The following is a 56,888-nucleotide window of genomic DNA, read 5'->3' as shown; positions in this document are numbered from 1 at the left end:
CTTGACCAGGTTGTAACAGGACTCGGCGAACGCGGTGGGGTTCCGGGCCGCCTCTCCGAAGCCGCCGGACCAGGTCCAGCCGCCGAAGGACCAGACCACCTTGAGGTTCGGGTGCAGCTTCTTGAGCTTGCGCAGCTGGTTGAAGTTGCCGCGCAGGGCTCCGTCGTCCCAGGTGTCGGCCTTGCCGTCGACACTGCCGGCGGCGTCGTAGGCCTTGTCGTAGTCGGCGTAGGCGTCGCCTATCGCGCACTTGCCGCCGCTGACGTTGCCGAAGGCGTAGTTGATGTGGGTGAGTTTCGCCGCGGAGCCGGAGGTCTCGATGTTCTTCACGTGGTAACCGCGTTCGTAGACGCCCCAGTTGGTGAAGTAGCCGACCACCCGGTGGCCGGCCGCGGTCTCGTCCGTACCGCCGTCCGCCGTGGCCGGGGTCGCCACGAGGCTGCTCGCCAGCAGGGCCGCGCCGGCGGCGGTCGCGATGATCAGGTCGCGGGGGTGATGTCCGTGCGTTCTGGGCATGGGGGTCTCCTCGGTGGGGTGGGGAGAGCGCTCTTGACATGGACGCGTTGAACGGTGGGGAAACCGTAGAAGGACTAGACCAATACGGTCAATGGTTCGGACCAAAACGCGGTCCGGTGCTGTTCATGATCGGCGGACCCGTGACGCCGGGGCCCCGATCGGGCATACTCCAACCCGCCACAGCCGCAGGTCACCGGATTCCGAGACCCGGGACGGGACCATCGGCCTGGGCACCCACCGGCGACGGCGCCGACACCCTTGCGCGCCCGCCGCCGTAGCGCCCGACAGGGAGGAGAGCCGCCGTCATGACCGATCACGGCCCGCAGCCGGTGGAGCGTCAGCTGCCCACCGAGGAGGCCCGCGACCTGATCTCGCTCGTGCGGGAACTGGTCCAACGGGAGATCGCACCCCACGCGGCCGAGGAGGAGGACGCCGGACGCTTCCCGCGCGACCTCTTCCGGCTGCTCTCCGATTCAGGCCTGCTGGCGCTGCCCTACGCCGAGGAATGCGGCGGCGGCGATCAGCCCTACGAGGTCTACCTCCAGGTGCTGGAGGAACTCGCCGCGGCCCGGCTGACCGTGGGCCTCGGCGTCAGCGTGCACACCCTCGCCTGCCACGCGCTCGCCGGCTACGGCACCAAGGAGCAACGGGCCGAGCACCTTCCCGCCATGCTCGGCGGTGGACTGCTGGGCGCCTACTGCCTCTCCGAGCCGTCCTCCGGCTCCGACGCCGCCTCCCTGCGCACCCGCGCCACGCGCTCGGGCGACACCTGGACCATCGAGGGCACCAAGGCGTGGATCACCCACGGCGGCATCGCGGACTTCTACACCGTGCTGGCGCGTACGGGCGGCGAGGGGGCGCACGGCATCACCGCCTTCCTCGTGCCCGGGGACGCCCCCGGCCTGTCCGCCGCGCCCCCCGAGCGCAAGATGGGCCTGAAGGGCTCGCCCACGGCCCAACTGTACTTCGACGGGGTGCGGGTGGCCGACGCCCGCCGGATCGGCGAGGAGGGACAGGGCTTCGCCATCGCGCTGTCCGCCCTCGACTCCGGCCGGCTGGGCATCGCCGCCTGCGCGATCGGCGTCGCCCAGGCGGCGCTGAACGAGGCCCTCGCCTTCGTCGCCGGACGACGGCAGTTCGGGCGCCCGGTGGCCGACTTCCAGGGCCTGCGCTTCATGCTCGCGGACATGGCCACCCAGATCGAGGCCGGCCGCGCGCTGTACCTGGCGGCCGCGCGGCTGCGCGACGCGGGCCGGCCCTTCTCCAAGGAAGCGGCCATGGCCAAGCTCTTCTGCACCGACGCCGGGATGCGGATCACCACCGACGCCGTCCAGCTCATGGGCGGTTACGGCTACACCGCGGACTTCCCCGCCGAGCGGTACATGCGCGAGGCCAAGGTCCTGCAGATCGTCGAGGGCACCAACCAGATCCAGCGGATGGTCGTCGCCCGGCACCTCGCCGGCCCCGAGTCCCACTGACCCGGCCCCCACCGGCCCCGGCCCCGCCGGGGCCACCACGGCCCGGCGGCCGACGGCACCTCACGGTCCGCCGGCCCCGGGCCCACGCCCGGCGCGGGGCGCCCGGCCGCGCTACGACGCGCGGCGCATCCCGGGAACGCTGCGGGGCTGCGAGCCCGGGCCGCCGATGTGCGAGAAGGGCTGCGTCCGCCAGTCCAGGCTCTCCGGCAGCGTGAGCAGCCCGGCCGCGTCCAGGCCCTGGGCGTCCAGGGACTCGTCGGCCCATGTGGCGTCCTCCACGCCGCGCCCCGAGCCCGGGCAGACCGTGAGCCCGAAGGGGTTCCACGGCGACGGGCACAGCGCGTGCTCCGGGAGCACGTCCTCGTCCGCGAGCAGCGCGATGGGCCGCGCGCAGTCCGGGCACGTCACCCGGAACATGTCATAGGTGTCGGTCTCGAACAGGCCGCCTTCGCCGTCGTTGTCGAGGCGTTCCAGGCTGGGCATAGTGTTTCTCCCCCTCGGATGGGCCGGCCAGGCCTCCCGGCCTCGGCCACAGCAAGCACTTCCCTATTGGATGGCCGGGTAATCGCCGCACCCGACAGGACACGGGTGCGCGCATGTGGCATTTGTCACATGGGTTGTGCGCCTGTGGTACCGCCGACTGTGCCGGGCGCACCGGGACACAGTAGGTTGATCCATGTGGAGGAGTTGGACAGAGAGATCGTGGAACTGCTCGTCAAGGACGGGCGGATGAGCTACACCGACCTGGGGAAGGCCACGGGCCTGTCCACCTCGGCGGTGCACCAGCGCGTGCGCCGGCTCGAACAGCGGGGCGTCATCCGCGGCTACGCCGCGGTCGTCGACCCCGAAGCCGTCGGGCTGCCCCTCACCGCGTTCATCTCGGTGAAGCCGTTCGACCCCAGCGCGCCGGACGACATCGCGGACCGGCTCGCCGAGATCCCCGAGATCGAGGCGTGCCACAGCGTGGCGGGCGACGAGAACTACATCCTCAAGGTGCGCGTGGCCACGCCCCTGGAGCTCGAGCATCTGCTGGCCCGCATCCGCTCGTTGGCGGGGGTGTCGACCCGCACCACCATCGTGCTGTCCACGCCCTACGAGGCACGGCCGCCGCGCGTGGGATGACGCGCCCGGGGCCGGGCCCCCGGTGACGGCGACGGGCGCCCGGCGCGGCAGACTGAACGCCATGAGCGAGCGTCCCGAGAAGACCGTCCTGCTGCGAGGCGGCGACGTGCACAGCCCCGCCGACCCCTTCGCCACCGCCATGGTCGTCGAGCGCGGCCATGTCGCCTGGGTCGGCTCCGAAGGCGCAGCCGACTCCTTCGCCGACGGCGTCGACGAGGTCGTCGACCTGCGCGGCGCGCTGGTCACCCCCGCGTTCACCGACGCGCACGTGCACACCACCGCCACCGGGCTGGCCCTGACCGGCCTCGACCTCACCGGCGTGGACACCCTCGCCGGTGCCCTGGAGCGGGTGCGGGCGCACGCCGCCGCCCGGCCCGCCGACCGCGTACTGCTGGGCCACGGCTGGGACGCCAGCGCCTGGCCCGAGCGGCGGCCGCCGTCCCGCCGGGAGCTCGACGAGGCCGTCGGCGGCCGGCCCCTCTACCTCACCCGGGCCGACGTGCACTCCGCCGTCGTCACCACCGCCCTGCTCGACCTCGTCCCGCACGCCCGGACCCTGTCCGGATACGCCCCCGACGCCCCCCTGACCGGCGCCGCCCACCACGCCGTGCGCGCCGCCGCGTACGACAGCGTCACCCCCGCCCAGCGCACCGAGGCGCAGCGCGCGGCGCTCGCCCGCGCGGCGTCCCTCGGTATCGGCTCCGTCCACGAGTGCGCCGGGCCCGAGATCTCCGGCGCCGACGACCTCACAGGCCTGCTGCGCCTGGCCGCCGAGGAGCCCGGCCTCCGGGTGACCGGCTACTGGGCCGAGGCGATCACCTCGCCCGCCGGCGCCGCCCGCGTCCGCGAGCTCGGCGCGACCGGAGCGGCCGGCGACCTCTTCGTCGACGGCTCCCTCGGCTCCCACACCGCCTGCCTCCACGAGCCCTACGCCGACGCCCCGGACGGCACCGGCTCCGCCCATCTCGACGCCGACGCCATCGCCGCCCACGTCACCGCCTGCACCGAGGCGGGCATCCAGGCCGGCTTCCACGCCATCGGCGACGCCGCGCTGAGCGCCGTCGTCGAGGGCGTACGGGCCGCCGCCGACCGGCTCGGCCTGGCGCGCGTACGCGCCGCCCGGCACCGCGTCGAGCACGCGGAGATGCTCGGCCCCGAGCTGATCGCCGCCTTCGCCGAACTCGCCCTGACCGCCTCCGTCCAGCCCGCCTTCGACGCCGCCTGGGGCGGCGAGGAGGCGATGTACGCCCAGCGGCTGGGCCGGGAGCGGGCCCGCACCCTCAATCCCTACGCCGCCATGCTGCGGGCCGGCGTCCCGCTCGCCCTCGGCTCCGACAGCCCCGTCACACCCCTCGACCCGTGGGGCACCGTCAGGGCCGCCGCCTTCCACCGCACCCCCGAGCACCGGATCTCGGTGCGCGCCGCCTTCACGGCCCACACCCGCGGCGGCTGGCGGGCCATCGGCCGGGACGACGCGGGCGTGCTGGTGCCGGGCGCCCCGGCCGACTACGCGGTGTGGGAGGCCGGCGACCTGGTGGTGCAGGTGCCCGACAACCGGGTCGCCAACTGGTCCACCGACCCCCGCTCCGGCACCCCCGGCCTGCCCGACCTCACCCCCGGCGCCCCGCTGCCCGTCTGCCTGCGCACGGTCGTGGGCGGGCGCACGGTCCACGCGCGCCCGAACGGGTGACGCGACAAGATCCGCGTACCGCCGAACGACGTGCCCCGGCCTGTCGCACCGCCCCGTCATCTGCCGTACTGACCTGCTGATTTGAATGAGGCGCGCAGGTCGGAAGGGTGTTGACACGGTGCGGGCGGCGGCCGGTAGGTTCTCCGCTGTCCACCACAGGACGTCCGGCCGGGGAACCTCCACGCAGTCGTCGAACGCCGCTGGGCCATGGGGCGGGGTGCCGAGCAGGCGCGCCGCCACTGGGAGCCAGGTCCAGCGCACGAGGGGCGGGGGAGGTTCGGCCAGGCCGGCAGGTGCGACCCGGGTGGGGCCCGGAAGTTCAGTAGACAACGGCTCTCGGGCGACCCGCAGCCAGCGGATCCCAGGCCGGCCCGAAGGACGCCGGGCCCCCATTCCGCCGTTCCGCGAGGGGCCACCCGAAGCACACCCGGCGGGCCGCCGGGCGGCCGGAGCGAGGTACGGTCAGCTGATACTCCCGAAAGCTCCAGGAAGGCCGCCGACCGTGCCCTCGGGCCCCGAAACCACTCCAGAAGCCGCCGTGAGCCCTCCGGCGGCCGCCGGCGCGCCCCGCGACGCGGTCGCGGACGCCCGCCCCGGACGGGCCGCGCGTCTGGCCCGCCTCGCCCGCCGCGAGGCGCCCCGTACCGCCCTGGCCGCCGTCGGCGGACTGGGACTGGCGGCCGCCTTCCCGCCCTACGGCCTGTGGCCGCTGTCCGTCGCGGCCGTCGCGGCGCTGGCGCTGCTGACCCGGGGGCGCACGGCACGGCAGGGCGCCTGGACCGGTTTCGCCTTCGCCCTGCCGTTCTTCTTCGTCCTGCTCCGCTGGCTGCACGTGGTCGGGTACGACGCGGTGGTCGGCCTGTCGATCGCCGAGGCCCTGTTCGTGGCCGCGCTCGGCGCCGGGCTCGCGGTCACCTCGCGGCTGCCCGCGTGGCCGCTGTGGGGCGCCTGCCTGTGGATCGCCCAGGAGTGGGCCCGGGACCGGGTGCCGTTCGGCGGCTTCCCGTGGGGCCGCCTCGCCTTCGCCAACACCGGCTCGCCCTTCACCCCGCTCGCGGCCCTCGGCGGCGCCCCCCTGGTGACCTTCGGCGTGGCGCTCGCGGGCGGTCTGCTGGCGTACGCGCTGTCCGCCGCCCACCGGCTGCGGGCCGGCGGCCCCCGGACCGTGCGGGCGGCGCTGCCCGCGGTGGAGGCGGTGGCCCTCGCGGTGGCCGTGACCCTCGTGGGCTACGCCGTGCCCGTGCCCACCAAGGCCGACGACACCGCCGACATCGCGATCGTCCAGGGCAACGTGCAGAACCCCGGCATGAACTTCCTGGGCCGCCCGATGATGATCCTCGACAACCACGTCAACGCGACGCTGCAGCTGGCGCGGGACATCAAGGCGGGCAAGGCGCGCAAGCCGGATCTGGTGATCTGGCCGGAGAACTCCTCCGACCTCGACCCCTTCCAGTACCCCGAGGCCTACGACCGGATCGAGGAGGCGGTCAAGGCCGTCGGCGTCCCCGTCCTCGTGGGCGCCCTCATCGACCACCCCGGCAAGCAGGGGTACATAGACAACAAGGGCATCGTCTGGGACCCGAGGACCGGCCCCGGCGCCTCCTACGCCAAGCAGCACCCGGTGCCGTTCGGCGAGTACGTGCCCTTCCGGGCGCAGCTGAGCAAGGTCATCACCCGCCTCCAGCGCGTCCCCCGCGACTTCTACCCCGGCGACCGCACCGGTGTGCTCCAGGTCGGCCCGGCCCGGCTCGGCGACGTCATCTGCTTCGAGGTCGCCTACGACGAGATCGTCCACGAGACCGTCAGGGCCGGTGCCCGCGCCCTCGTCGTGCAGACCAACAACGCCACCTATGGCCGTACCGGCCAGCCCGAGCAGCAGCTGGCGATGTCCCGGCTGCGGGCCGTCGAGCACGGCCGCGCGGTGGTCACCGCCGCGACGAGCGGCATCAGCGCCGTCGTCTCTCCTGACGGCCGGGTGCTCCAGCACAGCGAGGAATTCACCCGCGACGTGATCAGCGCGCGCATCCCGCTGCGGGACGGCACGACCCTGGCCGACCGCGTGGGTGCGGGGCCCGAATGGGCGCTCGCTATCGTGGGGCTTCTGTCCTGTGCGGCCGCTTTCCTGATCGGTCGTCGGGTCCGGCCGGAGGGAACCGAAGAGGATATGGACAAGAAGGGCCAGCTGTGAACGACGGTGGTCAGCGGAGATACGGTCCGCTCGGCACGACCTTGGTGATCATTCCGACCTACAACGAGGCGGAGAACATCAAGCCCATCGTCGCCCGGGTGCGCGAGGCCGTACCCGAGGCGCACGTCCTCGTGGCCGACGACAACAGCCCCGACGGCACCGGCAAGCTCGCCGACGAGCTGGCGGCCGACGACGACCACGTCAAGGTGCTGCACCGCAAGGGCAAGGAAGGCCTGGGCGCCGCCTACCTGGCGGGCTTCCGCTGGGGCCTGGACAACGGCTACGGCGTGCTGGTGGAGATGGACGCCGACGGCTCCCACCAGCCCGAGGAGCTGCCCCGGCTGCTGACCGCGCTCAAGGGCGCCGACCTGGTGCTGGGCTCCCGCTGGGTGCCCGGGGGCCGGGTCGTGAACTGGCCGAAGTCACGGGAGATGCTCTCCCGGGGCGGCTCGACGTACTCCCGCCTCATGCTCGACGTGCCCATCCGCGACGTCACCGGCGGCTACCGGGCCTTCCGGCGGGAGACGCTGGAGGGGCTGGGCATGGACGACGTCGCCTCCCAGGGCTACTGCTTCCAGGTCGACCTGGCCTGGCGCGCGGTGAAGGCCGGCTTCCATGTGGTGGAGGTGCCCATCACCTTCGTCGAGCGGGAGCTGGGCGACAGCAAGATGAGCCGCGACATCGTCGCCGAGGCCCTGTGGCGCGTCACGTCCTGGGGGCTGGGCTCGCGGGCCTCGAAGGTGCTGGGCAAGGAACAGCAGGGCCCCCGGCCGTAAGGGCCTCATAAGGGCCCTCCGCCCGTTTTCCGGGCGTCCGGGCACACTTGAGGCATGACGTTCGGAGCGCAGCAGCAGACGGTGGACAGTGGGCCGCCCCGGCGGAGCCGGGCCCGCAGGATCGTTCCCCTCGTGGTGGCGGTCTGGGTGGTGCTGGAGGTGTGGCTGCTGACGCTCGTGGCCGGCGCGGCGGGCGGCTGGACCGTCTTCGCGCTGCTGGCCGGGGGAGTGATCGCCGGCTCGTATGTGATCAAGCGGGCCGGCCGGCGGGCCTGGCAGCGGCTGACGCAGTCCCTGCAGACCCCGGGCGCGGCTCCCGCTCCCGCGCCCGAGGAGGGCGGCGGCAACGCCCTGACGATGCTGGGCGGCCTGCTGCTGATGGTGCCGGGCCTGATCTCCGACGTGGCCGGGCTGCTGTGCCTCTTCCCGCCGACCCGGGCGCTCCTGCGCGGGTCGCTGGGGCGGCGGCTGCGACGGCCGGGGACGCTGGGCGAGGCCTTCCAGCAGGCGCAGCAGGCCCAGCGGACACGGATGGGCGAGGGCAAGGTCGTGCAGGGCGAGGTGATCCGCGAGGACGCGCCGCCCGCACCCCGCCCGGGCGACCCGCAGCTGCCCCGCTGACCGGCGCCGGCCGCCGCGCAAGGCGGCCACCGGGTACCGACAGCGAGCACCGGGTACGGACAAGGGCCCGGGCCACTGCTCAGTGCAGTGGCCCGGGCCCTTGGTGGTGCTGTGGAGCGCGCTGTCCGTCGTCAGGCGGACTTGCGCGTGTCGCGCGGATGCACGGCGATGTTCATGGCGCCGGAGCGCAGGACGGCCAGCCGTTCGGCCAGCACCTCCTCCAGCTCCTCGCGGGTCCGTCGCTCCATGAGCATGTCCCAGTGCGTACGCGCGGGCTTGCCCTTCTTCTCCTCAGGACCGTCGCCGTCCACCAGGAGTGCCACGGCGCCGCACGCCTTGCACTCCCACTCCGGCGGAATCTCCGCCTCTACCGAGAACGGCATCTCGAATCGATGGCCGTTCGGGCATGCGTACTCCACCGCCTGGCGCGGTGCCAGATCGATGCCGCGGTCGGTCTCGTAGCTGGTCACCACGAGTCGCGTGCCGCGGAGAGCTCGCTCACTCATGAATTGTGCCTCCCGGGCTTTGTCGCCCACAGGACAGGTGTCGCTGTCGTCGTCATCCGGTCAACGTCCGGTCGGCGGTGAAGATTCCCCGTTGAGGGACATGCGTCGCCCGTCGTGCCGCCCCTTGTTGTACCCACCAGCGCCCGTTTTGTCACATCCGGCAACAGATGTCACCCTGTGTTTCCACTGCTTTAGCGCGCAGTAACGGTCCGTCCGGTGGGTCGAAGGCGTACACTACCGGGCTGCCGGTTTCCCACCTAAACCGGGTCCGGAACTCCGCGGGCCGCGCCCTCCTCGGCGGCCGTCGCGGGGGATGCCGCCGAGGGCCCCGCCGCGACCACCGGGCTCGGCTCCGGCCCGGCGAACAGGCGCAGGAAGTACTGCGCCAGCGGGCCGATCGTCACCGCGAAGAGCACCGTGCCCACGCCCACCGAGCCGCCCAGCGCGAAGCCGGTCGCCAGCACGGTGACCTCGATGCAGGTCCGCACCAGCCGCACCGAGCGCCCCGTCCTGCGGTGCAGCCCCGTCATCAGCCCGTCGCGCGGGCCCGGGCCGAAGCGTGGGGTGATGTAGAGCCCCGTCGCGACCCCGCACAGCACCACCGCGAACAGCAGCAGCGGAATCCGCACCCACAGCGTGCCGGGCGGCGCCGGCACCACGCTCAGCGTCGCGTCCACGGCCAGGCCGATCACCAGCACGTTGGAGACCGTGCCGAGCCCGGGCCGCTGCCGCAGCGGTATCCACAGCAGCAGCACCAGCGCGCCGATGGCGATCGTGACCGTACCGATCGACAGGCCCGTGTGCCGGGACACTCCCTGGTTCAGCGCGTCCCACGGCGACAGCCCCAGCCCCGCGCGCAGCTGCAGCGCGATGCTGATCCCGTACAGCATGAGCCCGCCGTACAGCTGGACGAGACGGCGGGCGAGCGCGGACCGTGGCCCTGATCCCTGTGGCGCGGACAAAGAATCCCCCTGTGGTGGTGCGAGTGGCTTGAGCCATGACAGTCTGTGGACTGTAGAGCAGAAAGATCCATGGCCAATCCCGGGAAGGTGGACTGCAAGCCATGACCCAGTGGACCTCTTCGGTCGGAGCACCTCAGCTGGCGCGCCTCCTCGGCTCGCAGCACACGCGCGACACCGTCACCCCGCTCGGCGGCAGACGGCTGCCCGCCTACCGCTCGCTGGCCGACGGCATCCGGCTGCTCGTCCTCGAGGGGCGCGTCCCCGTGGCCGCCCGGCTGCCCGCCGAGCGCGAGCTGGCCGCCGCCCTGTCGGTGAGCCGCACCACCGTCGCCGCCGCCTACGAGGCGCTGCGCGGCGAGGGCTTCCTGGAGTCCCGCCGCGGCGCGGGCAGCTGGACCGCCGTGCCCGCCGGGAGCCCGCTGCCCACCCGGGCGCTGGACCCGCTGCCGCCGGAGGCCGCCGCCTCGGTGATCGACCTCGGCTGCGCGACGCTGACCGCTCCCGAGCCCTGGCTCACCCGCGGCCTGCAGGGCGCGCTCGAGGAGCTGCCGCCCTACGCCCACACCCACGGCGACTACCCCGCCGGCCTGCCCGCCCTGCGCCAGGCCGTCGCCGACCGCTACACCGCCCGCGGCGTGCCCACCATGCCCGAGCAGATCATGATCACCACCGGTGCGATGGGCGCCGTCGCCGCCATCTGCCGGCTGATGGCAGGGCGCGGCGAGCGGGTCGCCGTGGAGTCGCCCTCCTACGCCAACGTCCTGCAGCTCATGCGGGACGCCGGCGCCCGGCTGGTGCCCGTGGCCATGGCCGACCGGCTCGCCGGCTGGGACCTGCCCGCCTGGCGGCAGGTGCTGCGCGACGCCGCGCCCCGTATGGCCTACGTCATCGCCGACTTCCACAACCCCACCGGTGCCCTGGCGCCCGAGGAGCAGCGCCGGGAGCTGGTCGAGGCGGCCCGGGCCGCCGGCACGCTGCTCGTCGCCGACGAGACCATGTCCGAGCTCGTCCTGGAGGACGGCCTCGAACTTCCCCGGCCCGTCTGCGCCTTCGACCCCGCCGGCAACGCCGTCATCACCGTCGGCTCGGCCAGCAAGTCCTTCTGGGCCGGCCTGCGGATCGGCTGGGTGCGCGCCGCCCCGGACGTGATCCGCAGCCTGATCGCGGCCCGCGCCTACGCCGACCTCGGCACGCCCGTCATCGACCAGCTCGCCGTCACCTGGCTGCTGAACACCGGAGGCTGGGACGCGGCCCTGGGGATCCGGCGCGAGCAGACGCGCGAGAACAGGGACGCCGTCGTCGCGGCCGTCCGCCGGCACCTGCCCGAGTGGGAGTTCACCGTTCCGCGCGGCGGCCTCACGCTGTGGGCGCGCACCGGCGGGCTGTCCGGTTCCCGGATCGCCGAGGCGGCGGAGCGGCTGGGGGTGCGGGTGCCGTCGGGTCCGCGCTTCGGCGTCGACGGCGCCTTCGAGGGGTACGTGCGGCTGCCGTTCACCGTGGGCGCCCCGGTCGCCGAGCAGGCCGCGACGCGGCTGGCCGAGGCCACCCGCCTGGTGGCCAGCGGGGCCACCGCCGCCGTCGAGGTGCCCCGCACGTACGTGGCCTGAACCGGCGCGTACGTGGCCCGGAGCGGGCGGCCCGGCGGCTACACGCCCCGGACCGGCAGCATCCCGTCGCCGTCCGCCGCGCACCGGGAGGCCGCGGCGCCGGGCCACTCCGGCAGCAGTCGCAGCACCGCCTCCCGCTGGGCGTCGGCCGTCTCCTCGTCGTACGGGTCCGGGGTCGCCGGCACCTGCAGCCGGTGCACGGGCCCCGGGCCGAGCCGGGCGTAGCCGCGCCCGGGCGGCGTGTCCTCGGCGGGGGTGGTGTGCGGGGCCGCGCCCAGGGCCGCCGCCGCCTCCCGGGCGGTGGCGGGGCCCAGTGCCACCCGGGCCCCGGTGTGGGCGAACAGCGCCTCGCCGAGCAGTCCGGTCGCGTCCAGCCGCTCGCCGACGACGACGGTGACGCCCGCGGTCCGGCCGTGCCGCAGCGGCACCTCGAGCAGCTCCTGCGGATCCCGGCGCCTCTCGGCGGCGGCGAGCCGGCCGAGTGCGGCGGGCCGGTCGACGACGATCCACAGGGGGCGCCGGATGTCGTCGGGCGCCGGACGGCCGTTGCGGCGGGCGTAGGTGGCGGCCATCAGCCGCCGTTCCGTCTCGTGGCAGGCCCACTCCAGGATGGCGAGCGCGTCCGGGGCCGTGCACTCCACGGCCAGCACGCCCTCGCGGCCCGCCAGGCAGGCGTAGCCGCCCGTGCCGCCGCCGTCGAGGATCACCGCGTCGCCGTGGTGCAGGGCCTGCAGGGCGACCGAGCGCAGCAGGGTGGTGACGCCGCTCCCGGGCCGGCCCAGGGCCAGCAGGTGGGGTTCGGTGGAACGCGGTCCCGTGCGCCAGACGACCGGCGGCGCGTCGCGGGTGCCCTCGCCGACGGTCACCGGCAGCGTCCGCTGGACGGAGGCGGGGTCGGTGAAGCCCAGGACGGTCTCGCCGGGGGTGGTCACGAAGTGCTGGGCCCCGATGTCGGTGGGCAGCGGGGAGAGCACGCTCAGCTCGAGGTGGTTGGCGGCCTCGTCCCAGTCGAAGCGGTACTCCCGGCCCCGGCCGGCCTTGAGCTGCAGCAGCTGCTCGATCCGGGTACGGGCCGGGCCCTCGCTGTCGGTGAAGTAGCCGGGGTAGCGCAGCCGCAGGAAGGTCAGCCGTCCCTGGTCGTCGAAGGCGTGCTCGTCGAAGGCGGTGCCCCAGTCGCCGCCGTGCTCGTAGAGCGGACTGGGGTCCTCCGGGGCGGTCAGGTAGGGCACCAGCGCCTCGTACAGCGCCTGCAGCCGGGCGTTCTCCGCCTCGTCCGGCTCCTCCTGCTCCGGCGCCCGGTCGCGGCCGGCCCAGGCGCCCGCGGCGACCATGACCGCCGCGGCCAGTGGCGGTCCGTAGGGCACGAGTGCCACGATGACCAGGGAGGACCCCAGGAGGAGCAGCGAGGGCCCGCGCCGGTCGGCGGGCATCCGCAGCCAGCCGCGTACGCCCGCGGCGGCCAGCCGGCGCAGCCCCCGCGCGACCACGAACAGCGGATGGAGGGTGTCCCGGGTGCTCTCGGCGGCTCCGCGCGCGAGCTCCCTGCCCCGGACGAGCGAGGTGCCGTCGCCGGTCGTCGGGATGCGGGGGAGCGAGCGCCGGCCCACGTCGGCCTCCTGGGGTGGCTGCGGCGGGGGCGGACTAGAACTTGATGCCGCCCAGCAGGCTGGCGAGGCTCGCGCCGCCCGCGCGGATGCTCGGAGCGATGCCGGTGCTCGCGAGATAGAAGCCGAACAGGGCGCAGACCAGCCCGTGCGAGGCCTTGAGGTTGTCCTTGCGGAAGAAGAGGAAGACGACGACACCGAGGAGCACGACGCCCGAGATGGAGAGGATCATTGGTATCTCCTGCGGAACTGAGGGGCGGTCACCATGAGCCCCTCCAGCTTCACAGAAAGTATTATTCCGGCAACTGGGGATACCCCCGTACGGAGGATGGCAGACCATGACCGGACCGAGGCCCGAGACCGAAGAGCCCGCCCACGACCCCGAGGTGCTGCAGCTCGCCGCCAAGGTCTTCGACCTGGCGCGGCACGGTGACACCGCCACCCTCGCGGCCTATGTGGACGCAGGCGTTCCGGCGAATCTGACCAACGACAGGGGCGACTCCCTCGTCATGCTGGCCGCCTACCACGGTCACATCGACGCCGTCATCGCACTGCTCGAGCGCGGCGCCGACCCCGACCGGCCCAACGACCGGGGCCAGACGCCGCTGGCGGGCGCCGTCTTCAAGGGCGAGACCGAGGTCGTCCGCGTGCTGGTGGCCCATGGCGCGGACCCCGCCGCCGGCATGCCGTCCGCGCTCGACACCGCCGCCATGTTCGCCCGCCAGGACCTGCTGGAGCTGCTCCAGGGCGAATGACCGCCGGGGCTGAGCGGCGCGACGGCGCGCCGCTCAGCGCCCCCGCCCGGGCCGGCAGGGGCCGGGGTGCGACGACGCTCTCTCACAAGCTTCTTAAGAGCGCGCGTTATCAACTCCTCATGCACTTCGACGCCTCACGCCCCACCGTCCGTGCCGCGGCCGTCGCCCTCGCCGCGACGCTCTCCGCCGTCACCCTCGCCCCCACCGCCCACGCCGCGCCCCGGCCCGCGCAGACCGCCGTGCGCGTGCACGGCCACGCGGTCGACCTTCCCGTCAAGGGCGGCACCGCCACCATCGACACCACCACCCTGCGCGTGACCGCCCGGACGCCCGACGGCACCATGGAACTCTCCGCCCCGGCCGCCACCGCCCCGGGCAGCCCCGGCGCGGTGACCGCCACGGCGGACGGCGCCCGCTGGACGTACCCCGGCACCGGCCTGGCCGTCACCGCCCGCGCCGACAAGGGGCGCCTCCTGATCTCGATACGCTCCACCGGCACCGCCGACCGCACCCTGAAGTGGCCCGTCACCGGCACCGGTTCCACCGCCTCCGCCCTGCAGCTGCCGCGCGGCGAAGGGCTGTCGATCCCCGCCGGCGACACGTTCTGGAACGGGCCCGGGGCCAAGCTCGCCGGCAGCGGCATCGCCATGGACTCGGGCCTCACGCTGCCCCTGTGGGGCTGGTCCACGGGCCGGGCCGGCGTCAGCTACCTCGTTCCCACCGACATCGGCACCACGCTCGACGTCACCTCCGAGAAGGGCACGCTGCGCGCCACCGCCGCCCACCGGTTCTCCCGCGGCGAGGACACCACCGACTACACCGTCGCCTTCAGCCTCACCGACGGCTCCCCGGTCGCCCCCGCCCTGGACTACCGCGCCTGGCTGAAGGAGCACGGGCAGCTCGGCAGCCTCGAGCGCAAGATGGACGCCGTCCCCGCGAACAAGAAGCTGCTCGGCGCCTTCCACGCCTACACCTGGGGCCAGGCCCGCACCGCCGAGGGCGTCCGCACGCTGCGCGCACTCGGCGTGGACCGCATGTGGCTCGGCTACGACGCCGACGACCAGCCCATGACCCCGGCCGCCGTCAAGGCCGCCAAGGACGCCGGCTACCTCGTCGGCCCCTACGACTCCTTCGCCAACGGCCAGGACCCGCAGAAGTCCGACGCACCCACCTCCGTCTGGCCGGACAGGGTCTACCCGGACTTCTGCGTCCAGCGGGCCGACGGCTCTCCCGAGCCCGGCTTCCACGACCGCGGCTGCTACCTCGGCACCGAGGCGTTCGAGAAGGCCGAGCCCACCCACCACTACCTCGCCGACCGCACCCGCAAGATGACCGCGAACGGCGCCGACAGCTACTTCCTCGACGTCGACGCGGCCGGCGAGCTCTTCCGCGACCACAGCGCAGCCCACCCCCAGACCAAGGCCCGCGACCGCGCCAACCGCCTCGCCCGCATGAAGCGCCTCGCCGACGGCGACAAGCTCGCCCTCGGCTCCGAGTCCGCGGGCGCCTGGGCCAACCAGGTGCTGTCCTACGACCACGGCTCCGGCACGCCCGTCCACGACGGACTGTGGGCCGCCCAGCGCGACAAGGAGAAGTGGGGCGGCTACGCCCCCGCCAAGGCCCCCGCCGTCTTCTTCAAGCCCGCCGAACTGCCGGCCGACGTCGCCAAGGCCATGTACGACCCCGCCTACCGCGTCCCGCTGTTCGAGACGGCCCTCCACGACTCCCTGGTCAACGCCGAGCGCTGGGAGCTCTCCTACGACAAGCTGCCGCGGCAGAAGACCACCCGCGCCCTGCTGGCGATGCTCTACAACACCCCGCTCAACTTCGTCATCGGCGGCGACTCCCTCGAGAAGCAGGGCAGCGAGCTCGCCGCCCTCCAGAAGTACTTCTCGCCCCTCCACAAGGCGGCCGGGACCGAGCCCATGACCGACTTCCGGACCCTGAACGCCGACCGCACCGTCCAGCGCACCGCGTTCGGCGACGGCACCCTCACCGTCACCGCCAACTTCGGCACGAAGGCCTACGAGGGCCTGCCCGGCGGCTGCGTCGACGCGAAGCTCAAGGGGGACGGGAAGCCGCGGCGGCTGTGCCCCGCCGACGTCAACCGCTAGCCGGCTCCCCGGCGGCGGCGCCCAGGGCCAGCACGGTCCCCACCGTGTCGGCCTCCGCCGCCGTCTTGTCCTCCCGGTACCGCACGACCCGCGCGAAGCGCAGGGTCACCCCCGCCGGATACCGGGAGGACCGCTGCAGACCGTCGAAGGCGATCTCCACCACCAGCTCCGGCCGCACCGTCACCACATGGCCGTCGTCGCCCACCGCCAGCTCCCGCAGCCGCTCGGTCTGCCAGGCCAGCACCGCGTCCGTCAGCCCCTTGAACGTCTTGCCGAGCATCGCGAACGAGCCGTCCGGCCGGCGCGCCCCCAGATGCAGGTTCGACAGCTTCCCCCGGCGCCGGCCGTGCCCCCACTCGGCGGCCAGCACCACCAGGTCCAGGGTGTGGACCGGCTTCACCTTCAGCCACGCCGCCCCGCGCCTGCCCGCGCCGTACGCCGCGTCCAGCGCCTTGACCATCACCCCCTCGTGCCCGCGCCGCAGCACCTCCTCCGAGAAGTCCCGCGCCGCCGCCCTCGCCTCCTCGGCGGAGGGATCCGCCACCACCAGCCGCCGCACCCGCATCGGCTCCGGCACCACCCGGGCCAGCACCGCGTGCCGCTCGGCCGTCGGCATCGCCAGCAGCTCCCGGCCGTCGACCGCCAGCACGTCGAAGAACACCGGCGACAGCGGCAAGGCCGCCCCCGCCCCCGCCACGTCCAGCCGCGAGCCCACCCGGCCGGCGATGTCCTGGAAGGCGTGCGGGCGCCCCGCCGCGTCCAGCGCGATCACCTCCCCGTCGAGCACCACCGAGTCCACCGGCAGCGCCAGCGCCGCCACGGCCACCTCCGGCAGCCGCTCGGTGATCTCGTCCAGCGTCCGCGTGTAGACGCGTACGTCCCCGCCGTCCCGGTGCACCTGCACCCGGATGCCGTCCAGCTTCTCCTCCACCGCGCACGGCCCCAGCCGGTCCAGCGCCTCGTCGACGTCACCGGCGCTCTGCGCCAGCATCGGCAGCACCGGCCGCCCCACCCGCAGCCGGAACTCCGTCAGCGCCGCCGGACCCCGCTCCAGCAGCGCGCGGGCCACCGCGCCCAGCGAGCCGCCCAGCATCACCGCCCGCCGTACGTCCTCGGGCGCCGCGCCGGCCGCGGCCGCCAGGCCCTCGACGGCGAGCGCGTCCAGCGCGCCCTGGCGCAGCTCGCCGCCGATCAGACGGAAGAGGAAGTCCTGCTCCTCGGCGGTGGCCGCGCCCAGCAGCTCGCCGACCAGGCGCCGGCGCTCGGCCTGCGCGCCCGGGCCCGCCACGGCCGCGATCGCCGTGAACGCCCGGTCGACGTCGCCCACGGTCAGCGTGGGCGCGGCGGCCGGGGCGGGCGCGTGGCGCAGGGTGCTCCAGCCGACGCCGATCCTGCGCTGCGGCAGCCGGCCGGCGAGGTAGGGAATGACGAGGGGCGCCTCGTCGGGCTCGGCGTCGCGGAAGAGGCCGGCCAGCAGGGCGGTCTTCCTCGTGCGGGCGCTCGTCGCCGCGACCTCCCCGGACACCCGTGCGACCTCGGCGAGCAGCATGACTCCATCGTGCGGCGGCCGCGAGCGGGCCGCAGGCCGGGGTGCTCGCGAGGGGGCTCCGCTCAGCCACCGGCCCGCGCGACCTCGTCCTCCTCCCGCCCCGCGCTGTCGCTGATCCTGATCAGCAGCGCCACCATCAGCCAGTTGGCCACCAGCGACGATCCGCCCTTGGCCAGGAACGGCAGGGTCTTGCCGGTCAGCGGGATCAGGGCCAGCACACCGCCCGCCACCACGAACACCTGCAGTGCCAGCGCCGCCGCCAGGCCCACCGCCAGCAGCTTGCCGAACGGGTCGGGCGTCCGCAGGGCCACGCTGAGACCGCGCTGGACCAGCAGCGCGTACAGCACCAGGACGGCCATCGTCCCGGCGAGCCCGAGTTCCTCGCCGACGGTGGTCAGGATGAAGTCGCTGCGGCCGGCGAAGCGGACGAGCTCGGGGTGGCCGCGGCCCAGGCCGCTGCCGGTGACGCCGCCGCTGCCGAAGCTGAAGAGGGCCTGCGCGGCCTGGTCGGAGACGCCGCTGCCCTCCTTGAAGGCGTCGAAGGGGTGCAGCCAGGCGTCGATGCGGCCCTTGACGTGCGGCTCCAGCGAACCCACCACCCCCGCCCCCACCACGGCCATCAGCAGGCCGCACACCACCCAGCCGGTGCGCTCGGTGGCGGCGTAGAGCATCACCACGAACAGCCCGAAGAAGATCAGCGAGGTGCCCAGGTCCCGCTCGAGGGCCAGCACCAGCAGGCTCAGCACCCACACCGTCAGGATCGGCCCGAGCTGGCGCCCCGGCGGCAGCCGCACGCCGAGCGCCTTGCGGCCCGTCAGCGCCAGGGCGTCGCGATGGGAGACGAGATGACCGGCGAAGAACACCGCGATCATGATCTTGACGAACTCGCCCGGCTGGAAGGACAGCGGGCCGATGAGGATCCACCGTTTGGCGCCGTAGAGGTCACCGGGGAAGAACGCGGGCGCCATCAGCAGCACCAGCGCCACGGCCATCGTCAGATGGATGTACCGCCGCAGCCGGCGGTGGTCCGGCAGCAGCGCCACCACCACGACGCACAGCACCACCCCCAGGACCGTCCACACCAACTGCCCGTCGGCCGTCGGATCGGCGCCGTACCGCCGGGCGTACGCCGGGTCCAGGCGGTACAGCAGCACCAGCCCCAGCGCCGAGAGCAGCACGGCCAGCGGCAGGATCAGCGGGTCCGCGCGCGGCGCCCACTGACGCACCGCCAGATGCGGGAAGAGGGCCAGGCACGCCATGGCCCCCGCGAAGGCGGGCAGCCCCGCGGGGACCTCGCCGGCGGTCGCCAGGCCGGTGTACGCGTACCCGGAGCAGCCGGTCAGGACCGCGAGGACCAGCAGCACCGCCTCGCCGAGGCGCCTGCCGGACCCCGGGGGGAAGGCCGACGCGGGCGCACCGCTGTCGCCGCTTCCCTCGACTCGTACGGTTTCCACGGTCACACCCGTCATGATGAGCGGCCGGACCGGAAGAAAACCCGCGCGACCCGAAGAAGTCGCCGGAAACGCTCCATGCGCGGACCATCCATCAGAAACCGTCAGTACGCGGCGCCCCGCCCCCGCCGGGTCCGCTGCCGCGGGTCGCGCGTCCGGCGCACCGCGCGGCTCGCATGAACATGGGCGGGTGACGGTGCGTGATGTCGCGCACACTTAGTGGAATTGTCGTAACCGGCCGGAGCCGCGCCGAGTTGTGGCACCGGCACCGCAGGACCGACGACGCAGGACGGAGCAGTGGTTCAGCCATGAGCAAGCGCCAGAAGGGCCGCCGACACCGCAGGGTCAACCGCACCCCACGCCCGGTGGGTGCCTCCCGGCCGGCCACCGCGCGGCCGGAGCCGAAGCGCGAGGTGCGCCACGAGCGGCCCGAGGCCGCCCCGGCGCCCGCCGCCCTCGGCCGCCACGAGGCCCGCACCTGGGACGGGCTGCGCGCCTTCGGCGCCGAGGGGGCCTCCCTGGACGAGCTGTGCGCCTCGGTCGGCTACCAGCCGCGCACGATCGCCAAGCACGTCAACGGGCTCGCCGGCCACGGCCTGGCGGTGCTGCGCGGCGACCGCTGGTACGCGAGGGCGGAAGAGCCTCTCGTGAGCCGGTGACCGCCGGCCCCGGGCCGCACGGGACGCGCCCGCGCCCGCCCGGCCCGGGGCCCAGGCCCTGGCGCGGCTCAGCCGATCCTCGTCGCGCCCCCGCTCTCGCGGCGCTTGCGCGCCAGCGCGGCGAGCACGGCCTCGTGGCCCAGCAGCGCTTCGGCCGCGCGCTCCAGCGACCGGGCGGCCGTCTCGGCCCGGTCCGCGTGGGTGAGGATCCGCTGCCGCAGCGCCGTGCCCTCCGCGCCCAGGAGCGTCACGGCGTCGGCGCTCGCGCGCAACCGCCCCGCCTGCTCGCGCAGGTTGTCGGCCTGCGCCCGCACCGACCTGGACCAGGGCACCCCGCCGGCCCCGCCGGGGGCCGTCACCGCGTCCTCGCCCAGGGCGCGAAGGCGTTGCGCACGCCCTCCAGGGCCGGGGCCAGCTCCGGGTGGTGCCGCAGCAGGACGTCGCGCATGGTCGTACGGTCGATCCACTCCATGCCCTCCGGGGTGTAGATCTCGGGCCGGTAGTCGGTGGTGAAGAAGCGGTCGCTCTTCAGCCGCCGGGAGGCCATCAGGACGAACACCCGGAACGCCGTGTCGCTGAAGGCGAAGCCGCGCGGCCGGGGTTCGGCGTACATCCCCACCATGGTGTCGACCCGGTCCAGGCGCCCGTCGTAGACGTCCCGCAGCTCGGCGGCCAGGTGGGCGTTCCCGCCGGTCAGCTCCTCGAAGCCGGTCACCGGCGGCCGGTGCAGCGCGGCCCGGAAGGCGGTGTAGCGGGGCACGCCGCGCTCGCGGTCGCGCAGTACGTCCACCGTGCCGAGGTCGACGTGCTCCCCGGAGACCCGCACCAGGTCGCGCAGGCAGTCGGGGTGGTTGTGCAGGGTGATGGCACCGGGGTGCATGGTGCCGAAGGAGTACAGCAGGTCGGTCATGCCCCACCGGTCCACGGCCTTGCGGGTGGCCAGCGCCTGCAGTGGCTCGAAGCCGGTGACGTCGATCAGCGCGCCGTCACGGTGCGAGCGGATCTCGTACTCGTCGCGGATCAGCGGATGCAGCCGGTAGGAGGTGACGAACTCCTCGGTCATCGAGTACGGCGCCGCGTGGTGCGCGGTGGGGGAGCCGGGGATGCCGAAGAGCGCCTCGCCCCGGCCCCGGCGCCCCACCCTGCGCCGCAGCCGCGCGGGAAGCACCCCGTACCAGTTGATGTGCATGGCCGCCCGCGTCACCGGACGGTCGATGACGGCGGGCGTCCACTCCACCGTATGGATCTTGGCCATCACGGCGGCGTTCACCAGCCTGGCCACCTGGAACAGACGCTCGTCGTCCCAGGTGGGATGAGCGGACGCCACCCGGGCGCAGATCGCGTTGTGCTCCTTGACGAAGAGCGTGTGCAGCAGCGACAGGCCGACCCAGTAGTTGTCGTTGAAGCCGGTGGCGTCGATGCCGGCCAGCCCCGGGCGCGTCTCGTCCGGCAGCCTGCCGTCCACGACGGCCAGCCGGCCGCCCTCGCCCGTACGCAGCGACCGGCACCGCTCCTCGTCGGACCCGTAGATCTGCGAGCCGTCCCACCAGTGGGAGACGGTGTTCTCGTACGTCGGAGGACGGCCGGGCCCGGTGTGGGCGACGGGGTCGGGCCGGCTGCGCCGGACCAGCATGGGGCAGCGCGGCCAGTCGTCGTCCGCGGCCAGCGGGACGTCCAGGGGCGCCTCGGCCCTGTTGTCGCCGTGACTGAACCAGCCGTGGTTCTGGAACTGGATCCAGGCCGCCGCCAGCAGGTTCAGCGACACGGCCGGGCGGAAGCCCCGCGAGCGGGCCAGCAGGCGCCGGCTCACCTCGCGCGGACCGGGCGAGAACAGGCCGTGCTCCTCGGGCTCCGGGAAGGTCTGCGGCAGCGCGCAGTTGCGGTCGAAGCGGGTGCCCGCCCGGCCCATGTCCACGTCGTCCGGGTCGTACCCGGACCCGTCGTAGCTGCGGTACGGCAGCAGGACCGGGCTCGGGGTGCGGGGCCGTTCGCCGCCCGCGCCGAAGGTGTCGTGCAGATTGTGGGCGCGCAGCAGGTCCCGCTGCCGTTTGATCTCCAGCAGCGCCAGGGGGAAGGGCAGCGAGTGCCACTCGCGGCGGCGCCGCGGTGCCGGTGTCATCGATCGCTCTCCAACGGGGGGTAGGGGGCGGGACGGTTCAGCGGTCGTGGAGCCGGAGGACGACGGTCTCCTCCACCCGGCCCCGGTACGGCTCGAGCAGGGCGTCCACCCGGTCGCGCGCCTCGGGCACCACGTCGTCGAGGCTCTGCGCGTAGACGCCCGCGTTGTGGCACTGCGGGAAGTCGTGCGAGCGGTCCACCCAGGTGATCTCCAGCCAGTCGGCGGGCACCGGGAAGACGGAGACCGGGCTGCGCCCCTCGAGGTTGGGCACCACGTCGTGCTCGTTGACGAGGCTGACGACCCGGGTGGCAGGATCGAGGGGGCGCTTGAAGTCGACGGGGGAGCCGACGGCGACGGCGTGGGTCAGCCGCCACCGCCGGTTGACGTCGGGCAGTTCGGTCAGGTTCAGGGCCGTGATGCCGCCCAGGCTGTGCCCGACCAGCGCGACCTCGGTGCCCTCGGGGACCACCCGGGCCAGGGCCTTGCGCACGGCCCGGGTGTACGGGGAGTCGTTGCGGCCCACCGCGGTGACCGCGCCCACCAGGTCCTGCGGGCTGGAGTTGCGGGGCCGGCCGAAGGCCATGCCCGGCAGCACCACCACATGCCGCGTGACGCCGTCCGGGCCGGTGACCCGGTGGATCAGCATCCGGCCGTCGGTGCCCAGGACCGCGATGTCACGCAGGTGGCCGCTGACGCTCGTGCCGGGATCCAGCCGCGCCAGCAGGGCCGGGTCCGCCGGCAGCACCTCGGCCCGGCCGGCCCCCCGGTCCCAGCGCGCCCAGGCGCCGATGGACGTCCCCAGCAGCGGATCGCCGTCCGGCCGGGTGCCGGTGACGATGTGCCAGGCCGCCGCGTCGTTGAACGGGTTCTCGTCCACCAGCGCGTTCCACGCCATCACCTCGGTCAGCGACGGCGCGAGCCGCGCCAGGGCCCGCTCGCCGCCCTGCTCGCGCACGTTCTGCCGCAACACCCGCAGGGCGCGCAGCTGGCGGTCCGCCGCGATGGCGTCCAGCAGCCGCCGCACCGGGCCGTCCTCGGCGAACTCCGGGTGCCGCACCGAGCACAGCCGGATGCGCAGCTCCAGCGAGGTCACCGCCACGGCGACCGCCAGGCTCTCGCGGCTGGTGAGCACCCCGCCCAGCCACGCCGCCCGGCCCAGCCGCCCGCCGTCGGGCGCGTAGCCCAGCCCGGCGGCCGAGGTCAGGGCGCCGGCCAGGGCCCGCACGGCCCGCAGTCCGGTGCGCGGCGAGCGGCCCAGCGAGACCGCCAGCGCCGGGTCGGTGGCCACGGCCGTCAGCGCCCGGCCCGCCGCCCGGATCTCGCCCGCCGCCTTCCCCAGCGCCCGGGCCACCGGGGCCAGGGCGGCCACGTCGGGCCCGGCGTCGCGGATGCCGCTGCCGGACGTCATGACGCCCCCGGCGTGCGGTGGGCGCGGTAGCCGATGCGCAGGCGCGTCGCGTCGAAGGTGTACGGCAGCGGACGGGCGGGCCCGAGCCGTACCCCGGCCACCGCCAGCTCCCCGCCGCGCAGGAACTCGGCGACGAAGCCGGTCGCCAGCAGCAGCCCCAGCTCCATGCCGCTGCACTGGGCCTCCCCCCGGCTGAACGGGCTGACGGCCCAGTCCTGCGAGGCCGTGCCGTCCAGCCACTTCTCGGGCGCGAAGCGGTGCGCGTGGTCGACGCGCTCCGCGTCACGGGCGTGGAAGGCGGCGGGCACCAGGACGTTCATCCCTCCCGGCGCCACGGCCCCCCGCCAGCGGGTCTCCGCCGTCGTACGCCGCATCAGGCTCGGCACCGGCGGCCACAGCCGTGCCGCGTCCTGGACGCAGGCGCGCAGGTACGGCAGGGCCTCGAACCCCGCCACCGTGTGCGCCCCGTGCCGGCGGTCCGCCGCCGCGACCTCCTCCAGCGCCCGCCGGTAGTGCGCCGGATGCGTGGCGAGCAGGGTCAGGGTCTGCGTCACGGTCGCCTGTACGGCCCCCAGCGCCATGAACCAGTGCGCGACCTGCCCCTCGGGAGCGGTCTCCGGACCCCGCGGGGCGATACGGAACAGCCCGGTCAGGCTGCGCGGGTCGGCGTCGCACAGATATCGTGCCTGACGCTGCGTCATCTTCCGCCGGATCCGGCGGGTACGGGCCCTGCGCCAGCGCCGCGCGCCCATCCAGTTGGCCTCCGTGAGCAGCTCCTCCAGCAGCCGGGAGAACTCCGTGTCCTCGGCGGCCGCCTCGCCCAGGAAGCAGCGCCGCCCCGCGCGTTCGAGCCGCGCGCGGACGTCCCCCGCCGACAGCCCCGACTCCGCCCGGGGGCCCAGCAACGCCCGGGCCTCCTCGCCCACCACCCGCAGGAAGTGCCCGGCCAGCCGGTGCACCGGGCACCCGGCGTCCAGGACCGCGTCGTTGAACGCCCGCCGCGCCGTGCGCTGCCGGCCGTGCGAGGCGACCAGCGCCTCGGGCTGCACGGCGGCGAAGCCGCTCACCTTCTCCCAGGTGTCGACCGCGTACACCTCGACCGGCCCGGCCAGCACCTGCCGGGCGTCCTCGGCGTCCAGCACGAGCAGCGTCGGACCCGAGGTGCCGCGCACCACCACGGGACCGCGGCCGTGCCGCCGCCGCAGGGCGCGCATCAGCTCCATGCCGCGCCGGTCGGGGTCCATCCGGGCCACCAGGCGGGCGGCCCGGGGCCGGGGCCGGAAGACGCCCCGGAGATAGTTGGGGAGGAAGTAGCCCAGCGTCAGGCGCAGGTTCTCGCTCCGGGTGGCCGTCGGCAGCGCCCCCTCCGGGAGGGCGTCCGAGCCGGCGTCCGTGCCGCTGCCGAAGGTCTCGCTCGTCCGGCTCATGCCAGCACCTTCCCCGGGTTGAGCAGGCCGTCGGGGTCCAGCAGCCGTTTGATGTCCCGTTGCAGGCGCAGGCCGCGCGGCGGCAGCTCCCGGGCCAGCCACTCGCGCTTGAGCACACCCACCCCGTGCTCGCCGGTGATGGTGCCGCCCAGCTCCAGGCCCGCGGCCATGATGGCGTCGTACGCCTCCCCGGCCCGCCGCACCGCCGAGCGGTCGCCACGGTCGAAGAGGACCGTCGGATGGAGGTTGCCGTCGCCGGCGTGGCCCACGGTGGCGATGTACAGGTCGTACTCCCCGGCGATCTCCTCCACGCGCTCGACGAGGTCGGCCAGCCGGTCGCGCGGCACGGCGACGTCCTCGACGAAGGCCGTCATCGCGCCCGGCAGCCCCTTGGCCACCGCGCCCAGCGCGGGCATCACCATGCGCCGGGCGTCCAGTACCTGCCGGCACCGCTCGTCGTCCTCGGCCACCGCGACGGACAGCGCCTTGGCCTCCCGGCACAGCTCCGCCATCGCCCGCACCCGGGCCGCCGCGTCCGGGGCGTCGCTGGCCACGATCAGCGTGGCGCCGTCCGCGCCGGCCAGCAGCGGGTGGCCCAGCGCCGCGACCGCCTCGGTCGTCGCACGGTCCATCAGCTCCAGGGCGGACGGCACATGCCCCTCCCGGATGATCGCCCCGGCGGCCGCGCCCGCGTCGCGGGCGCCGGCGAAGGAGGCCAGCAGCGCCAGCTCCGGCGGCCGCGGCGGCCGCAGGGCCAGCGTCGCCTCGACGATGACGCCGAGCGTCCCCTCGGAGCCCACGAACAGGCGGGTCAGGTCGTACCCGGCGACACCCTTGACCGTGTCCCGCCCCACCCGCAGCACCTCGCCGTCGGCCAGGACGACCGTCAGGCCCAGGACGTAGTCGGCGGTGACGCCGTACTTCACACAGCACAGCCCGCCCGCGCCGGTGGCGATGTTGCCGCCGATCGTGCACGTCTCCCACGACGCCGGGTCCGGCGGGTAGCACAGGCCCTCGCCGGCGACGGCCGCCGCGAGATCGGCGGTGATCACCCCCGGCTCGCAGCGCACCAGGCGGTTCGCCCTGTCGATCTCCAGGATGCGGTTCATCCGGACCATGGAGAGCACCACACAGCCGTCCACGGCGTTGGCACCCCCCGCGAGCCCGGTACGGGCGCCCTGCGGCACCACGGGAACCCCCAGGGCGCGCGCGACGCGCAGCACGTGGCGCACCTGCTCCACGGTCTCGGGCCGGACCACCACGGCGGGTCTGCCCGCCTCGCTGAACGGGGCCGCGTCGTAACGGTGCAGGGCCAGCTCGACGTCCGCCGTGCCGAGGGCCTCCGGAGGCAGGGCCTCCGCGAGGGCCGCGAGCAGCGGATTGCCGACGGGAGGGGTCATGGGCAGCTCCATGCGATGGGGCCCGGAGAAGGGCGAGTGGGAAAGGCGTGGAGAGAGCGTTCGACGGCGTGAAGGGACGACCGCACGGCGGTGGCCGCCGGGCGGGCGAAGAAGGGGTGGGGTGAGGTCAGAGCGTCGGCGGGACGGTCGTGACCGGGGCCTCGATCAGTACGGGCCCCTCGGCGCCGGCGGTGGCGGCGCCGACGAGCTCGGCGAGGTGCGCCGGATCCGTGGCACGGTGGGCGGGCACCCCGTAGCCGCGGGCGAGGGAGCACAGGTCCAGCCCGGGAAGATCCAGACCCGGCACGCCCGGCGTGTTCTCGAAACGGCCGAACCACTTGAGGATGGCGTACTCGCGATTGGCCGGCACCACGAACGTCACCGGCACCCGGTAGGCGGCCGCCGTCCACAGCGCGGTGATCGCGTACTGCGCGGAGCCGTCGCCGACCAGGGCCACCACCGGCCGCTCGGGGCGCCCCAGCTGCGCCCCGACGGCCGCCGCGAGGCCGAAGCCCAGGCCGCCCCCGGTGGTCATCAGGAAGGAGTCCGGACGGTCGACGCGGACGTGGTCGCGGAACAGCTGCAGGTTGGAGGGCGACTCGTTGACCCACACCGTGTCCTCGGGCGCCGCGCTCGCCACGGCGGCCAGCGCGATGGCGGCCGACATCGGCTCGCCGTCGGCCTCCGGCACCTCCACCGCACAGCGGGCCGGCCGGGCGGGGACGGCGTCGCCGCGCTTGTCCACCAGCTCCGCGAGCAGCTCCAGCGTGGGGCGCAGCCCCGCGACCAGGGCGTCGCCGACGGGCGCCCGCGCGGCCTCGCCCGGGTCGCTGGTCAGCAGCACCAGCTCACAGCCCTCGGCCAGCAACGGACCCGGCACATAGGGGTAGTACCGGAAGACCGGCGCCCCGACGACGAGCACCAGGTCGTGTCCCGCGAGCGTCCGGGCCAGCGGGCCGATCGCCGGGGGCAGCACGCCCTGGTAGAGGGGGTGGTTCTCCGGGAAGCCCACCCGGCCCTCGACGGGCGACGCCCACACCGGCAGCTGCCGGCGCTCGGCCAGCGCCACGGCCGCGGACCAGGCCCCTTCTGCGTCCACCGAACCGCCCGTCACCAGCACCGGGTTGACCGCGGCCTCCAGCCGCCGGGCGAGCGCCTCCACGCACGGCCGGTCGGCCGCCGTCAGGTCGTGGACCCGCCGCACGGCCGCGTGCCGCGCGGCCCGTTCCGCCGCCTCGTCCAGCTCCACGTCCCAGTCGTCCATCGGCAGGGAGAGGAACACCGGTCCGCGCGGCGCGGTCTCGGCGATGTGGAAGGCGCGGGCGAGGGCGGCGGGCACGTCCTGGGCGCGCGGCGGCTCGTAGGCCCACTTCACGGCCGGGCGGGGCAGGGCGGTGGCGTCCACGTTCGTCAGCAGCGCCTCCATGGTCATCATGGCCCGCACCTGCTGCCCCGCCGTCACCACCATCGGCGTGTGGTTGGCCGCGGCGGTCACGATGGCCCCCATGGCGTTGCCCACGCCGGGCGCGGTGTGCAGGTTGACCAGCGCGGTGGTGCCCGTGGCCTGGGCGTATCCGTCGGCCATGCCGACGACCACGGCCTCCTGCAGGCCCAGTACGTACCGGAAGTCCGCGGGGAAGTCCTGCAGGAAGGGCAGTTCGGTGGAGCCCGGGTTGCCGAACACGGTGGTCACTCCGCGGGACCGCAACAGCTCACGCGCCGCTGCGCGTACGGTCGTCATGCCTGGCACCTCTTGGGGTCGATGGGCCGTTCGGGGAGGGGGAGCATTGCCACTTCCCGACCGGCGAAGCCATGACGCCGGAAGATCACCTGAGTATTCATCCGCGCGAGTGAATGCCCCCTGGCCTGCGCGGTATTACCGCGCGGCGGGTTCTACCGTCGCCCGCATGCCTGACATGGATGAGATCATCCGACGTATCCGACGGGATATGGACACGGAGTTGCGCAAGCGTGCGAGACGGGCCCTGGACCGCCCCGCCGGCTGGTCCGTCACGGGGGAGCCCGGCGCGGACGGCGGGGACGAGGCGCCCGCCACCGCCGGCAATGCCGGGGCGGTGGCGAGGGAGTAGGAACGGCGACACCCCGCCGCGGGACGCGGCGGGGTGTCGGGGGTCGGGATCAGCGGCCCTGCGCCTCGGAGTCTCCTGTCACCGACCGGCGCGGGCCATGCCGCGGGTGCCGCGTACGACGCCGAACCCCGCCAGGGCGAGGGCGGTCAGGCAGCACACGATGCCGACCACGACGTTGCTGACGTTGGCGGCGGTGATGAACGCGTGGCCGGAGACGATCCAGGGAGCCATGATCGTCCAGGCGCCGAGGCCCAGCGCCGCCCAGCTCGAGGAGTGGGTGCGTTCGTAGGCCGGACCGAAGCCGCCGACCAGGCAGGCGAAGGCGACACCGGTGATCAGATTGTTGATGGACAGGGTGGTCGCGCCGCTGAAGCCCACAATCCATGGTGAGGCGGCCAAATAGACGCCACACAGAAGGGCGATTGCCTCGACGGCCTGGGCGGCGGGGGTCGCCGTCGTCTCCTCGGAGTGGGCGCGGAGCGCCAGGATGTCCGGGTGCTGATCGATCCCGGGCGACGTGCGGGGGACGGTCACGTCAGCCACCTTCTTTCGTACCGGTGCGGACCTGGTTGCATTTTATCCCAATTGACCGCGAATTCACCCTATTGGCGGTAGGAAGTGACGCCTGGTCCGAAGAAGCTGCTTATCGGGCAGGCGGACGGGGAAGGCTTGTCCTTCGGGGGCGCAAGGGGCTGCGGAAGCAGCAGGAACGGTACTGCAGGGGGAGGAGTCATCATGGATGATCCCGAAATGACCGAAGAGCGCGTACAGGACGCCACCGGAACGGCCGCGGAGCGGCCCGCCCGGTCGGCGGCGGACCCCGGGCGGGCCCGCCACGAACCGCTGGCGCCCGACGAGGACGACCCCGAGCCGCATATCGTGCGGGGCGTGGACTGACGCTCACGGGACGTTCCCCGGGCGGAAAGATCCACGTGGCCCGCGCCACGTGCCGATGGCCGACAACACCCGTATGCGTGTCGTCATCGTCACCGAATCGTTTCCGCCCGACGTCAACGGCGTCGCGCACTGCGCCTGGCAGACCGCCCGGCACCTCGCGCTGCGCGGCCACGAGCCGCTCGTCGTGACCCCCGCCGGGGCACGCGGACGCCCCGGCGAGGAGCACGGCGCCGGGCCCTGCCCGGTCCTGCGCGTGCCCTCCCTGCCGCTGCCCGGATATCCGCAGGTCCGCGTCGCGCTGCCGAGCCGCCGCCCGGCCGCCGCCCTCGCCGCGCACCGGCCCGACATCGTCCACCTCGCCGGCCCCTTCGTCCTCGGGGCACGCGCGATGACCGCCGCCCGGCGCATGGGCCTGCCGGCCGTCGCCGTCTACCAGACCGACCTCGGCGGCTACGCCCGCACCTACCTCGGCACCGGCGAAGGCGTCGCCTGGCGCCGCATCCGCGCCGTCCACCGCGCCGCCGACCGCACCCTCGCGCCGTCCACGGCCGCCGTGCGCGACCTCGCGGCCCACGGAGTGCCCCGCGTCCGGCTGTGGCCGCGCGGCGTCGACTCCGAGCGCTTCCACCCCCGCCGCCGCGACCTCGAACTGCGCCGGGCGCTCGCCCCCGGAGGCGAGCTCATCGTCGGCTACGTCGGGCGCCTCGCCCCCGAGAAGCGGGTGGAACTCCTCGCCCCCGTCTGCGCCCTCCCCGGCGTCCGCCTCGTCATCGCCGGCGACGGCCCGCACGCCGGCCGGCTCCGTGCCGCCCTGCCGGGCGCCCGCTTCCTCGGCACCCGCACCGGCGACGAACTCGCCCGCATCTTCGCCTCGCTGGACGTCTTCGTCCATCCCGGCCCGCAGGAGACCTTCTGCCAGACCGTCCAGGAGGCCCAGGCGAGCGGGGTACCCGTCATCGCCCCCGCCGCCGGAGGCCCCCTCGACCTCGTCGACCACGCCCGCACCGGACTGCTCGTCCCGCCGTACGACGCGGAGGCCCTGCGGGACGCGGTACTGACGCTGGAGACCGCGTGGCGGGCCCGTACGGAGTACGGGCGGGCGGGGCGGGCGGCGGTTCTGGCGCGGACGTGGGCGGTGGTGGGGGACCAGTTGCTGGCGCACTACGCCGAGGTTCTGGCGGGGTGGGGTGGGGGGTCGTCGGGTGCGGGTTCCGGTGCGGGTGCGGTTCGTTGTGGGGCGGGGCCGGGGCGGGAGGGGCCGGGCCCTTCCGGGGCTGGATCATTTACGGCCCGGAACCGTCCACCGCGCTGATCACCCCGCACCCGGGCCGCAAATAACCCTTACGCCCCTACCAGGTCCCGTCCCCTCCCACCCCGGCCCCTCACGCGACACGTCCGGCGGATCCCGCACCCGGGGGGAAGGGGGGAGGTGGGGAGGGGCTGGGGTGGGAGGGTTCCCTCAGGTCACGGCGCCGGGCACGCACCCGGGAGGGAGGGGGGAAGGTTCCGCGCGGGTGTGCACCCGAAGACCCCACACCCTGGTGGGCCGACCGGCACCGCGCCGGTGCGCACCGGTGGCCCGCCCACCCTGGGGATCGGCCCGCCCACCCTGGTGGCCGGCCCGCACCCTAGTGGCTGCCCCGCACCGGACCGGTCGATGTGACGGGAGGGGGCCGGGGGCGCAGGAGGGTGTTCCGGAATGCTGCCGGATATTTGTGGGCCCAATGCGAGGGCACGCATCACGTGAGACGGCACCGGGCCCGTAAATATCCGATTCCGGAACACCCTCCGGAGCCCCCGGCCCCCGCACCACGACAACGGCGACCAGCCCACAAACCGCCGGTCACCCCTCAGACCCGCACCGGAACGAACCGCACCAAGGCCCCCGGCTCCGCCTGCCCCGCCACCGCGAGCGACGGCTCCGGCACCACGCCGATCACCGGGTAGCCCCCCGTCGTGGGGTGGTCGGCGAGGAAGACCACCGGACGACCGTCCGGCGGGACCTGGACGGCGCCCAGAGGCATGCCCTCGCTGGGGAGTTCGCAGGAGCCGGCAAGGGCGGCCCGGGCGAGGGTCGGCCCCTCCGTACGCAGCCCGATGCGATTGCTGGCGGGCGAGACCCGGAATCCGGGCCCGGCGAACGTCCGCAGGGCCTCAGGCGTGAACCAGTCGTCGCGCGGCCCGAGCACGACCGGCAGGACCAGCCCCCCCGGCGGCGGCGCCGACCAGAACGTCACGTCGGCGGCGGAGCCGGCCGGCGGCCCGTACGGCTCGCCCAGCGGCAGGGACATGCCGTCGGCCAGCGGCTCCGGCCCCAGGCACGACAGCAGGTCCCGCGAGCGGCTGCCGAGCACCGCCGGCACGGCGATGCCGCCCGCGAAGGCGAGGTAGCTGCGCAGCCCGGCGTCGGCCGGCCCGGCCTCGAGGACCGCCCCGGCGGGGACGCGCACGGGCGCGCCCCAGGCGGCGGGCCGGCCGTCGACCCGTACGGGACAGGGCGCGCCGGTCACGACGGCGGTGACGGCTGTTTCCGGGCGCACGGCGCAGCCGTTGACGGTGGTCTCGAGCGTGGCGCACCCCACGGGATTGCCTGCCAGCCGGTTGGCGAGCCGGTGGGCGGGCTCGTCCAGGGCTCCGGAGCGGGGTACGCCCAGATGGGCGTACCCGGCCCGGCCCAGGTCCTGGACGGTGGTCAGCGCTCCGGCCCGGACGACGGTCAGGGAGTTCACGGGCGCTCCTCGAAGCGGACCCGGGTGCCGGGGGAGAGCAGGGCGGCCGGGTCGCGGCCGGTGTCCCACAGGACCGCGTCGGTGCGGCCGATGAGCTGCCAGCCGCCGGGGGAGGAGCGCGGATACACGCCGGTGTAGGGGCCGGCGAGGCCGACCGAGCCGGCCGGCACGGTGGTGCGCGGGGTGGCCCGGCGCGGCACGTGCAGCCGTTCGGGCAGCCCGGTGAGGTAGCCGAAGCCGGGGGCGAAGCCGCAGAAGGCGACGCGGAACTCGGTTCCGGAGTGGATGCGCGCGACCTCGTCCTCGCCGACGCCCCACAGGGCCGCGACCTCGGCGAGGTCGGCGCCGTCGTAGCGCACGGGGAGCACGACGGGCGGCGCCTCGGCCGCGGGCAGCGGCGGCACCGTCCAGTGGGCGAGGTCGGCGGCGAGGGCGCGCGGGTCGGTGAGGCCGTCGAGCAGGACGGTCCGCGCGGCGGGCACGATCTCCCGTACGGGCGGCAGGGTGCCGGCGTCGCGGCGCCGGAGCAGTTCGGCGTGCAGGGCCTGGGCCTCGCGCGTGCCGGCGACCTCCACGAGCAGGGCGTGCCGTCCGACGGGCAGGGCCCGCAGGGGGGCCGGCAGGGGGGCCGGCCCGGGCCCGGTCATGCGAACGCCTCCACGCGGACGCCCGCGGCCTCCAGGCCTTCGCGCACGCGGCGGGCGAGCAGGGCGGCTCCCGGGGTGTCGCCGTGCACGCACAGCGAGCGGGCGTGGACGGGGATCTCCTCGCCGGTGAGGGCGGTGACCGAGGAGAGGCAGGCCATGCGGACCGAGCGGGCGATGACGGAGTCGGGGTCGAGGACCACCGCGCCGGGCTCCCGGCGGGGCACGAGGGTGCCGGCGGCGGTGTAGGCGCGGTCCGCGAAGGCTTCGGATATCGCCGGCAGTCCGGCGTGCTCGGCGGCCTCGTGCAGGCGGGAGCCGCGCAGGCCGAGGACGGGCAGGTGGCCGCCGGCCCGCAGGATGCCGGAGACGACGGCCATGGCCTGTTCGGTGTCGGTGACGACCCGGTTGTACAGCGCGCCGTGCGGCTTGACGTAGGTGACGTCGGTCCCGGCGGCCTGTGCGAAGACGCGGAGCGCGCCGATCTGGTAGGTGATCTCGTCGGCGAGTTCGTCGGGCGGCACGTCCATGGCGCGTCGGCCGAAGCCGACGAGGTCGCGGTAGGAGACCTGTGCGCCGATGCGTACGCCGCGTTCGGCCGCCCGTTCGCACACCCATCTCATCGTGGACGGGTCGCCGGCGTGGAAGCCGCAGGCGACGTTGGCGCTGGTGACGAGGGACAGCAGGGTGTCGTCGTCGGTCAGGCGCCAGCGGCCGAAGCCTTCGCCGAGGTCGGCGTTGAGATCGAGCACGGGTTCCAACAGGGGCGTCGTCATCGGCCGGCCTCCCGCATCGCGTCGAGGATGAGCCGGAGGGCGTCATCCAGATAAGTGGTCAACTCCGCCTCGGCGCGCCCGTACTCGCCCTGTTCCAGGAGGGAGGCGAGTGTGCGGTTGCGTGCCATGAACGGTTCGTGGAAGCGACGCGGCGAGGGCATCTCGTGGAAGGCCAGGCGCAGTTCGGCCATCAGCCGGTCCATGGCCGCGTCGACGCGCGCGCTGCCCGCGAGCGCCGCCAGCGCCCGGTGGAAGCGCAGGTCGGCGGAGCCGACCTCCTGCCAGTCGCCCTCGTGGGCGGCCTGTTCGGCTCGGGCCACGGCCTCGGAGACGGCCTCGCGGGCCGCGTGGGGGGCGGTGGCGGCGGCCCGGACGCCCGCGGTCTCCAGGGCGCCGCGCATCCGGTAGATGTCGTGGACGTCGGCGGGGTCCAGGACCCGTACGAAGACGCCGCGGTGGAGCCGGTGGACCACCAGGCTCTCGTGGACGAGCAGCCGGAAGGCCTCGCGCAGCGTGTTGCGGGAGACCCCGAGGTCGCGTCCGAGGGCCTCCTCCGACAGCTGGGTGCCGGGCGGCAGATCGCCGCCCTCGATGCGGTCGCGCAGCGTCGTGGCGACGCGCTGCGCGGTGGATCGGGCCATGGCGTCCCCCCATGGGTGGCGGTGGCGGCCGGGCGGCGGGTGGTCCCGTGCCGGCGCGGGGAATTCCGGTGACAGCATTGCCTATTGAGGATTGTTGAACAATATCTTAGCCTCCTCGCCAGTCGCCTCACCTGATCGAGTGAGGTCCGAGAGTGCGGAAGGCGGACGCATGCTCGTACTGTTAGGCGTCCTCGTGGTCGTGGTGGGCTTCGCGACCAAGCGCAATCCCCTGCTGGTCGTTGGCGTCGCGGGCGTCGCCACCGGCCTGCTCGGCGGCCTGTCGCCCCAGAAGGTGCTGGCCGCCTTCGGCACCGGCTTCGCCTCCAGCCGCGCGGTGACCATCTTCGCCATCACCCTGCCGGTCATCGGCCTCCTCGAGCGCTACGGGCTCCAGGAACAGGCCCGCCGCCTGATCACCCGCTTCGCCGGGCTCACCGCCGGCCGCTTCCTCGCCCTCTACCTACTGCTGCGGCAGATCACCGCGGCCCTCGGCCTCAACGGCGTCTTCGGGCACGCCCAGACCGTACGGCCGCTGGCGGCGCCGATGGCCGAGGGCGCCGCCGAACGGCGCCACGGGACGCTCACCGACAAGGCCCGGGAGAAGGTGCGCTCCTTCGCCGCCAGCGCCGACAACGTGGGCTTCTTCTTCGGCGAGGACGTCTTCCTGGCCGTCGGCTCGATCCTTCTGATCACCGGCTTCGTCAACACCACCTACCACACCCACCTCGAACCGCTGCGGCTCGCGCTGTGGGCCGTCCCCACCGCCCTGTGCGCGCTCGCGGTCCACGGCTGCCGGCTGCTGCGCCTGGACCGCACCCTGGAGCACGCGAAGCCGGACCTGGCGGGAGCGGCCAAGTGATCAAGGCGGAGTGGTTCTTCTGGCTCGTCGGCGGCCTCTTCCTGGCCATGGCCGCGCAGATGCTCGCCGACCGCACCAACCCCCGGCGCGTGGGCACCGCCGCCTTCTGGGGACTGCTGGGCGCCGGGTTCGTCTACAGCACCTGGGTCGTCGACAGGACGGCGCCCGCCGAACCGCTGGGCGCGGCGGTCCTGGTCATGGTCTGCCTCGCGGGCTTCGGGCTCACCGGCCGCGGCACGGCCCGTACCGCCACCCCCGAGCAGCGGGAGGCGAGCGCGCGGCGGCACGGCTCCCGGCTGTTCGTACCGGCGCTCACCATCCCCGTCGTCGCCCTGATCTGCGCGGTCGGGGTGAAGAAGCTCCACGTCGGCGGAGAGCCGGTGCTGCAGAAGGGCAGCGAGACCGTCCTGGGGCTCGGCATCGGATCCGTCGTCGCACTCGCCGTCGGCATGGTGATGCTGCGCGAGCGGCGCCCCTCGACGCCGCTGCACGCCGGGCGGTCGATGCTGGAGTCCATGGGGTGGGCCATGCTGCTGCCGCAGCTGCTCGCCACGCTCGGCGCCATCTTCTCCGTCGCCGGGGTGGGCGAGCAGGTCCGCCGGATCACCACGACGGTGCTCCCGGACGGGTCGGCCTTCCTCGGGGTCGTCGCCTACTGCTGCGGGATGTTCCTCTTCACCGTCGTCATGGGCAACGCCTTCGCCGCCTTCCCCGTGCTGACCGCCGCCGTCGGCTGGCCGGTGCTGGTCGAGCAGCACCACGGCAACGCCCCGGCCGTCCTCGCCGTCGGGATGCTCGCCGGCTTCTGCGGCACCCTGGTGACGCCCATGGCGGCCAACTACAACTTCGTGCCCGCCGCCCTGCTGGAGCTCAAGGACCCGTACGGGCCGATCAAGGCCCAGATGCCGACGGCCTTCATCCTGCTCGGCTGCAATATCGCCATCATGTCCGTTTTCGCCGTGTGAGGGGCGGCGGTCGCCGGGCGGGCCCCGCGGCCCGGCGAGCCCGTGCCGTTTCGTCCGTTGTCGGGGTGACCGCCTACTCTGTGCGACGTGACTTCTCCAGCCCCGGCGGCCGTTCCGCCCCAGCTCAACGGGCCCGCCGTGCGCCCAGCCCCGGGCCCGGCCGCCGACGAGGGCCTGGCCCGCAGGCTGCGCGCGCTGGCCTGCACCGCGCCCCTGCACGACCTCGACGTGCGCAAGGCCAACCTCGCGGGCGAGTACGGCGTCTACGCCATGGCGGAGGTGGCCCTGGCCGCCATCGACCTCGTCACGCTCAACATGGACTTCGACACCGGGGCCGACCACGAGCAGATAGTGGCCAGGCTCCAGCCGCGCGTCGCCGCCCAGGCGCCCGAGCGGCCCCACGGCGAGCACGAGCGCGTCGCCCGCTGGGTCCTGGAGAACCTCATCAACGTCGGCAGCGTCGACCGCGGCTTCCGCGCGGTCTACGGCACCTTCGGGGCCGACGGCGCGTACGTACGCCGCGACTACGACTTCAAGCTCATCGAGGAGGTCCCCGGCCCCGGCGGCACGGTCTTCCTGCGCACCACCGACGAGGCCGTCAACGTCCTGGTCGGCGCCCTCGACACGGACGTCACCAGCGCGCAGATCGCCGCCGAGGTCAAGCTCGAGGTCCTCATCAGCCGAGGCCGTCTCGCCGACGCCCAGCTCGCCGCCGAGCAGGCCCGCTACCGCACGGTGCAGTACGCCGAGACGCTCCGCAAGACCCTCGACGCCACGCGGCGCAACGTCCGCGCGGTGGACTGGCTCAGCGCCGTCCCCGACATGATCGCCGAGGCGCTCGAGCACGTCGCCGACCGCTACCGCCACGAGAACGCGATCCTCACCAACATCCGCAAGGCGCGCGACGAGGCCGAGGAGCCCGAGAACAAGCGCCGGGCCGCCGAGCTCGTCGACATCGTCAAGGACTGCATCCGCCGCCACACCCAGCTGCAGTCCCGGCTGCTGGAGGCCGGACCGCTCTTCCGCGCCGAGCAGGACCGGCAGGCCTTCGCCACCCCCGCCGCCCGGGCCGGCCTCGACCTGTACGGGCAGCTCCTGGCGCCGCTGCTGCCGCTGCCCCTCGAGCAGGCGGGCCGCGTCACGGACGCCTTCTTCGCACGCGGCACGGGCCTGCGCACGCCGGTCTCGGTGCGCGTGGGCGACCTCGTCGAGATGCTGCTGAGCCCGCCCGCCGAGCGCGAGCACCTCGGCGCGGAGATGCCCGAGCCGGACCTCGTCGAGACGCCCGACGACAGCCGCTTCAGCGAGGAGCAGCTGGCCGTCGCCATGGAGCTGCTGTCCCTGCCGCCGGACGCGCCCCGCCGCCTCTCCGGCCTCCTGGCCGACGCCCGCCGCCAGGACCCCGAACTGCCCTACCTCGTCGCCCTGCTGGCCGTCCACGCCGCGAGCCCCTCGGTCGGCACGGCCTACCGCCAGGGCGAGCAGTCCCTGCTGTTCGCGGTCGACGACGGCACCGTCCTCGACGACCCGGAGTTCGGCGGCGCCGACCTGATCGTCGGCACGGCCCTGCTGGACGCGGTGGGCATGGCGGCGGACCGTTCGGAGGCGACGTGAGCCCCGCCGGCGCGCGACCACCCCTGTCCGGCCGGGCGTGCCGAACGAACCTCACCCCATGGACCCCCAGCAGGAGCACCAACCGTGACTGAGTACGACGCCGACCTCCCGGCGCAGCCGGACGCCGTCGGCGAGGCGGAGGCCCCCGCGGCGAGCGGCACCGCACCGGTGACCCCGGCCGACGCGGCCGACGCCGCGCGTCTGATCGCCTTCGGGCTGCAGCCCAAGCTGCAGCCCGCCCGCGACGCCGAGTACGCCGAGCTGCTGCGCCGCCACCGCGACGACCCGGCGTTCGCCCGCCTGGCCGACGCCGTCGCCGCCGGGCTCGGCCTCATCGTCCTCGAGGTGTCCACCCGCGCCGGCATGGCCGTCACCGCCGCCGAGGACTCCGTCTTCGCCGTCCGCATGGGCGACTACGCCCGCCGCGCCACCGCCGACTCCGGCGACCGCTTCCTGCACGGCGTGGCCCACCTCGCCGTGGCCGCGATGGCCTTCCCGCGCCCGGAGGACCTCGCCGACGACGGCTACATCGGCCGCGTCACGGTCAACGGCGTCGACGCGTTCGTACGCCAGGCCTGCCGCCGCCTGGAGGAGCGGGCCGCCGCCCAGGGCGAGAACACCGACCCCATCACCGACGCCCCCGGTCTCGAGGCCGCCTGGCGGGTCTACGCCCGCCGCAGCGCCACCGGCGCCACCAAGGACGCCCGCCGCCTGGCCGGCTCGACCACCGGCATCATCGCCAAGGCCGTCGCCTTCCTCGTCGACTCCGGCTTCCTCCAGCGCACCGGGGACGACGCCGGCGGCACGTACCGCACCACCGCCCGCTACCAGCTCCAGGTCCGCGACATGGCCGGCACCGCCGCCATGACCGAGCTGCTGGAGCTGGGCATCGTGCCGGTGGCCGACGGCAGCGCCACGCTGCTGCCGCCGGACGACGCCGACGACCTCGACCTGGTCGCCGACGCCGGTCTGCCCTTCCACTCCGCCTGACGGCCCCGCCCCCTCCGCCCGACCCACCGCTACACGAGAGTCCGCCGCCATGTACGAGCTGTCCCGGGTCCGCCTCTACTCCATCGGGCCGGCCGGTGCGCGCTACGCCGACACCGTGCTGGACCTGCGCGGAGTGGGCGCGCCCGTGCCCTCCCCCGCGCCCACGCAGGCGGAGTTCTTCGAGGACGAGCCCGTCGGCCCGCCGCGCCGACCCGCGCCCGCGGGCGTGCTCTTCCTGGAGAACGGCGGCGGCAAGTCCGTACTGCTCAAGCTGATCTTCTCGGTGATGCTGCCGGGCCACCGCAACACCCTGGGCGGCGCCAGCTCCGGCGTGCTGCGCAAGTTCCTCCTCGCCGACGACTGCGGGCACGTCGCCCTGGAGTGGCAGCACGTCCTCACCGGCGAGTCCGTCGTGGTGGGCAAGGTCAGCGAGTGGCGCGGGCGCCAGGTCTCCAACGACCCGCGCAAGTTCGCCGAGGCCTGGTACTCCTTCCGCCCCGGCCCCGGGCTCAGCCTCGACTCGCTGCCGGTCGCCGAGTCCTCCGCGATGCGGCCCAGGGCGGACGGCGGCTCCGGAGCGCGCGGCCGCCGCCGCACCATGAAGGGCTTCCGCGACGCCCTCACCGAGGCCGGCAAGGCCTACCCCAACCTGGACGTGGTCTGGGAGGAGGTCCACGAGCGCTGGAACGAGCACCTCGGCGAGCTCGGCCTGGACCCCGAGCTCTTCCGCTACCAGCGCGAGATGAACGCCGACGAGGGCGAGGCCGCCGGCCTCTTCGCCGTCAAGAACGACTCCGACTTCACCGACCTGCTGCTGCGCGCGGTCACCGACACCCGTGACACCGACGGCCTCGCCGACCTCGTGCACGGCTTCGCCCACAAGCTGGGCCGACGGGCCGAGCTGACCGCCGAGCGGGACTTCACCGCCGGCTCCCTCGAGCTGCTCTCGCGCATCGCCGAGTCCGCCGACCGGCGCGAGCAGGCGCGCGGGGTGCACGCGGGCGCCGAGCGCCGCACCCGCGTCCTGGCCCGCCGGCTCTCCGCGCGCGGCGCCGAGGAGCGCGGCCGCGCCGCCGAGCTGGCCGGGCAGGTCGCCGCCGCCGCGCACGCCGTCACCGACGCCGACACAGAGCGCGACCGCACCTCCCTCGTGGCCGCCGAGATCGCCTACCGGCACGCCTCCCTCGCGCTCGCCGCCGCCGAGAAGGCCGCCGCCGCCCAGCGCCGCGAGCTCCTCGACGCCCGTACCCTGCACTCCGCCTGGCAGGCCGCCGAGACCGTGCTGCGCCACCGTGCCGCCGCCGACCGTTCCGCGCGCGTGGCCGCCGCCATCCACGAGGCCGAGCGCGACGCCGCCCCGGCGCTGGCCGCCCGCGCCCAGGCGGCCGCCGAGCTCGTCCGCGCCCTCAACGCCGCCGCCGAGAAGGGCGAGCAGCTCGCCAACGAGCAGGAGGAGCGCTCGGCGACGCTCCAGGAGACGAGCGAGGCCGCCCACCGCGACGCCACCGCCGCCGCCACCGAGGCCCAGCGCGCCCGCAGCGAGGCGGGCCACCTCCGCCAGCGCCTGACGGAGGTCGAGCAGGAGACCGCCGAGGCGGTCAGGGCCGGCTGGCTCGACGACACGGAGCCCGACGCCGACCCCGCGCGCGCCGCGCTCGCCGCCAGCGACGCCGAGAAGCCCGCCGTCGCCGCGTACGAGACGGCCCGCGAGGCCGCCCGGCAGGCCGCCGACCGCGCCAAGGAGGCCTCCGCCGCCGAGAGCCGCGCCGAGCTGTCCGCGGCCCGTGCCGCCGACGCCGCGAGCGCCGCGGAGACCGCGTACGACGCCGAGCGCCGCGCCGCCGAGTCGATCGGCTCCGACCGGCGCTTGGTGGAGCTGCTGGGTCTGCCGCAGCCGGTGGCCGCCGACCGGGTGCCGGGGCAGCGCGCCGCCGGTGACGCGGACGCGCCGGCCGGGGAGGCGTCCCTGACCGCCGAGGAGCTGGACCGCAACGCCGACGCGCTGCGGGAGCTGCTCGACGACAACGTCGCCGCCGCCGAGCGGCAGCTGTTCGAGCTGCGGACCGCGGCCGCCGACGACTCCCGCATCCTGGGCGCGCTGGGCGACGGCGGCCTGCTGCCGCCCAGCGCCGATGTGCTGGCCGCCGTCGAGTTCCTCGGCGAGCACGGCATCCCCGCCCTGCCCGGCTGGCGCTACCTCGCCCAGTCCGTCGACCCCGCCCGGCACGCCGCCGTCCTGGCCGCCCGTCCCGAGCTCGTCGACGGCGTCGTCATCACCGACGCCGGCTCCCACGCCCGCGCCCGTGAGGTGCTCGGCGCGGCCTCCCTGCTGCCGCGCTCCGCCGTGGCCGTCGGCACCGCCGCCGCGCTGCTCGCACCGGCCCCGGCCCGGGACGCGGGGGAGACGGGCGTCTTCCTGGTGCCGCCGAACCCCGCCATGCACGACGAGCGCGCCGCCGACGAGGAGCGGCACGCCCTGCGCGAGCGGGCCATGGCCCGCGACGAGGAGATCCGCGCGGTGGCGGCCCGGCTGGCCGGCGACCGTACGCTCGCCGCCCGCCTCGGGTCCTGGCGGGCCGGCTGCCCGGCCGGCCGCCTCGCCGAGCTGGCGGACGCGGCCGGACGGGCGCGTACGGCCGCCGACGCCGCACGGGAGGTCCTCGCCGAGGCCCGTACCGTCCGCGCCGAGGCGGAGGAGAGCGCCGCCGAGACGGCCCGGGTACGCGACGAGCGGCAGGAGACGGCCCAGCGCGCCCGCCGGGTCGCCGACGCCCTCGCCGGCCTCGCCTACCGGCTGCGCGAGCGCGCCAACTGGCAGAGCCGGGCGCGCGAACTCGCCGAGGAGGCCGCCGAGGCCGAGGAGCGCGCCGAGGCGTGCGTGGACCGTGCCCGCGCCGCGGACGAGGACCGCCGCGCCGCCCAGCGCGCCGCCGACGACGCGCGCCGCACGGCCCGCGCGCTGCGCGCCGAGCGCGCGGAGATCGCGGGCGCCCCCGACGAGATGGGCGACGGCGCACAGCCGCCCGCCATCTCCCTGCCCGCCCTGCGCGAGGCCTACCGCGCCGCCTCGCAGCTGTACGAGAAGGTCGGCGTCGGCGCCGACCTGCGCGCCGAGCAGGCCCGCGCCGAGAGCGACGAGAGCGCCGCCCGCGCCGAGCTCGACCGCCTGACCAACAAGGTGCGCACCCGCGCCGCCCAGCTCCTGGAGGGCACCGACGGCGCCGACGGGCCGTCCCGCCAGGCCGCGGCGGCCCGTGCCGAGTCGCTGGTGCAGATGCTGGAGACCCGCGCGTCCACCGCCAGCGAGCAGCTGGGCCGGCTGCGCGGCGAGGCCGAGCGGCTGGCCCCCGCCGACGGCGACGCCCACACCGAGCTTCCCGAGGAGCTCGTGCCCGCCGACGCCGAGCGGGCCAGGGAGCTGCTGCGCACCGCCACCGCCGAGCTCGCCGCCCGCACCGACGCGCTGCAGACCGCCCGTACCGTCCACGCCGACCTGCTGCGCGCCCACCGCTCGGCGGAGGACGCGGCCGGCGGCTTCGACGACACGGCGGCGCTGCTGCGCGACCTGCTGCGGGACAACTCCCCGGAGGAGGGCGCCGAGTCGCCCGAGCCGTACGCCGGATCCCTCGAGGAGGCCCGGCAGGCGGCGGCCGAGGCCCGGCGCTCGCTGCGCGGCTGCGCGGGCGACCTGTCGGCGGCCGAGGCCTCGGTCCGCGAGGCCGGCGACGTGCTCGTCCGCCACGCCAACTCCACCCGCTACGAGCAGGTGCGCACCCCGGCCCGCCAGCAGATCCGCGAGCTGCCCGCCGCGGCGCTGCCCGAACACGCCGCCGCCTGGGCGGAGGCCTTCGCACCCCGGCTGCGCGTGCTGACCGACGAGCTGGAGCAGCTGGAGCGCAACCGCGACAGCATCGTCGACCGGCTGCGCGGCCTGGTGGAGTCCTCGCTGACCACGCTGCGTTCGGCGCAGCGCCTGTCCCGGCTGCCCGAGGGGCTGGGGGAGTGGTCGGGCCAGGAGTTCCTGCGCATCCGCTTCGAGGACCCCGACCAGTCCACGCTCACCGAGCGCCTGGGCGAGGTCATCGACGAGGCGACCCGCTCGGCGGTGAAGAAGAACTCCGACCTGCGCCGCGACGGCATGTCGCTGCTGCTGCGCGGCGTGCAGGCGGCGCTGCTGCCGCGCGGCGTGGCCGTGGAGATCCTCAAGCCGGACGCGGTGCTGCGCGCCGAGCGCGTGCCGGTCCGGCAGATGGGCGACGTGTTCTCCGGCGGCCAGCTGCTGACCGCCGCCATCGCGCTGTACTGCACCATGGCGGCGCTGCGCAGCAACGACCGGGGCCGCGACAAGCAGCGGCACGCGGGCACGCTGTTCCTGGACAACCCCATCGGCCGGGCCAACGCCACCTATCTGCTGGAGCTTCAGCGGGCCGTCGCGGACGCGCTGGGCGTCCAGCTGCTCTACACCACCGGTCTCTTCGACACCACGGCCCTGGCGGAGTTCCCGCTGGTCATCCGGCTGCGCAATGACGCGGACCTGCGGGCGGGCCTGAAGTACATCAGCGTCGAGGAGCACCTGCGGCCGGGGCTTCCGCAGCAGCGGACCGGCGAGGACGGGGAGGCCGAGAAGGTGCACGGCGAGATCACGGCGACGCGGATGTTCCGCCGTCCCATGGAGGAGACGGCGCCGGCCGGGGCGGTGCCGGCCGGGCGGTAGCGGGCCGCGCGGGGCCCGCGCCTCCCCGGCGGACGATCCGTCAGGGGAGGCGCGGGCTTCGTGGCGGACGGACCGTCAGGGGAAGCGCGGGCTCCGTGTGCCGCGTACGGGCCGCGCGGTGCTGCTCGGCACGGACACCACGCCGTGCCGCTGGAGCCACACCTGACGCGTCACCCACACGTCGAGCACGGCCCAGGTCGCCGCCACCGTGCTGGCCACCGCGCACAGCACCGCCGGGAACGCGTACCAGGAGCCGGCGAGCGCGAACAGTATCGTCACCAGGGTCACCACGAGCGTCACCGCGATGATCAGGCCCGCGCGCACGGCCGAGGACCGCACGGGATCGGGCATCCGCGGTCTGCGGGCCGGCTCCTCGACCCACAGCGGCCGGCGCGCACCGTGCGACGGGACGTCGCGCGTGCGGTGATCGTGGTCCATCGGCGGCTCACCTCCCCCAGTGGCTGCCCCACCCGGGCGTTCCCCAAAAGCACCCGGAAACTATGAGCGAACGGCGGCGCCCGGAGGTTCCCGTGCCGGGACGAATTCCGGCGTGCGGGGGAATTCCGGCCAGACCACCGTCCGTCCGCCGCACTGGCCTTCGAGTCACGTACCCCGCAGTAGTAGGCTCACGCCGCATTACTGTCGGAACACCACCCCCGTGCGCCGGGGTTGACGTAGGGGAGGCCATGCGCTTTCGCGCGAAGTCGATCCGCCGGAAGATCGTGGCGCTGTTGCTGGTGCCCCTGGTGTCGCTCACCGGGCTGTGGGTCTTCGCCACGGTCATCACCGGCACCGAGGCCGCCCAGCTGCTCTCCGTCGCCGACGTGATGCGCAAGGTCGGCTATCCCGCCGAGGACATGGCCCGGGCCCTGCAGAAGGAGCGCCGCCAGACCCTCGTCCACCTCGCCGACCCCCGCCGCGCCGACGCCCTGGCCGAGCTGCGCTCCCTGCAGCGCGGCACCGACAGGACGGTCGCCTCCTTCCGCGCCGGCGTCGAGGGCGGCGTGCGCGACGACATGAGCGACGACTCGGCGAAGCGTTTCCGCGCCATCGAGAAGAGCCTCGACAGCATCGAGGGCCTGCGCCGCCGGGTCGAGGACGACACCATCACCCGCTACAGCGCCTTCCAGGCCTACAACGAGCTCATCGAGCCCTACTACGACTTCCTCGGCAGCCTCAGCGCCCTGCAGGACGCCGACATGGACAAGCAGGGCCGCGCCCTGGTCGGTCTGACCCGCGCCCGCGAGGCGGTCTCCCGCGAGGACGCCCTGCTCGCCTCCGCCCTCGCCGCCGGCAGCATGAGCCGCCAGGACCTGCGCGCCTTCTCCGACCGCGTCGCCGAGCGCCGCATCCTCTACAGCACCAACCTGGCGCTGCTGCCCGTCGCCGACCAGAAGACGTACGACGACTACTGGCGCGGCGGCGACGCCCAGACCTTGCGCGCGGCCGAGGACGCCGTGGTCCTCGCCGGCGCCTCGCGCGCGGTCCACATCATCGACGCCCAGCGCTGGCAGGCCGCCGTCACGCCCGTCCTCGAGGACCTCGGCCGGATGGGGACCGAGGCCAGCGACCGCTTCGGCGACCGCGTGGAGCCCGTCGCCATCGGCGTCCTGACCAAGGCCGCGGTGGCCGGCGTCCTCGGCCTTGCGGCCCTGGTCTGCTCGCTCGTCATCTCCCTGCGCGTCGGCCGCGGCCTGGTCCGGGACCTGCGCCGGCTGCGCAAGGAGGCCCACGAGGTCTCCGGGGTCCGGCTGCCCGCCGTGATGCGCCGCCTCGCCGCCGGCGAGCGGGTCGACGTGGAGACCGAGGCCCCCCGCCTGGCGTACGGCCCCGACGAGCTCGGCCAGGTCGGCCAGGCCCTCAACACCCTGCAGCGGGCCGCCGTGGAGGCCGCCGTCAAGCAGGCCGACATGCGCCGCGGCGTCTCCGCCGTCTTCGTCAACCTCGCCCGCCGCAGCCAGGTCCTGCTGCACCGTCAGCTGGCGCTGCTCGACGCCATGGAGCGCCGCACCGAGGACACCGACCACCTCGCCGACCTCTTCCGCCTCGACCACCTCACCACCCGCATGCGCCGCCACGCCGAGGGCCTGGTGATCCTCTCCGGCGCCACCCCCTCCCGGCAGTGGCGCAAGCCCGTGCGGCTCATGGACGTCGTCCGCGCCGCCGTCGGCGAGGTCGAGGCCTACGAGCGCATCGAGGTGCGCCGTCTGCCCCGGCTGGCCCTGAGCGGCCCGGCCGTCGCCGACCTCACCCACCTCCTGGCCGAACTCCTGGAGAACGCCACCGTCTTCTCCCCGCCGCACACCGCCGTCCAGGTGCACGGAGAGCGCGTCGCCAACGGCTTCACCCTCGAGATCCACGACCGCGGCCTGGGCATGAGCCCCGAGGCCCTCGGCGAGGCCAACCTCCGCCTCGCCGAGACGCCCGAGTTCGAGCTGTCCGACACCGACCGCCTGGGCCTGTTCGTGGTCAGCCGGCTCGCCCAGCGCCAGGGCGTGCGCGTCTCGCTGCAGACCTCCCCCTACGGCGGCACCACGGCCGTCGTGTTCCTCCCCGCCGCGCTGCTCACCCAGACCGAGCCCGCCCGTACGGCGGCGCTCGTCGACGAGGACACCGGTCCCCGCCCCGTCGCACGGCCGAGGGCCGGCGCCGAGCGCGCGGCGCCGGCCCTCCCCTACCGGGAGGAGCCCGGCCCGGTGAACGGAGCGGCCCTCGACGGCCTCTTCGACATGGACGCCACGCCCTCCCCGTACGAGGCCGGGCCGGGCGACGGCACGGACGGCTCCGGCGGCGGCACGGTCGGCGGCATCCTGCGCCGCCTGGCCCAGGAGCCCCCGTCCGGCGGCGAGCACCAGCAGGCGGACGACGGCCCCGCCCCGCTGCCGCGCCGCAGGCGCCGGCCGGCGGACGGCGCGGCACGGGAGGACACCCCGAGCGGCGGGCTGCCCCGCCGCGTACGCCAGGCCAGCCTCGCTCCCCAGCTGAGGGAACCCGCCGCCCGGTCCCGCCCCGTGCCCGACCCGGCGGCCCCGGAGGACGACCGCGACGCCGACGAGGTACGGGCCAGGATGACGGCCCTGCAGCGCGGTTGGCAGCGGGGCCGGGAGGACAATGGGGACACGAACCCGCCGAGCACACCAGCACCAGGAACGACAACTGAGGGGGACGGTCGATGACCGCACCGAAGGCCGCGATACGCAACGCTCCGTCAACAACCGGCCCGGACCGGCCGGCCACCGCCACAGGAGAGCTCAACTGGCTCCTCGACGACCTCGTCGAGCGGGTCGGCAGCATCCGCAAGGCGCTCGTCCTGTCCGGCGACGGCCTGGCCACCGGCACGTCGAAGGACCTCAGCCGTGAGGACGGCGAGCACCTGGCCGCCGTCGCCTCCGGCTTCCACAGCCTCGCCAAGGGCGTGGGCCGGCACTTCGACGCCGGCGACGTCCGCCAGACCGTGGTCGAACTCGACCAGGCGTTCCTCTTCGTCACCGCCGCCGGCGACGGCAGCTGTCTGGCCGTCCTCGCCGACGCCGACTCCGACATCGGGCTGGTCGCCTACGAGATGACGCTGCTCGTCAAGCGCGTGGGCGCGCACCTGGCCACCGCTCCGCGGGCCGGCGCCGCCGGCGAGTGACGGGCGGCATGACCGGAGACCATTGGTACGACGACGCGGCGGGCCCGGTGGTCCGCCCGTACACCATGACCCGGGGCCGCACCCGCGGCCCCGGGGAGGACCGGCTGGACCTCATCGCGCTCGTCGTGGCCGAGGACTTCCTCACCGACCACCCCGACGACGTGCACGCCGCCGCCGACCGGACCCTGTCGCCGGAACACCTCGACATCGCCGGCCTCGTCCGGCACGCCCCCCAGTCCGTGGCCGAACTCGCCACCGGGCTCGACCTCCCGGTCGGCGTGGTGCGCGTACTGGTGGGCGACCTCATCGACGGCGGGTACGTGCGCGTCGCGCGCCCCGTCCCGCCGGCCGAACTGCCCGACGAGGGCGTCCTGCGCGAGGTCATCGAGGCCCTGCGCGCACTGTGACCCACCCGGCCGGCCTCGGGGGCCGGCCGGGGGTTGTCCAGCGGCGGCCCTTACGGAACGATCACTACCGCGGGGGAGCGCGATGACGCACAGACCCTGAATCGGAGGAAGAACCCATGGTGTTCGGGCGCACTGACCGCCGCAAACAGAACGCGATCACTCCCGTGGCCCTCAAGCTCCTGGTCGCCGGCGGCTTCGGCGTGGGCAAGACCACCCTGGTCGGCGCCATCAGCGAGATCAAGCCGCTGCGCACCGAGGAACTGCTCACCGAGGCGAGCAGGCCGGTCGACGACACCTTCGGCGTCGAGGCCAAGCGCACCACCACCGTCGCCATGGACTTCGGCCGCATCACCCTCCGCGACGACCTGGTCCTCTACCTCTTCGGCACCCCCGGCCAGCACCGCTTCTGGTTCCTGTGGGACGAGCTGGCGCAGGGCGCGCTGGGCGCCGTCGTTCTCGCCGACACCCGGCGGCTGGAGGACTGCTTCGCCGCCGTCGACTACTTCGAGCGCCGCGGCATCGCCTTCACCCTCGCCGTCAACTGCTTCGACGGCGCCGAGCGCCACACCGAGCAGGCCGTGCGCGAGGCGCTCGACCTCGACCCGCACGTGCCGGTCATGATGTGCGACGCCCGCGAGCGCGAGTCGGTGAAGGAGGTCCTCGTCTCCGTCGTCGAGCACGCGCTGGCCGGCGGGGTGGCCCGCAGCCCCGCCGCGGTGTGAGGGCGCTCAGCGGACGGGGAAGTCGAAATAGGTGCCGGGATACGGCTCCCCGCGCAGGGTGTAGTGCCACCACTCCTCCGCGAGGTTGTTGAACCCGGCGTTCTCCATCGTGGACTTCAGCAGCATGCGGTTCGCCCGTCGCTGCCCCGTCACGCGTGGGTCGAGGGTGTGGGAGAGGGTGTCGAAGCAGTCGAAACCGGTGCCCATGTCGACGGAGTTGTCCGGGAAGCGCACCGCCTTCGGCGCGAAGCACGGCACCAGCGGCTCACCGGGCACGTACGGCCGTGTGGGCCGGGCGGGCAGCCGCACGATCGTCAGGTCCATCGTGCTGCCCCGGCTGTGCCCCGACTTCTCCGCGATGTAGCCGTCCTCGAACAGCCGCGACTTCTCCACGCGCGGATAGAACTCCGTCTTCATCCGCTCGTCCTCGAGGTCCTTGGCCCACGCCACGAAGTCGTTCACCGCGCGCTGCGGGCGGTAGCAGTCGTAGACCTTGAGCGTGTAGCCCTCGCGCAGCAGCACCCGCTGCGCCCGGTGCAGCGCCTCGGCGGCCGGGCGGGTGAGCAGGCAGCGGGGGCGCAGGTAGCCCTCGACACGGTGGCCGGTGAAGTTGTGGACGGTGGCGTAGCGCATCTCCTGGAGGATCGTCGGGTCCACGTCCGCGAGGGCCACGAAGCCCGGCGGCGGGGCGGGGGCCCGCTCCCGCGCACCGGCGGCGGGAGCGGACGTCACGGTGGCCAGAAGAGCCGCCAGCGACAGGGTCATGACACGCCATACGGCGGAAGGACTCGGCATGACCCTCCACTTACCAGCCGCACCGCCCCGCACGGAAGAGGGCCGCCCCCGCCTCAGCCCCGGCTCAGCCGCGCATCCGCACCCGGTACGCCACCTCCGGCACCCCCTCCTGCTCCACCGTCACCACCCCGCCCCGCGCCCGCGTGGTGAAGCGCACCACCTCCGGCCGCTCCCACCCCGCCCCCGCGTCCGTGATCAGCACCCCGCCGCCCGTACGCCCCGCGGCCGGCGCCCACACGTCCAGCTCCACCCGCCCGTCCGCGCCCGCCACCGGCACCACCGAACCCGCCCGCGCCAGCACCGGGATGCGCGACGGCGGCGCGTCCAGCAGCACCTGGCCCGGCCCCTCGTGCGCCCGGCCCGTCGCCGTGTCGTACCACCGCCCGCGCGGCAGCCGCACCGCCCGCCGGTCCGCCCCCGCCTCCAGCACCGGAGCCACCAGCAGCGCGTCACCCAGCAGGAACTCGTCCTCGCAGTCCCGCAGCGCCCGGTCCTCCGGCGACCGCCACCACACCGGCCGCACATACGGCGCCCCCGTGCGCTGCGCCAGATGCGCCAGCGTCACGAAGTACGGCAGCAGCCGCGTCCGCTCCCGCATCGCCGCGCCCGCGTGCTCCAGCACCTCCGCGCCGAACTCCCACGGCTCCCGCCGCCCCGCCGTCATCGCCGCGTGGGTACGGAACAACGGCAGGTACGCCCCCAGCTGGAACCACCGCAGGAACAGCTCGGGAGAGGGAAACCCGGTGAACCCCCCGATGTCCGGCCCCGAATACGGCACTCCGCACAGCCCCAGCCCCAGCACCAGCGCCAGCGAGGCCCGCAGCCCCGGCCATCCCGTCGCCACGTCGCCCGACCATGTGCCGCCGTACCGCTGCATGCCCGCCCAGCCCGAGCGCGAGAAGAGGAAGGGCCGCTCGTCCGGCCGCAGCGCTCGCAGCCCCTCGTAGCCGGCCCGCGCCATCGTCAGCCCGTAGACGTTGTGCGCCTCACGGTGGTCGCCGCCCCGCCCCTCCAGCGCGTGCCGGGACGACCGCGGCAGCGTCGGATCGCCGAACGCGGCGAAGGACACCGGCTCGTTCATGTCGTGCCAGAACCCGGCGAAGCCCTGCGCCAGCCGCTCCTCGTACAGCCCGCCCCACCAGCGGCGCACGCCGGGATCGGTGAAGTCGGGGAACACCGCCTCGCCCGGCCAGACCTCGCCGCGCACCAGGCGCCCCCGCGCGTCCTTCACGAACGCGCCCTCCGCCACCCCCTCGTCGTACACCGCCAGCCCCGGCTCCACCTTGATCGCCGGATCCACGATCGACACCAGCCGCACCCCCCGCTCCCGCAGGTCGGCCGCCATCCCCGGCAGATCGGGAAACCGCTCCCGGTCCACGGTGAACACCCGGTGCCCCCGGTAGTGATCGATGTCCAGGTGCAGCGCCGACAGCGGAAGCCCGCGCTCCAGATAGCCCTCCGCCACCCGCCGCACCTCCCGTTCGCTGCCGAAGCCCCAGCGGGCGTGCTGATACCCCAGCGCCCACGACGGCGGCAGCGCGGCCGCGCCCGTCAGCGCCGCCCAGCCGTGCAGCACCCGCGCCGGCGTACCCACCAGCACCCAGTAGCGCAGCGGCCCCCCGTCCATCCGGATCTCGCAGCGCCCCGGCCGGTCGTGCCCGGACCCCGCGCCCTCCTCGCCCTCCCACAGCGTCACGCGCCCGTCCCAGGTGTTGTCGTGGAACACCAGGTGCGTCCCCGCGTCCGCCACCACCAGCTGCACCGGCATCGTGATGTACAGCGGATCCTCCCCGGGCTCGAAGGCCCCCGGGTCGGTGTTCCACAGCCGGTACGAGCCGTCCCGCAGCCGCGGCCCCGCCGACCGGCCGCCCAGACCGAAGAACCGCCCGTCCGCCGGCACCTGCGACCGCTGCGTCCACCGCGCCCCGCCCGGATCCCGCGCCTCCGGCTCCCACCAGCGCGGCGGCAGATCACGGCGCAGCAGCAGCCCGCCCGGCGTGCGCACCTCCACCGCGCCGTGCCGCGACACCACCACCAGCACCCGCTCGGACACCACCCGCCAGCCACCGTCGGTGTCCGGCTCCAGCACCGCCCGGTCGTCGGCCTGCGGAAGGCGCCCCTCCAGCGCGTACGACGGCTCCGGCGCCGCGTCGTCCCAGCCGCAGAACACCGCGCCGCCCGCCGCCACCCGCACCCGCAGCGACGACCGCGCGAACCGCACCACCCCGCCGCCCGGCTCCGCGTCCGCCCCCACCACCGCACCCGGCACCCGCGCCCGCCCCGCCCCCGGCCGGGGCAGCCCCACCGCGTCCACGCGCTGCCTGCGCCACGCCGACCGCACGGACCGCAGCCCCTGAGCGCTCCCCACCACCCGCAACGCGGCCATCCACTTCTCCGACCGCACAAGGTCACCAGCGTCCATGCCGCTCACCCTGCCACCGGCCCCGACCGGCGCGCCCCCCGTTCATCCGCCGTTCACCCCCTCAGGGCCGCCCCCACCGACGTGATCTGCGGCGCCAACCCTGGTGCACGAGTCGATCACGTGGCATCGTCCTGGTCAGTCACGCCCGCGCGCACACCCCGCCGTGCGCGCGGCGCCGCCCACGACGCGCAGAAGCCCGGGAGCAGCCATGACCACCGCACCGCAGCCCGCCGACCGGCCGGAGCCCCTGTGGACCCCCGGCGCGGACCGCATCGACCGCGCGCAGGTCACCCGCTTCCACGCCTGGGCGGCGGACCGGCACGGCGCGCCCGCCCCCGTCCCCGGCGACCCCACGGCGAGCTACCGCGCACTGCACCGCTGGTCGGTGGAGGAGCTCGAGCGCTTCTGGCAGGCCGTCACCGAATGGTGCGACGTCCGCTTCGCCACCCCCTACGAGCGGGTGCTCGGCGACCGCGACATGCCCGGCGCCCAGTGGTTCCCCGGCGCCACCCTCAACTACGCCGAGCACGCCCTGCGCGCCTCCCAGGACCCCGCCCGGGCCGGCGAGGCGGCCCTGCTCCACGTCGACGAGACCCACGAGCCGCGCCCCGTCACCTGGAGCGAGCTCCGCCGCCAGGTCGGCTCGCTGACCGCCGAACTGCGCCGCCTCGGCGTACGCCCCGGCGACCGCGTCAGCGGCTACCTGCCCAACATCCCGCAGGCCGTCGTCGCCCTCCTCGCCACCGCCGCCGTCGGCGCCGTGTGGACCTCCTGCGCCCCCGACTTCGGCGCCCGCAGCGTCCTGGACCGCTTCCAGCAGGTCGAGCCCGTCGTCCTGTTCACCGTCGACGGCTACCACTATGGCGGCAAGCGCCACGAACGCGCCGACGTCGTCGCCGAGCTGCGCGCCGAACTGCCCACCCTGCGCGCGGTCGTCCACATCCCGCTGCTCGGCACCCCCGCCCCCGAGGGCACGCTGGAATGGGACGCCCTGACCGCCTCGGACACCGAACCGGTCTTCGAGCAGGTCCCCTTCGACCACCCCCTGTGGGTGCTCTACTCCTCCGGCACCACCGGCCTGCCCAAGGCCATCGTCCAGTCCCAGGGCGGCATCCTCCTCGAACACCTCAAGCAGCTCGCCCTGCACTGCGACCTCGGCCCCGGCGACCGCTTCTTCTGGTACACCTCCACCGGCTGGATGATGTGGAACTTCCTCGTCTCCGGCCTCCTGGTCGGCTCCACCGTCGTCCTCTACGACGGCAGCCCCGGCCACCCCGACACCGCCGCCCAGTGGCGCATCGCCGAACGCACCGGGGCCACCCTCTTCGGCACCTCCGCCGCCTACGTCATGGCCTGCCGCAAGGCCGGCGTCCACCCCGCCCGCGACTTCGACCTCTCCACCGTCCGCTGCGTCGCCACCACCGGCTCCCCGCTGCCGCCCGACGGCTTCCGCTGGATCCACGACGCCTTCCACGAGGACGGCGAGGACGGCCGCGACATGTGGATCGCCTCCGTCAGCGGCGGCACCGACGTCTGCAGCTGCTTCGCGGGCGCCGTCCCCACCCTCCCCGTGTACATCGGCGAGCTCCAGGCCCCCTGCCTGGGCACCGATCTGCAGGCCTGGGACGCGCAAGGCAAGCCCGTCACCGACGAGGTCGGCGAGCTCGTCGTCACCAACCCCATGCCCTCGATGCCGGTCCGCTTCTGGAACGACCCCGACGGCAGCCGCTACCGCGAGAGCTACTTCGAGATGTTCCCCGGCGTCTGGCGGCACGGCGACTGGATCACCCTCACCTCACGCGGCACCGTCGTCATCCACGGCCGCTCCGACTCCACCCTCAACCGCCAGGGCGTCCGCATGGGCTCCGCCGACATCTACGAGGCCGTCGAACGCCTCCCCGAGATCCGCGAATCCCTCGTCATCGGAGTCGAACAGCCCGACGGCGGCTACTGGATGCCGCTCTTCGTCCACCTCGCACCCGGCGCCACCCTCGACGACGCGCTCCTCGACCGCATCAAGCACACCATCCGCGAGCAGCTCTCCCCACGCCACGTCCCCGACGAGGTCATCGAGGTCCGCGGCATCCCCCACACCCTCACCGGCAAGCGCATCGAGGTCCCCGTCAAGCGCCTCCTCCAGGGCACCCCCCTGGAAAAGGCCGTCAACCCCGGGTCCGTCGACGACGTCACCCTCCTCGACTTCTACGAGCGGCTCGCACGCGAACGCCGCTGACCTGCACCGACGCGCCGCCGACCGGCCGTTGTCAGTACCCACCGCTACGGTGAGTGAGCATCGATCACGCGCCGAGGGCAAGGGGGAGCTCATGCCGCACACCGACAACGGCCGGAACCGGAAGCGACCGGACGCACGCCGGCGACCGAACGCACGCCGCACGCTGCGCAGCGAAACACCCAGCACCGTGGCCGTCCTCGCCGACGAGAAGGACTTCGCCGCCATGCGGCGCTACGCCTCCTTCCTCTTCGACGACCACGCGACCTACCTGCGGCACGTGGAGGGCCTGCTGCGCTCCCTGGCCGCCCAGGGCACGTACACCAGCGTCGCCCTCTTCGACCCCGACGACTACGAGCGCTACTGCACGGGCCGCCATCTGAACCCCGACACGGCCCTCAGCCGCACCCGCTACACCGCCGACGTCGCCGCGGCCGGCACCAGACTCCCCTACGAAGGCCAGCCCCTGGCCCGCCTGCTGCCCCGCCTCGTCGACGAGGCCGAACAACAGGCGACCTGGGAGTACGCCTCCGCCCTCCTCTCCGCCGGCGGCGACTGCGTCACCTGCGGCGAGGACATCGGCCGGGCCGCCTTCGCCCGGGCCTCCAGGGCCCTGCGCCTCATCCTCGAGGCCGTGGGGGAGGGGGCGCACCACCTCGTCTGCAGCGTCCCCGCCGACGAGGAGACGCCGCTGATCGCCGTGCTCCACACCGAGTGCCGCGACGGCGCCCTCCACCTGGGCGAGGCCGCGGCCCTGGTGTTCTGCACGGTGCTCGCGGCCGGCCTCGCCACCGACCGGCCCGGCGGCATCGTCCTGCGCTCCAGCCTCCCCGACCGGCCCGACACGGTCCGCGGCTGGGGCCTCAGGGGCGGCGGACTGCGGCCCCTCACCGAGGCCGAGGTCTTCGCCGCCTACTGCACCGACGCCGAGACCGGCGAACCCGTGCCACCCGAGCACGGCGTCGAGTACCGCGCCGGCATCCCGCTCGACCTGGACGGAGACGTGTAAAGGGAGGAGTGGGGCCGGGGAGGAAAAAGAGGAAGGGGCGCCCCCACCGCTGTGGGCGGGGGCACCCCTCACATCACGCGGACCGCACGCGCGGCCTCACGCGCCGGTCATACGGCCCGGATCACTCGCCGGACAGCACGGCCTGAGCGGCCAGACGGGCCTCCTCGGCCGTGTCCGTGGCACGCGCGGCAGCAGCGGCGCGCTCGCACTGGGCGAGCGTGTGCTTGGCCAGCGTGGCACGGACATAGGGGATCGAGGCGGCACCCATGGACAGGCTCGTCACGCCCAGACCCGTCAGCACACAGGCCAGCAGCGGGTCGGAAGCGGCCTCACCGCACACGCCGCAGCTCTTGCCCTCGGCCTTGGCGGCCTCGGCCGACATGGCGATCAGGTCGAGCAGCGCCGGCTGCCACGGGTCCTGCAGACGCGAGACCGCGCCCACCTGACGGTCCGCGGCGAACGTGTACTGCGCGAGGTCGTTCGTGCCCAGCGAGAGGAACTCGACCTCCTGCAGGATCGAACGGGCCCGCAGCGCGGCGGAGGGGATCTCCACCATCGCCCCGAACTTCGCCCGCAGCCCCGCCTCGCGGCAGGCGTCGGCGAAGGCCTTGGCGTCCGTACGGTCCGCCACCATCGGGGCCATGACCTCGAGGTAGACCGGCAGCCCCTCGGCCGCCTTCGCCAGCGCCGTCAGCTGCGTCCGCAGCACCTGCGGGTGGTCCAGCAGCGTCCGAAGACCCCGCACACCCAGGGCCGGGTTCGGCTCGTCGGCCGGCGTCAGGAAGTCCAGCGGCTTGTCCGCGCCCGCGTCCAGCACCCGCACGACCACCCGGCCCTCGGGGAACGCCTCGAGCACCTTGCGGTACGCCTCGATCTGCTTGGCCTCCGACGGCGCCTTCGCGCTGTCGTCCAGGAAGAGGAACTCGGTACGGAACAGGCCCACGCCCTCCGCACCCGCCTCGACCGCGGCCGGCACGTCCGCCGGACCGCCGACGTTCGCCAGCAGCGGCACCTTGTGCCCGTCGGACGTCGCGCCCGGACCGGACGACGCGGCCAGGGCCGCCTTGCGCTCCTCGGCCGCCTTCGTCAGCTCGGCACGCTTCTCCTCGCTCGGATCGACGAAGATGTCACCCGTGCTGCCGTCCACGGCCACCACCGTGCCCTCGGCAAGCTCCCCGGCACCCGGCAGCGCCACGACCGCCGGCACCCCGAGCGCACGCGCCAGGATGGCGGAGTGACTGGTCGGCCCGCCCTCCTCGGTCACGAAGCCCAGCACCAGCGTCGGGTCCAGCAGCGCGGTGTCGGCCGGCGCCAGGTCCCGCGCGATCAGCACGTACGGCTCGTCGCTGTCCGGCACACCCGGCATCGGCACGCCCAGCAGGCGCGCGACGATGCGGTTGCGCACGTCGTCCAGGTCGGCCACGCGGCCGGCCAGGTACTCGCCCGCGTTGGCGAGCAGCGCGCGGTAGGCGGCGAAGGCGTCGTACACCGCGCGCTCGGCGGTGCTGCCGACGGTGATGCGCCGTTCGACGTCGGCCATCAGCTCGGGGTCCTGGGCCATCATGGCCTGGGCCTCGAGCACGTGCTGGGCCTCGCCGCCGGCGAGGTTGCCGCGCGCGATCAGATCGGCGGCGACGGCCTCGACGGCCTGACGCGCCCGCCCCTGCTCACGCGGCGCCTCGTCCGTCGGAATCTGCTTGGCCGGCGGCTCCAGAACCGCCGTGCCCATGTGCCGCACCTCGCCGATCGCCACACCGTGGCTCACGCCGACGCCTCGCAGCGTTGTCTCCATTTCACCCGTCTCCGGTTGGATGCGGCGGACCGTGCCGCCGCCGTGGATGTCGTACGTGCCGTCGGCCGTCGGTGATGTCGTCACCAGAGACGTCGACGGCGTGGGGTCACTGCAGGTGAAACGTCACTGCCAGGTGAAGAGGGTGTCGCCGGCCTTCAGGTCGCCGTCCTCGCGGACGTCGGCCAGGGCGTCGGGCGTGGCCTCGAGCGCGACGATCGGGCAGACCGGGGACTTGCCGGCCTCCTCGACGGCGACCGGGTTCCAGCGCACGATGTCCTGGCCACGGGTCACGGTGTCGCCCTTGTTGACGAGCAGCTCGAAGCCCTCGCCGTTGAGCTGCACGGTGTCGATACCGAGGTGGGTGAGCACGCCGTGCCCGTCCGCGTCGACGACGACGAACGCGTGCGGGTGCAGCGAGACGATGACGCCGTCGACCGGGGAGACCGCGGTGGCGGGCTCACGCACGGGGTCGATAGCGGTACCGGGTCCCACCATCGCGCCGGAGAAGACCGGGTCGGGCACTGCCGCGAGTCCGATGGCGCGTCCGGCGATCGGGGACGTCACGGTGGTCATGGGAAGCCTCCCAGAGGTGGAGATTCATCACGCGCCGTCACTACCTGTCCTGGACGGCGCACTGGTCGGAAGCCTAAGTCATAGGAACTGAGGATTCCGCACGAGCGTGCGCGCGGGAGCTCATGTGCGCTGAGTAATCGATTTGCCTCGCCTCTGGGAGGCATGTACTGTCAGATCCCTGCCCACGACCGAGGCCCGCAGTCACCTGCTGGCAAGGCGAGGGCGGCCTCCATTCGGATGAGATCCTTTCCTGGATCCGCTGGTGTTTTCTGCATGCCTCTGTGCATGAAGAGAAACGGGCGGTGAAGGGGCCGGAAAAGTCCTGATAGAGTGGTGGAACACCGAAGGGAAGCGCCCGGAGGAAAGCCCGAGAGGGTGAGTACAAAGGAAGCGTCCGTTCCTTGAGAACTCAACAGCGTGCCAAAAGTCAACG

General features: G+C 74.6%; 47 protein-coding genes and 1 pseudogene (1 of these 48 running past the window's edge). 24 read left to right on the top strand and 24 right to left on the bottom strand.

Annotated elements, in window-relative coordinates:
• Positions 1-516, bottom strand: the 5' portion of a protein-coding gene (locus AB4K12_RS23755; RefSeq protein WP_368436128.1) for a glycoside hydrolase family 18 protein. 717 nt of this gene lie to the left of the window's left edge; only the first 516 of its 1,233 coding nucleotides appear in the window; its start codon is at positions 514-516; its stop codon lies off the left edge, out of view.
• Positions 517-821: 305 nt separating this feature from the next.
• Here AB4K12_RS23755 and AB4K12_RS23750 point away from each other — a divergent pair, with 305 nt between their 5' ends.
• Entirely contained in the window at positions 822-1,994 is a 1,173-nt protein-coding gene (locus AB4K12_RS23750) for an acyl-CoA dehydrogenase family protein (RefSeq protein WP_368436127.1), read from the top strand.
• 111 nt (positions 1,995-2,105) lie between these two features.
• Here AB4K12_RS23750 and AB4K12_RS23745 read toward each other — a convergent pair whose 3' ends face one another.
• Positions 2,106-2,477, bottom strand: coding sequence for a hypothetical protein (locus AB4K12_RS23745; protein WP_086566214.1), 372 nt, complete (start codon positions 2,475-2,477; stop codon positions 2,106-2,108).
• Positions 2,478-2,672: 195 nt separating this feature from the next.
• Here AB4K12_RS23745 and AB4K12_RS23740 point away from each other — a divergent pair, with 195 nt between their 5' ends.
• The 5 genes from AB4K12_RS23740 (at position 2,673) to fxsA (ending at position 8,391) form a co-directional block, all read left to right on the top strand.
• Positions 2,673-3,116 carry an Lrp/AsnC family transcriptional regulator gene (locus tag AB4K12_RS23740; protein ID WP_030365423.1) on the top strand — a complete coding sequence of 148 codons (444 nt, stop codon included), beginning with the start codon at positions 2,673-2,675 and terminating at the stop codon, positions 3,114-3,116.
• A 61-nt stretch (positions 3,117-3,177) separates the two neighbouring features.
• Complete coding sequence (locus AB4K12_RS23735; protein ID WP_368436126.1) at positions 3,178-4,806, top strand: amidohydrolase; 1,629 nt, start codon at positions 3,178-3,180, stop codon at positions 4,804-4,806.
• 538 nt (positions 4,807-5,344) lie between these two features.
• Positions 5,345-6,994 carry an apolipoprotein N-acyltransferase gene (gene lnt, locus AB4K12_RS23730; RefSeq protein ID WP_368436125.1) on the top strand — a complete coding sequence of 550 codons (1,650 nt, stop codon included), beginning with the start codon at positions 5,345-5,347 and terminating at the stop codon, positions 6,992-6,994.
• Positions 6,991-7,770 (top strand): polyprenol monophosphomannose synthase, encoded by a 780-nt coding sequence (locus tag AB4K12_RS23725; RefSeq protein WP_368436124.1) that lies wholly within the window; start codon positions 6,991-6,993, stop codon positions 7,768-7,770. Before lnt ends, AB4K12_RS23725 begins: the two co-directional genes overlap by 4 nt.
• Before the next feature lie 54 nt (positions 7,771-7,824).
• A complete protein-coding gene (gene fxsA, locus AB4K12_RS23720; protein ID WP_368436123.1) occupies positions 7,825-8,391 on the top strand; it encodes an FxsA family membrane protein in 567 nt (188 codons plus the stop codon).
• Positions 8,392-8,522: 131 nt separating this feature from the next.
• Here fxsA and AB4K12_RS23715 read toward each other — a convergent pair whose 3' ends face one another.
• Together AB4K12_RS23715 and AB4K12_RS23710 are read right to left on the bottom strand one after the other, a co-directional pair.
• Positions 8,523-8,897: an RNA polymerase-binding protein RbpA gene (locus tag AB4K12_RS23715; RefSeq protein WP_004948858.1), complete on the bottom strand. Its 375-nt coding sequence runs from the start codon at positions 8,895-8,897 to the stop codon at positions 8,523-8,525.
• Between the two features lie 257 nt (positions 8,898-9,154).
• Entirely contained in the window at positions 9,155-9,787 is a 633-nt protein-coding gene (locus AB4K12_RS23710; RefSeq protein ID WP_368436122.1) for a YitT family protein, read from the bottom strand.
• A 173-nt stretch (positions 9,788-9,960) separates the two neighbouring features.
• On the opposite strand from AB4K12_RS23710, the gene AB4K12_RS23705 reads away from it, so the two are divergent.
• Positions 9,961-11,466, top strand: a complete 1,506-nt coding sequence (locus AB4K12_RS23705; protein WP_362259717.1) for a PLP-dependent aminotransferase family protein — start codon at positions 9,961-9,963, stop codon at positions 11,464-11,466.
• Between the two features lie 38 nt (positions 11,467-11,504).
• On the opposite strand, the gene AB4K12_RS23700 is transcribed toward AB4K12_RS23705, so the two are convergent.
• Both AB4K12_RS23700 and AB4K12_RS23695 read right to left on the bottom strand, forming a co-directional pair.
• Entirely contained in the window at positions 11,505-13,073 is a 1,569-nt protein-coding gene (locus tag AB4K12_RS23700; protein ID WP_368436121.1) for a hypothetical protein, read from the bottom strand.
• 34 nt (positions 13,074-13,107) lie between these two features.
• Positions 13,108-13,302 carry a hypothetical protein gene (locus tag AB4K12_RS23695; RefSeq protein WP_086566221.1) on the bottom strand — a complete coding sequence of 65 codons (195 nt, stop codon included), beginning with the start codon at positions 13,300-13,302 and terminating at the stop codon, positions 13,108-13,110.
• Between the two features lie 106 nt (positions 13,303-13,408).
• On the opposite strand from AB4K12_RS23695, the gene AB4K12_RS23690 reads away from it, so the two are divergent.
• Positions 13,409-13,825 (top strand): ankyrin repeat domain-containing protein, encoded by a 417-nt coding sequence (locus tag AB4K12_RS23690; protein ID WP_086566222.1) that lies wholly within the window; start codon positions 13,409-13,411, stop codon positions 13,823-13,825.
• A 119-nt stretch (positions 13,826-13,944) separates the two neighbouring features.
• Positions 13,945-15,939 (top strand): glycoside hydrolase, encoded by a 1,995-nt coding sequence (locus tag AB4K12_RS23685; RefSeq protein WP_368436120.1) that lies wholly within the window; start codon positions 13,945-13,947, stop codon positions 15,937-15,939.
• On the opposite strand, the gene AB4K12_RS23680 is transcribed toward AB4K12_RS23685, so the two are convergent.
• Together AB4K12_RS23680 and AB4K12_RS23675 are read right to left on the bottom strand one after the other, a co-directional pair.
• Entirely contained in the window at positions 15,929-17,488 is a 1,560-nt protein-coding gene (locus AB4K12_RS23680) for an ATP-dependent DNA ligase (RefSeq protein WP_368436119.1), read from the bottom strand. The genes AB4K12_RS23685 and AB4K12_RS23680 overlap by 11 nt on opposite strands.
• Positions 17,489-17,550: 62 nt before the next feature.
• The gene (locus AB4K12_RS23675) at positions 17,551-18,852 is read right to left on the bottom strand and encodes an FtsW/RodA/SpoVE family cell cycle protein (RefSeq protein WP_368436506.1); all 1,302 of its coding nucleotides are present in this window, start codon (positions 18,850-18,852) and stop codon (positions 17,551-17,553) included.
• Positions 18,853-19,247: 395 nt separating this feature from the next.
• On the opposite strand from AB4K12_RS23675, the gene AB4K12_RS23670 reads away from it, so the two are divergent.
• On the top strand, positions 19,248-19,598 hold the full coding sequence (locus AB4K12_RS23670; protein WP_368436118.1) for a hypothetical protein: 351 nt from the start codon (positions 19,248-19,250) through the stop codon (positions 19,596-19,598).
• A 68-nt stretch (positions 19,599-19,666) separates the two neighbouring features.
• On the opposite strand, the gene AB4K12_RS23665 is transcribed toward AB4K12_RS23670, so the two are convergent.
• From AB4K12_RS23665 to mdlC, 6 genes are all read right to left on the bottom strand, one after another.
• Positions 19,667-19,930, bottom strand: coding sequence for a hypothetical protein (locus AB4K12_RS23665; protein ID WP_368436117.1), 264 nt, complete (start codon positions 19,928-19,930; stop codon positions 19,667-19,669).
• Positions 19,931-19,953: 23 nt separating this feature from the next.
• On the bottom strand, positions 19,954-21,717 hold the full coding sequence (locus AB4K12_RS23660; RefSeq protein WP_368436116.1) for a peroxidase family protein: 1,764 nt from the start codon (positions 21,715-21,717) through the stop codon (positions 19,954-19,956).
• Positions 21,718-21,754: 37 nt separating this feature from the next.
• Positions 21,755-23,125 carry an alpha/beta fold hydrolase gene (locus AB4K12_RS23655; RefSeq protein WP_368436115.1) on the bottom strand — a complete coding sequence of 457 codons (1,371 nt, stop codon included), beginning with the start codon at positions 23,123-23,125 and terminating at the stop codon, positions 21,755-21,757.
• Positions 23,122-24,552, bottom strand: coding sequence for a cytochrome P450 (locus tag AB4K12_RS23650; protein ID WP_368436114.1), 1,431 nt, complete (start codon positions 24,550-24,552; stop codon positions 23,122-23,124). Before AB4K12_RS23650 ends, AB4K12_RS23655 begins: the two co-directional genes overlap by 4 nt.
• Positions 24,549-25,952 (bottom strand): FAD-binding oxidoreductase, encoded by a 1,404-nt coding sequence (locus AB4K12_RS23645; RefSeq protein WP_368436113.1) that lies wholly within the window; start codon positions 25,950-25,952, stop codon positions 24,549-24,551. The genes AB4K12_RS23650 and AB4K12_RS23645 overlap by 4 nt, the downstream gene beginning before the upstream one ends.
• 127 nt (positions 25,953-26,079) lie before the next feature.
• The gene (mdlC, locus tag AB4K12_RS23640) at positions 26,080-27,693 is read right to left on the bottom strand and encodes a benzoylformate decarboxylase (protein ID WP_368436112.1); all 1,614 of its coding nucleotides are present in this window, start codon (positions 27,691-27,693) and stop codon (positions 26,080-26,082) included.
• 166 nt (positions 27,694-27,859) lie between these two features.
• Between mdlC and AB4K12_RS23635 the strand changes: the two genes are divergently transcribed.
• On the top strand, positions 27,860-28,042 hold the full coding sequence (locus tag AB4K12_RS23635) for a hypothetical protein (RefSeq protein WP_368436111.1): 183 nt from the start codon (positions 27,860-27,862) through the stop codon (positions 28,040-28,042).
• Between the two features lie 78 nt (positions 28,043-28,120).
• On the opposite strand, the gene AB4K12_RS23630 is transcribed toward AB4K12_RS23635, so the two are convergent.
• On the bottom strand, positions 28,121-28,576 hold the full coding sequence (locus AB4K12_RS23630; protein ID WP_368436110.1) for an SPW repeat protein: 456 nt from the start codon (positions 28,574-28,576) through the stop codon (positions 28,121-28,123).
• Positions 28,577-28,777: 201 nt separating this feature from the next.
• Here AB4K12_RS23630 and AB4K12_RS23625 point away from each other — a divergent pair, with 201 nt between their 5' ends.
• Positions 28,778-28,939 (top strand): hypothetical protein, encoded by a 162-nt coding sequence (locus AB4K12_RS23625; protein WP_368436109.1) that lies wholly within the window; start codon positions 28,778-28,780, stop codon positions 28,937-28,939.
• 73 nt (positions 28,940-29,012) lie between these two features.
• A complete protein-coding gene (locus AB4K12_RS23620; RefSeq protein ID WP_368436108.1) occupies positions 29,013-30,251 on the top strand; it encodes a glycosyltransferase family 4 protein in 1,239 nt (412 codons plus the stop codon).
• Between the two features lie 538 nt (positions 30,252-30,789).
• Here the strand turns inward: AB4K12_RS23620 and AB4K12_RS23615 are convergent.
• Genes AB4K12_RS23615 through AB4K12_RS23600 form a run of 4 tightly spaced genes read right to left on the bottom strand, consistent with a single transcriptional unit; the run spans position 30,790 to position 33,729 of the window.
• Positions 30,790-31,668: a biotin-dependent carboxyltransferase family protein gene (locus tag AB4K12_RS23615; RefSeq protein WP_368436107.1), complete on the bottom strand. Its 879-nt coding sequence runs from the start codon at positions 31,666-31,668 to the stop codon at positions 30,790-30,792.
• On the bottom strand, positions 31,665-32,315 hold the full coding sequence (pxpB, locus tag AB4K12_RS23610) for a 5-oxoprolinase subunit PxpB (RefSeq protein WP_368436106.1): 651 nt from the start codon (positions 32,313-32,315) through the stop codon (positions 31,665-31,667). The genes AB4K12_RS23615 and pxpB overlap by 4 nt, the downstream gene beginning before the upstream one ends.
• The gene (locus AB4K12_RS23605; RefSeq protein WP_368436105.1) at positions 32,312-33,088 is read right to left on the bottom strand and encodes a LamB/YcsF family protein; all 777 of its coding nucleotides are present in this window, start codon (positions 33,086-33,088) and stop codon (positions 32,312-32,314) included. Before AB4K12_RS23605 ends, pxpB begins: the two co-directional genes overlap by 4 nt.
• Entirely contained in the window at positions 33,085-33,729 is a 645-nt protein-coding gene (locus AB4K12_RS23600; RefSeq protein ID WP_368436104.1) for a GntR family transcriptional regulator, read from the bottom strand. Before AB4K12_RS23600 ends, AB4K12_RS23605 begins: the two co-directional genes overlap by 4 nt.
• 169 nt (positions 33,730-33,898) lie before the next feature.
• Here AB4K12_RS23600 and AB4K12_RS23595 point away from each other — a divergent pair, with 169 nt between their 5' ends.
• From AB4K12_RS23595 to AB4K12_RS23575, 5 genes are all read left to right on the top strand, one after another.
• The gene (locus tag AB4K12_RS23595; RefSeq protein ID WP_368436103.1) at positions 33,899-34,588 is read left to right on the top strand and encodes a DUF969 domain-containing protein; all 690 of its coding nucleotides are present in this window, start codon (positions 33,899-33,901) and stop codon (positions 34,586-34,588) included.
• Positions 34,585-35,553, top strand: coding sequence for a DUF979 domain-containing protein (locus AB4K12_RS23590; RefSeq protein ID WP_362259752.1), 969 nt, complete (start codon positions 34,585-34,587; stop codon positions 35,551-35,553). The genes AB4K12_RS23595 and AB4K12_RS23590 overlap by 4 nt, the downstream gene beginning before the upstream one ends.
• 87 nt (positions 35,554-35,640) lie before the next feature.
• Positions 35,641-37,167 carry a hypothetical protein gene (locus tag AB4K12_RS23585; protein WP_368436102.1) on the top strand — a complete coding sequence of 509 codons (1,527 nt, stop codon included), beginning with the start codon at positions 35,641-35,643 and terminating at the stop codon, positions 37,165-37,167.
• Positions 37,168-37,335: 168 nt separating this feature from the next.
• The gene (locus tag AB4K12_RS23580; protein WP_368436505.1) at positions 37,336-38,157 is read left to right on the top strand and encodes a hypothetical protein; all 822 of its coding nucleotides are present in this window, start codon (positions 37,336-37,338) and stop codon (positions 38,155-38,157) included.
• A 49-nt stretch (positions 38,158-38,206) separates the two neighbouring features.
• Entirely contained in the window at positions 38,207-42,871 is a 4,665-nt protein-coding gene (locus AB4K12_RS23575) for a hypothetical protein (RefSeq protein WP_368436101.1), read from the top strand.
• 102 nt (positions 42,872-42,973) lie between these two features.
• Here the strand turns inward: AB4K12_RS23575 and AB4K12_RS23570 are convergent.
• Positions 42,974-43,309, bottom strand: a pseudogene (locus AB4K12_RS23570) (hypothetical protein); the annotation flags it as partial.
• Positions 43,310-43,557: 248 nt separating this feature from the next.
• On the opposite strand from AB4K12_RS23570, the gene AB4K12_RS23565 reads away from it, so the two are divergent.
• The 4 genes from AB4K12_RS23565 to AB4K12_RS23550 all read left to right on the top strand — a co-directional run bounded on the left by AB4K12_RS23565 (position 43,558) and on the right by AB4K12_RS23550 (position 47,634).
• Positions 43,558-46,047: a nitrate- and nitrite sensing domain-containing protein gene (locus AB4K12_RS23565; RefSeq protein ID WP_368436100.1), complete on the top strand. Its 2,490-nt coding sequence runs from the start codon at positions 43,558-43,560 to the stop codon at positions 46,045-46,047.
• Positions 46,044-46,505: a roadblock/LC7 domain-containing protein gene (locus AB4K12_RS23560; protein WP_086574115.1), complete on the top strand. Its 462-nt coding sequence runs from the start codon at positions 46,044-46,046 to the stop codon at positions 46,503-46,505. The genes AB4K12_RS23565 and AB4K12_RS23560 overlap by 4 nt, the downstream gene beginning before the upstream one ends.
• 8 nt (positions 46,506-46,513) lie before the next feature.
• Complete coding sequence (locus AB4K12_RS23555) at positions 46,514-46,912, top strand: DUF742 domain-containing protein (protein ID WP_086574113.1); 399 nt, start codon at positions 46,514-46,516, stop codon at positions 46,910-46,912.
• Between the two features lie 116 nt (positions 46,913-47,028).
• Positions 47,029-47,634, top strand: a complete 606-nt coding sequence (locus AB4K12_RS23550) for an ATP/GTP-binding protein (protein ID WP_368436099.1) — start codon at positions 47,029-47,031, stop codon at positions 47,632-47,634.
• A gap of 6 nt (positions 47,635-47,640) precedes the next feature.
• Here the strand turns inward: AB4K12_RS23550 and AB4K12_RS23545 are convergent, their stop codons facing one another.
• Both AB4K12_RS23545 and AB4K12_RS23540 read right to left on the bottom strand, forming a co-directional pair.
• Positions 47,641-48,429, bottom strand: a complete 789-nt coding sequence (locus tag AB4K12_RS23545; RefSeq protein WP_368436098.1) for a M15 family metallopeptidase — start codon at positions 48,427-48,429, stop codon at positions 47,641-47,643.
• Positions 48,430-48,493: 64 nt separating this feature from the next.
• Positions 48,494-50,851 (bottom strand): glycoside hydrolase family 31 protein, encoded by a 2,358-nt coding sequence (locus AB4K12_RS23540; RefSeq protein ID WP_368436097.1) that lies wholly within the window; start codon positions 50,849-50,851, stop codon positions 48,494-48,496.
• Between the two features lie 208 nt (positions 50,852-51,059).
• On the opposite strand from AB4K12_RS23540, the gene AB4K12_RS23535 reads away from it, so the two are divergent.
• Both AB4K12_RS23535 and AB4K12_RS23530 read left to right on the top strand, forming a co-directional pair.
• The gene (locus AB4K12_RS23535; protein WP_368436096.1) at positions 51,060-53,084 is read left to right on the top strand and encodes an acetoacetate--CoA ligase; all 2,025 of its coding nucleotides are present in this window, start codon (positions 51,060-51,062) and stop codon (positions 53,082-53,084) included.
• A 91-nt stretch (positions 53,085-53,175) separates the two neighbouring features.
• The gene (locus tag AB4K12_RS23530; RefSeq protein ID WP_368436095.1) at positions 53,176-54,090 is read left to right on the top strand and encodes a hypothetical protein; all 915 of its coding nucleotides are present in this window, start codon (positions 53,176-53,178) and stop codon (positions 54,088-54,090) included.
• 121 nt (positions 54,091-54,211) lie between these two features.
• On the opposite strand, the gene ptsP is transcribed toward AB4K12_RS23530, so the two are convergent.
• A complete protein-coding gene (gene ptsP, locus AB4K12_RS23525; protein WP_368436503.1) occupies positions 54,212-55,882 on the bottom strand; it encodes a phosphoenolpyruvate--protein phosphotransferase in 1,671 nt (556 codons plus the stop codon).
• 123 nt (positions 55,883-56,005) lie between these two features.
• Positions 56,006-56,455 (bottom strand): PTS glucose transporter subunit IIA, encoded by a 450-nt coding sequence (locus tag AB4K12_RS23520; RefSeq protein WP_086574210.1) that lies wholly within the window; start codon positions 56,453-56,455, stop codon positions 56,006-56,008.
• Positions 56,456-56,888 lie beyond the last annotated feature (433 nt).

The organism is Streptomyces sp. C36, assembly GCF_040932295.1.
Lineage (GTDB): Bacteria > Actinomycetota > Actinomycetes > Streptomycetales > Streptomycetaceae > Streptomyces > Streptomyces triculaminicus.
This window is presented reverse-complemented; position numbering and strand designations above follow the sequence as displayed.

Bases quoted from the DNA above. Each gene is read 5' to 3' on its own strand.
- AB4K12_RS23750 (WP_368436127.1), top strand. From the start codon at position 822: ATGACCGATCACGGCCCGCAGCCGGTGGAGCGTCAGCTGCCCACCGAG.
- AB4K12_RS23745 (WP_086566214.1), bottom strand. From the start codon at position 2,477: ATGCCCAGCCTGGAACGCCTCGACAACGACGGCGAAGGCGGCCTGTTC.
- AB4K12_RS23735 (WP_368436126.1), top strand. From the start codon at position 3,178: ATGAGCGAGCGTCCCGAGAAGACCGTCCTGCTGCGAGGCGGCGACGTG.
- fxsA (WP_368436123.1), top strand. From the start codon at position 7,825: ATGACGTTCGGAGCGCAGCAGCAGACGGTGGACAGTGGGCCGCCCCGG.
- AB4K12_RS23715 (WP_004948858.1), bottom strand. From the start codon at position 8,897: ATGAGTGAGCGAGCTCTCCGCGGCACGCGACTCGTGGTGACCAGCTAC.
- AB4K12_RS23710 (WP_368436122.1), bottom strand. From the start codon at position 9,787: ATGCTGTACGGGATCAGCATCGCGCTGCAGCTGCGCGCGGGGCTGGGG.
- AB4K12_RS23705 (WP_362259717.1), top strand. From the start codon at position 9,961: ATGACCCAGTGGACCTCTTCGGTCGGAGCACCTCAGCTGGCGCGCCTC.
- AB4K12_RS23695 (WP_086566221.1), bottom strand. From the start codon at position 13,302: ATGATCCTCTCCATCTCGGGCGTCGTGCTCCTCGGTGTCGTCGTCTTC.
- AB4K12_RS23690 (WP_086566222.1), top strand. From the start codon at position 13,409: ATGACCGGACCGAGGCCCGAGACCGAAGAGCCCGCCCACGACCCCGAG.
- AB4K12_RS23685 (WP_368436120.1), top strand. From the start codon at position 13,945: ATGCACTTCGACGCCTCACGCCCCACCGTCCGTGCCGCGGCCGTCGCC.
- AB4K12_RS23680 (WP_368436119.1), bottom strand. From the start codon at position 17,488: ATGCTGCTCGCCGAGGTCGCACGGGTGTCCGGGGAGGTCGCGGCGACG.
- AB4K12_RS23670 (WP_368436118.1), top strand. From the start codon at position 19,248: ATGAGCAAGCGCCAGAAGGGCCGCCGACACCGCAGGGTCAACCGCACC.
- AB4K12_RS23660 (WP_368436116.1), bottom strand. From the start codon at position 21,717: ATGACACCGGCACCGCGGCGCCGCCGCGAGTGGCACTCGCTGCCCTTC.
- AB4K12_RS23655 (WP_368436115.1), bottom strand. From the start codon at position 23,125: ATGACGTCCGGCAGCGGCATCCGCGACGCCGGGCCCGACGTGGCCGCC.
- AB4K12_RS23650 (WP_368436114.1), bottom strand. From the start codon at position 24,552: ATGAGCCGGACGAGCGAGACCTTCGGCAGCGGCACGGACGCCGGCTCG.
- AB4K12_RS23645 (WP_368436113.1), bottom strand. From the start codon at position 25,952: ATGACCCCTCCCGTCGGCAATCCGCTGCTCGCGGCCCTCGCGGAGGCC.
- mdlC (WP_368436112.1), bottom strand. From the start codon at position 27,693: ATGACGACCGTACGCGCAGCGGCGCGTGAGCTGTTGCGGTCCCGCGGA.
- AB4K12_RS23635 (WP_368436111.1), top strand. From the start codon at position 27,860: ATGCCTGACATGGATGAGATCATCCGACGTATCCGACGGGATATGGAC.
- AB4K12_RS23625 (WP_368436109.1), top strand. From the start codon at position 28,778: ATGGATGATCCCGAAATGACCGAAGAGCGCGTACAGGACGCCACCGGA.
- AB4K12_RS23620 (WP_368436108.1), top strand. From the start codon at position 29,013: ATGCGTGTCGTCATCGTCACCGAATCGTTTCCGCCCGACGTCAACGGC.
- pxpB (WP_368436106.1), bottom strand. From the start codon at position 32,315: ATGACCGGGCCCGGGCCGGCCCCCCTGCCGGCCCCCCTGCGGGCCCTG.
- AB4K12_RS23605 (WP_368436105.1), bottom strand. From the start codon at position 33,088: ATGACGACGCCCCTGTTGGAACCCGTGCTCGATCTCAACGCCGACCTC.
- AB4K12_RS23600 (WP_368436104.1), bottom strand. From the start codon at position 33,729: ATGGCCCGATCCACCGCGCAGCGCGTCGCCACGACGCTGCGCGACCGC.
- AB4K12_RS23595 (WP_368436103.1), top strand. From the start codon at position 33,899: ATGCTCGTACTGTTAGGCGTCCTCGTGGTCGTGGTGGGCTTCGCGACC.
- AB4K12_RS23575 (WP_368436101.1), top strand. From the start codon at position 38,207: ATGTACGAGCTGTCCCGGGTCCGCCTCTACTCCATCGGGCCGGCCGGT.
- AB4K12_RS23565 (WP_368436100.1), top strand. From the start codon at position 43,558: ATGCGCTTTCGCGCGAAGTCGATCCGCCGGAAGATCGTGGCGCTGTTG.
- AB4K12_RS23560 (WP_086574115.1), top strand. From the start codon at position 46,044: ATGACCGCACCGAAGGCCGCGATACGCAACGCTCCGTCAACAACCGGC.
- AB4K12_RS23555 (WP_086574113.1), top strand. From the start codon at position 46,514: ATGACCGGAGACCATTGGTACGACGACGCGGCGGGCCCGGTGGTCCGC.
- AB4K12_RS23550 (WP_368436099.1), top strand. From the start codon at position 47,029: ATGGTGTTCGGGCGCACTGACCGCCGCAAACAGAACGCGATCACTCCC.
- AB4K12_RS23545 (WP_368436098.1), bottom strand. From the start codon at position 48,429: ATGCCGAGTCCTTCCGCCGTATGGCGTGTCATGACCCTGTCGCTGGCG.
- AB4K12_RS23540 (WP_368436097.1), bottom strand. From the start codon at position 50,851: ATGGACGCTGGTGACCTTGTGCGGTCGGAGAAGTGGATGGCCGCGTTG.
- AB4K12_RS23535 (WP_368436096.1), top strand. From the start codon at position 51,060: ATGACCACCGCACCGCAGCCCGCCGACCGGCCGGAGCCCCTGTGGACC.
- AB4K12_RS23530 (WP_368436095.1), top strand. From the start codon at position 53,176: ATGCCGCACACCGACAACGGCCGGAACCGGAAGCGACCGGACGCACGC.
- ptsP (WP_368436503.1), bottom strand. From the start codon at position 55,882: ATGGAGACAACGCTGCGAGGCGTCGGCGTGAGCCACGGTGTGGCGATC.
- AB4K12_RS23520 (WP_086574210.1), bottom strand. From the start codon at position 56,455: ATGACCACCGTGACGTCCCCGATCGCCGGACGCGCCATCGGACTCGCG.